Source organism: Ralstonia flatus (assembly GCF_958439105.1).
GTDB classification, from domain to species: Bacteria; Pseudomonadota; Gammaproteobacteria; order Burkholderiales; family Burkholderiaceae; genus Ralstonia; species Ralstonia flatus.
Map to the genome: position 1 here is coordinate 57,107 of NZ_CAUDLI010000010.1, position 57,671 is coordinate 114,777.

Sequence of the window (57,671 nt, forward strand, 5' to 3'; positions counted from 1 at the left end):
TGACGCCGCAGGCGCGCGTGATCGCGTTGCCGCAAGGCGCGACGCCGGTCGACTTCGCTTATTACCTGCACAGCGATCTCGGCCACCGCTGCCGCGGCGCGCGCGTCGATGGCACGATGGTGCCGCTGAACACGCCGCTCAAGAACGGCCAGACGGTCGAGATCGTCACCGTCAAGCAGGGCGGCCCGTCGCGCGATTGGCTCAACACCGAGCTGCACTATCTGGTCAGCCCGCGTGCTCGCACGAAAGTGCGGGCGTGGTTCAACGCGATGGAGCTGGAAGAGACGCTCGCCCAGGGCCGCGCGCTCATCGACAAGACGCTGCAGCGCGAAGGGAAGACCGCCGTCAACCTGGAGGAGCTGGCCGCCAAGCTCGGCTACAAGACGCCGGACGATCTGTACGCTGTCGTCGCCAAGGACGAGCTGAGTCTGCGCCGCATCGAGGCGGTCTTGCGCTCGGATGGGGCGCCGCCGCCGGCACCCGTCGACGACGAAGCCGCCATCACCAAGAAAAGCCGCGCCACCAGCGTGGCCCGTGGCGCGAAGAGTGGTGTGCTGGTGGTGGGTGTCGATTCACTCCTCACGCAAATGTCGCGTTGCTGCAAGCCTGCGCCGCCGGACCCCATTGTCGGCTTTGTCACGCGTGGCCGTGGTGTCTCGATCCACCGTCAGAGTTGCGCGACGTTCCAGCAACTGGCCGCCCGGGCACCGGGCCGTGTGATCCAGACGGAGTGGGGCCAACGCAGCGATTCGGTCTATCCGATCGACATCCAAGTCGAAGCGCTGGACCGGCAGGGCTTGTTGCGGGACATCTCGGAAATCCTCTCGCGAGAGAAGATCAACGTGACCGGCGTGCGCACGCTGTCGAGCAAAGGCGTCGCGAAAATGCAGTTCACTGCGGAGGTGTCAGAGGCGACGCAACTGCAGCGCGCGCTGACTTTGATCGAAGAAGTGCAAGGGGTATTGACAGCCCGAAGGAAGTGACGGTATAGTCTTGTTCTTCGGCAGGCTCGTAGCTCAGCTGGTTAGAGCACCACCTTGACATGGTGGGGGTCGTTGGTTCGAGTCCAATCGAGCCTACCAACGCATTTAGCAGGACGCGTCGGGTAGGGTGTCCAAGCCGTCATCCTCGTAATTCCCGGGTTTGTCCCGTACAACTGAACACAGGGCGAAATATGATTCAGGCACCGCGAACTACAACCGCTTCGGAGCGACAGTAGTCAAGGTGCGTTTTTCGCCCTTTGCGGTCTGCCCAAGCGGTAGATGGCGCAAATGAAAACGCGGCCTTGGCCGCGTTTTTTTTCGTCCGCAGTTTCGTGTCACGCGTGGCGATCAAGCTGAAAGCGCTTCGAAGCATTCGATTCGACAACCTGCTGCGCTGACTTGGCGCGGCGCACGACAGAATAACGACCGCTGTGCATCTCTGAAACCCGAAATGCGCAACGGTGACTCCACAGGAGCAAGCATGATCGCAATCACGTTGCCGGATGGTTCCCGGCGTGAGTTTCCCGGCCCGGTGACGGTCGCAGAAGTGGCGCAAAGCATCGGTGCAGGCCTGGCCAAGGCGGCTCTGGCGGGCCGCGTGGACGGTCAGATGGTCGACACGAGCTACACGATCGACCGCGATGCCAAGCTCGCCATCATCACCGACAAGGACGCCGACGGCGTTGACGTGATCCGCCACTCTACGGCCCACTTGCTGGCTTACGCCGTCAAGGAGCTGTATCCGGACGCGCAGGTCACCATCGGTCCGGTCATCGAGAACGGTTTCTACTACGACTTCGCCTACAAGCGCCCCTTCACGCCCGAAGACCTCGTTGCCATCGAAAAGAAGATGACCGAGCTGGCCAAGAAGGACGAGAAGGTCACGCGTGAAGTCTGGAATCGCGATGAGGCCGTCAAGCTGTTCGAAGGCATGGGCGAGAAATACAAGGCGGAGATCATCGCCTCCATCCCGCAGGATCAGGAGATCGGCCTGTACCGCGAGGGCAACTTCGTTGACCTGTGCCGCGGCCCGCACGTGCCGTCCACGGGCAAACTGAAAGTCTTCAAGCTGATGAAGGTGGCGGGCGCGTATTGGCGCGGCGACCACAACAACGAGATGCTCCAGCGCATCTACGGCACGGCCTGGGCCAAGAAGGAAGACCAGGAAGCCTACCTGCACATGCTGGAAGAGGCCGAAAAGCGTGACCACCGCAAGCTCGGTCGCGAACTCGACCTGTTCCACATCGACGAGTACTCGCCCGGCACGGTGTTCTGGCACCCCAAGGGCTGGACGTTGTGGCAGGAGATCGAGCAGTACATGCGCCGCGTGTATCGCGAGAACGGCTACCAGGAAGTGAAGGGGCCGCAGATTCTCGACAAGACGCTGTGGGAGAAGACCGGCCACTGGGACAAGTACCGCGAGAACATGTTCATCACGGAATCGGAAAAGCGCGAATACGCGCTGAAGCCGATGAACTGCCCCGGCCACATCCTCATCTATAAGCAAGGCATCAAGAGCTACCGCGACCTGCCGCTTCGCTTCGGCGAATTCGGCGCGTGCCACCGCAACGAGCCTTCGGGTGGCCTGCACGGCATCATGCGCGTGCGCGGCTTCACGCAGGACGACGGCCACATCTTCTGCACGGAAGACATGATCCAGGCCGAGGTGACGGCGTTTACGACGTTGCTGCAGAAGGTCTACAAGGATTTCGGCTTTACCGAGATTCTCTACAAGCTGTCGACGCGTCCGGACAAGCGCATCGGCACGGAAGAAAGCTGGGACCGCGCCGAGGCTGCGTTGGCCGAGGGCTTGCGTGCGTCGGGTTGCGAATTTGAGTACCTGCCGGGTGAGGGGGCGTTCTACGGTCCCAAGATCGAATATGTGCTTAAGGATGCACTTGGGCGTCAGTGGCAATGCGGCACGATCCAAGTCGACCCGAACCTGCCGGAGCGCCTGGATGCTGAATTTGTAGGCGAAGATGGCGCGCGCCATCGCCCGATCATGCTGCACCGAGCCATCGTTGGCAGTCTCGAGCGCTTTATCGGTATCTTGATCGAGCAATATGCCGGAGCGCTGCCGACGTGGCTTTCCCCGGTGCAGGTTGCGGTGCTCAGCATCACCGATTCGCACGCCGAATACGCACAATCCGTTGTGCAATCCCTGCAAAAACAAGGATTTAGGGCGGTCGTCGATTTGCGGAATGAGAAGATTGGGTATAAAATCCGCGAGCATTCCGTCCAGAAGGTCCCATACCAGATCGTGGTTGGCGACAAGGAGCGGGATGAAAATCAGGTGGCCGTGCGTGCCCGTGGCAACGTCGATCTAGGCTCCATGCCGCTGTCGGCGTTCGTTGAGCGACTGCAGAACGATCTCGCCAACAAGTCATGAGCTGGGCACGGCCTGTTTTTTTGATTCTTCGAGGACATCAACATCGCTACTGAGAAATCTCACCGCATCAACCGCGAGATCAGCGCACCGGAAATCCGGCTGACCGGGGTTGAGGGAGAAGCGCTCGGCATCGTCAAGCTGTTCGACGCATTGCGTCTGGCAGAAGAAAAAGACGTCGACCTGGTCGAGATCGCGCCGACTGCGCAGCCGCCCGTTTGCCGACTGATGGACTATGGCAAGTTCAAGTATCAGGAGCAGAAGAAGGCTCACGAGGCCAAGTTGAAGCAGAAGGTCATCCAGGTGAAGGAAGTCAAATTCCGCCCGGCTACCGACGACAACGACTATGGCGTCAAGCTGCGAAACGCCACGCGCTTCCTAGAGGATGGTGACCGGGTGAAGGTTACCTTGCGTTTCCGGGGCCGCGAAATGGCGCACCAGGAGCTCGGTATGCGCGTGCTGGAGCGTATCAAGGCTGACCTGGAGGAATTTGGTCAGGTTGAGCAGATGCCGAAGATGGAAGGCCGCCAGGCAGTGATGATGTTGGCGCCCAAGAAGAAAAAGTAATGCAGCGGCGGCCGGGCGATTCCGGCTGCGCTGAGCAGGTTCCAGACGGAAACGTCGGAAGACGCGGCAGGTGTCAAAGCCTGCCGCGATACAACAAGTGAGCCCGGGTCTTGCAAGTGTCGGCGCCAGCCGTCCACCTGGCTTCATGTCAAAAACGGAGTTGTTCCATGCCGAAGATGAAGACGAAGAAAAGCGCTTCCAAGCGCTTTACTGCCCGTCCTGGTGGCACGATCAAACGTGGCCAAGCCTTCAAGCGTCACATCCTGACCAAGAAGACCACCAAGAACAAGCGTCACCTGCGCGGTACCGAGGGCGTCCATGAGACGAACCTGAAGTCCGTTCGCGCAATGATGCCGTACGCCTAACCCTAACTAACTACGAAAGGAGCATTTCATGCCTCGAGTAAAACGTGGGGTCACAGCGCGGGCCCGTCATAAGAAGGTTATCAGCGCAGCCAAGGGTTACCGCGGCCGCCGCAATAACGTCTATCGCATCGCCAAGCAGGCGGTCATGCGTGCTGGCCAGTACGCCTACCGCGATCGTCGCAACAAGAAGCGCGTGTTCCGTGCGCTCTGGATTGCACGTATCAACGCTGGCGCACGCGAGCATGGTCTGACCTACAGCAAGTTCATGAACGGCCTGAAGAAGGCGTCCATCGAGCTGGACCGCAAGGTGCTGTCGGACATGGCCATTCACGACAAGGTGGCTTTTGCTGCCATCGTGAACCAGGTGAAAGCCAACGTCGCCTGAATTGGATTGGCCGGGCAGGCTGCTGGAATTGCCCAGTGACTTTGCCGGCTGATCACCCTGACGGGGCTCTCACCGAGCCCCGTTTTTTATTCCGCGCATTTCGCGGACCCGAATCACCCGAATTTTCTCGCTCGCCTTCCCATGTCACTGGATCTGGATCAAGTCGTCGTCGATGCCCAAAACGCGTTTGCCTCCGTGGAGGACAACGCCTCGCTGGAAAACGAGAAGGCGCGCTTTCTCGGTAAGTCCGGCGTGCTGACCGACTTGCTCAAAGGCTTGGGCAAGCTCGATCCGGAGACACGCAAGTCCGAAGGCGCGCGCATCAACCAAGCCAAGAGCCGTGTTGAGGAGGCGCTGAACGCTCGCCGTCAGGCGCTGGCCGATGCGCTGATGAACGCACGCCTTGCAGCCGAGGCGATCGACGTAACGCTGCCCGGCCGTGATGTGGCCGAAGGTAGCCTGCACCCCGTGATGAACACCTGGGAGCGCGTCGCCAAGATCTTCGGTTCGATCGGTTTCGATGTGGCCGACGGCCCTGAAATCGAATCCGACTGGATGAACTTCACGGCGCTGAACAACCCGGACAACCACCCGGCGCGCTCGATGCAGGACACGTTCTACATCGACGGTCGCGACAGCGAGGACAAGCTCCTGCTGCTGCGCACGCACACCAGCCCGATGCAGGTGCGCTATGCCCGCATGCACGTCGAGAAGTACAAGCATCTCGACCGCATTCCGCCGATCAAGGTCATCGCCCCGGGGCGCACATACCGCGTCGACAGCGATGCCACGCACTCGCCGATGTTCCATCAGGTCGAAGGCCTCTGGATTGCAGACAACATCAGCTTTGCCGACCTGAAGGGCGTCTATACCGATTTCCTGCGCAACTTCTTCGAGCGCGACGACATCCAGGTGCGTTTCCGCCCGTCGTATTTCCCGTTCACCGAGCCGTCGGCCGAGATCGACATGGCATTCGGCAACGGTAAATGGCTGGAGATTTCCGGCTCCGGCCAGGTGCACCCGACCGTGGTGCGCAACATGGGCCTGGACCCCGAGCGCTATATCGGCTTCGCGTTCGGCTCCGGCCTGGAGCGCTTGACGATGCTGCGCTATGGCATCAACGATCTGCGCCTGTTCTTCGAGGGCGATGTGCGTTTCCTGCGCCAGTTCGCATAAGCGCCGAGCGCTGCTCGCACTGGTACTTCATCGCCCCGTTAATCGAATTCTCTTTCCTGTCGCGCCATGCAATTTCCGGAATCCTGGCTTCGCAGTTTCGTCAATCCGTCGATCACCACGGATGAGCTTTCCCATCGCCTGACGATGGCTGGCCTCGAGGTGGAAGAGGTCGACCCCGTTGCGCCGCCGTTCTCGCAGATCGTCGTCGGGCATGTGGTCGAGGTGAACAAACACCCGGACGCCGATCGCCTCAACGTGTGCAAGGTCGATGCGGGCACGGGCGAATTGCTGCAGATCGTCTGCGGCGCGCCGAACGTGTCGGTAGGCATCAAGGTGCCGTGCGCGCTGGTCGGCGCCGAGCTGCCGCCGGGCGAAGACGGCAAGCCGTTCAAGATCAAGATCGGCAAGCTGCGTGGCGTGGAAAGTTACGGCATGCTGTGTTCGGCCCGCGAGCTGAAGCTGTCGGAAGACCACGGCGGTCTGCTGATCCTGCCGGAAGACACGCCGGTGGGCGAGGACATCCGCAAGGTGCTCGATCTGGACGACCAGATCTTCGTCATCAAGCTCACGCCGAACAAGGCCGACTGCCTGTCGATCCATGGCGTGGCGCGTGAAGTGTCCGCGCTGACGGGTGCGCCCATCACGGTGCCGTCGATGGCGCCCGTGGCGGTGACGCTGGCCGACAAGCTGCCGGTCAAGGTGGAAGCGCCGGACCTGTGCGGTCGTTTTTCGGGCCGCATCATCCGCGGTGTGAATGCACACGCGAAGACGCCGGCCTGGATGGTGTCGCGCATCGAGCGCGCGGGCATGCGCAGCGTGTCGGCGCTGGTCGATATTTCGAATTACGTGATGCTGGAGCTGGGTCGTCCGTCGCACGTGTTCGACCTGGACAAGATCCACGGCGGCCTGACGGTGCGCTGGGGCAAGGCTGGCGAGCAACTGCAGCTGCTCAACGGCGACACCATCACCGTGGACGAAAAGGTGGGCGTGATCTCGGATGAGCAGGCCATTGAAAGCCTCGCCGGCATCATGGGCGGCGACAAGACAGCCGTCACGCTCGATACGCAGAACATCTACGTCGAGGCCGCATTCTGGTGGCCGGAAGCCATCCAGGGCCGTGCCCGCCGCTACAACTTCTCGACCGATGCCGGCCATCGCTTCGAGCGCGGCGTTGACTATGCGACGACCGTTGAACACATCGAGCGCATCAGCGCGCTGATCCTCGAAATCTGCGGCGGCCAGGCTGGGCCGATCGACGATCAGATCGTCAACTTGCCGAAACGCGAGCCGGTGCGCATGCGTGTTGCACGTGCGGCCCGTGTGCTTGGTATTCCCCTGTCGCACGATGTCGTGGCGGACGTGTTCAAGCGCCTCGGCCTGACGTTCAACGTGGACGGCGATGTGTTCATCGTCGAGCCGCCGTCGTACCGCTTCGACCTGGAAATCGAGGAAGACCTGATCGAAGAGGTCGCCCGCATCTACGGTTTCGAGCAGATTCCAGCCAAGCCGCCCGTGGCCGAGAGCGCGATGCGGCCGACCGACGAGGCGCGCCGCACGATGCATGACGTGCGTCACGCCGTTGCCGCGCGCGATTACCACGAGGTCGTCAACTTCGCTTTTGTCGAGACCGAATGGGAAGCCGATTTTGCCGGCAACACCAACCCGATTCCGCTGCTGAACCCGATTGCCAGCCAGTACTCGGTGATGCGCAGCACGCTCATCGGCGGTTTGCTCGACAAGGTGCGCTACAACCTGAACCGCAAGGCTTCGCGCGTGCGCATGTTTGAGGTGGGGCGTGTGTTCCACCGCGATGCGAGCGTCGCCGACGGCGGTCTGTCGATCGCCGGCTACGCACAGCCGATGATGGCCGGCGGCATTGCGTATGGTCCGTCGAAGGAAGAGCAATGGGGCGTGCAGACGCGTCCGGTCGATTTCTTCGATGTGAAGGGCGATGTCGAGTCGCTGCTGTGGCCGCTGCAGGCGCGTTTCGAACGCGCTGAGCATCCTGCGCTGCATCCGGGCCGCTCGGCGCGCGTAGTGCTGAATGGCCGTGCCATCGGCTGGATCGGTGAACTGCATCCGCGTTGGCTGCAGAAATACGATCTGCCGACTGCGCCGGTGGTGTGGGAGCTGGAACTGGACGCAATCACGGCAATCGGTTTGCCGAAGTATCGCGAAGTACCCCGCGTGCCCGCAGTGACGCGCGACATTGCGCTCGTCGTGCGCCAAGACGTGGCGGTGCAGGACTTGGTCGATACCTTCGAAAAAACGGCTGTTGGCACGCCTTGGCAGCGCTATCTGCAAGGCGTTGTGCTGTTCGATGAATTCCGTCCGAAGGCCGCCACGGCTGCCATTGGGGCGCAGGAGAAAAGCCTTGCCTTCAGAATTACGTTGCAAGATACTGACAGCACCCTTCAGGACGACATTGTCGATGCCGCCACACAGCAACTGATTCGAGCGGCCGGCGATGCATTCGGCGCGCGCCTGCGCGCTTGACGTCTCAGACGTCCGCACTGCGCTAGAGACAGCTCGAACGAACCTCCGCATTCGGATCGAATACGCTAAGCGAATCCTATGAACGATCAACACGCGCCAGCGTTGGCGGCATCCTTGGGCGACTCGCTCGGTTCTTCTTCAGCAGCGTTGGGCGACGCACGTGACGTGCGCGCTCAGGATGTGCCGACGCTTACCAAGGCCGAGCTTGCCGAGATGCTGTTCGAGCAGGTCGGCCTGAACAAGCGCGAGTCGAAGGATATGGTCGAAGCGTTTTTCGACGTGATTCGCGAGGCGCTCGAGCAGGGCGACAGCGTCAAGCTGTCGGGCTTCGGTAACTTCCAGTTGCGCGACAAGCCGCAGCGGCCGGGCCGCAATCCGAAGACGGGAGAGATCATTCCCATCACTGCGCGCCGCGTCGTTACGTTCCACGCCAGCCAGAAGCTCAAGGCGCTCGTTGAAGAGCGTGTCGAGCCGCTGCCGGTCGACGTCGCGTAATTCTGCTGAGCGATTTCGTTCAGCCGTCCGTTCAATCCGTCTCTTTCGCCAGCCCTGTAGTCCAGTCCTGTATGGCCGCCGATAAACACACGGAGCGGGTCAACCTGCCCCCGATTCCCGCCAAGCGCTACTTCACCATTGGTGAGGTGAGCGACCTGTGCGCCGTCAAGCCGCACGTGCTGCGCTATTGGGAGCAGGAGTTTACGCAGCTCAAGCCGGTCAAGCGACGCGGCAATCGGCGCTACTACCAGCACCATGAAGTGCTGCTGATCCGGCGTATTCGCGAGCTGCTGTACGAACAAGGCTTCACGATCAATGGCGCGCGGAATCGGTTGGATGAGTTGCGGCATGGCGTAAGTGCAGAACCGGTGGAGGCGACGATGCCCGAGGTCGACACTCAAGCCACGATGGTGACGAGCGGCGTGGTCGATGTGCCTGCCTTGCATCGGGCACTTCAGTCAGTACTGGACATTCTGCGCACGGATAAATGATAGGCGACCGGCGGTAACCCACTAGTCACAGACAGTGAGGCTCTGCTATAATTATTGGCTTCGGGGCGTAGCGCAGCCTGGTAGCGTACCTGCATGGGGTGCAGGTGGTCGGAGGTTCAAATCCTCTCGCCCCGACCAGACATAACCCGCACAGTCATTGGCTGTGCGGGTTTTTTGTTTTCTGCATTGAGCGCTGCTGTGTCCCGTGTTGTCGATGCAGCCAATGGCGGCCGAGTGTAACTGTGAGCGGTCGTTCAATGGCACATCAGGCCGCTTGACGCAAGCTGCGCTAGATGGTCGGCACAGCAGGTGCACTAACTCTTTGCGGCTCGTTGATGTTGCTGCCGAACGCGGGGCGCGCGTCAGGCCTCTGGCAAGAATGGGCCGTAGTGCATTGGTTTCTCCACCAGACTGGCACTGACTCAGTGGCCCTGGGGCCTGTATTGCATCCGAGTCGCCGCCAGATGGGTTGGTAGCCTGCCCGAACGACGGCGATGTCCCATGGGTTCGAATCCGAGGCTCCGATAGAGCGCTGCTGCGCGTACGTTCGTGTCGAGCACATCGAGCACAAGCACCTGGTCGGCCATGGCGGGTAGCAGTTGCTGGGACATTGCGTGCGAGAACAGCGCGTTGAATATACCTTGTCCGCGGAGGCGGGGGTGCGTGGCGCAGTGGGCAAGCAGCGTCTGGCGCCGCGTTGGAGCGGGGATCTCGGTCTCGAGAATCAGCCCTCTGCGGATAAGACCGGGCGTGCGGAGCGGTCCGAAATGCTGGAGAAAGTCGCGCACCGAGTAGAGATCGTCAAACGCGTTTTTTCGGCCGTTCTGAATCGCGAGCACAGCGACTGGCTGTTCTTCGAGTGTGGCAACCAAGTGGCGCTTCCATGAGAACCGCCCGGTTGGTGCGGTGATGGCCCGGCGGAGGAATGCCTCACATTGAGCAGGTGGTACACCGAGTAGCCAATCAAACTCCTGGCTCCCGGAAGCCAGTACCAATGGGGCGAGGGCGGCGGCATCGCTTGCCATGGCCGGGCGGAAGCTGAGTGCAGAGCCGAATTGCGCGCAAATCTGCCGGGTCGTAATCATCTCAGCGACGCGCCAATTGTGCGACGGACTCTACCGTGTAGGCGATCTGTTCCGGTGTGTGGGTGCAGCAGATGAAAAAGCGCAGCCGCGCGGCTTTTTCCTCCACAGCAGGATAGAAGATCGGTTGCGTGTTGATGCCTTTCTCGAATAAGGCATTGGCCCATTGCGCGGCTTTGAGCGAGCTGCCGATGATCACCGGCACGACCGAGTATCCTGCACTCAGGCCAGTATTGAGGCCTGCCTCGCGTGCGGCGTCCAAGAACTGACGCCCGCGCTCGCGAAGTGTGGTGACCCGCTGCGGCTCTTCGAGCATGCGCTGGAGGGCCGTCAGGGAGGCGGCTGCCAGCACTGGAGATAATCCTACGCTATACAGGAAGCCGGGTGCCAAGTGACGCAGGATGTCGATCAGCGCTTGCTCGCCGGCGATGTAGCCACCGCAGCCGGCCATTGTCTTGCTGAAAGTGCCCATCCAGATATCGACGTCACGACCGGCCAGCCCGAAATGCTCTCGAATACCTTTGCCGGTCGCACCGAGTACACCGAACGAATGCGCTTCATCGACCATCAGGAAGGCGCTGTGGCGTCGCTTGATATCAATGAAACGTTCCAATTCCGGAAAGTCGCCATCCATGCTGTAGATGCCTTCCACAGCGATCAACACGCGCCGATACTCGCGCCTCACGCGCGCCAGCAGCGCATCCAGCGCAGCCCAGTCGTTGTGCGGGAAGTTCAGTCGCTTTGCGCCGCTGAGCTGTGCTCCCTGGACGATGCTGTTGTGGGCTAGTGAGTCGTGCACGATCAAGTCACCGGGGCCAAACAGGCAACCTATCACTGTGACGTTCGTGGCATGCCCGCTCACGAAGGCGACACAGTCATCGACTTCGTAGATACGCGCAAGCGCTCGCTCCAGCTGGCGCTGCACCGGCCGCTCGCCGGCCACCATGCGGCTCGCGGAGGCCGACGTGCCGTACTGATCGATCGCGGCCTTGGCGCTGGCCGAGACCACGGGATCGCCAGCCAGGCCGAGATAGTTGTAGTTGGCAAAGTTGATATAGCTTTGGCCATCGATCTGCGTGGTTGCGCCGGCCACACCTTCGTGCACCCGAAAGAACGGAGAAGCGATGCCCATGTGCTCGCTGGCCTTGCGGATGATCGAGACCTGTTGGTACGCGGGCAGCGTGTCGAAACGGCACAATGCGGCATAGTCCGACACGGCCGTCGACTGTGCCGACCGCGCCGTTGGCGCGTCTCCGACGTGCGCAGCCGCGACGGCGTGCTCTGCGCCCGTTCCCATTTCCTTCGTGACCCGTTCAAGCTGTCGCTTCAAGGCCTTCGCAGCGAGTTGCTGCCGCAACTGGTCTCCCAGTCCCATACCGCGGATTCCTTCGTTAGAGAGTGGTGGTCGCCCATTCCCAAGCATTGGGCCGGGCGAGCAGGGCGGCGCAAAGCCGGTAGTTCATTTCGTGACTGGGGCGCAAGGCCGTGACCTTGCCCTGGAGTGGCGCGCCAAGTAGGGCGAGATCGCCGATCATGTCGAGTACCCTGTGCCGCACGAACTCCATGGGCAGGCGCATGCCGCCAATCACCTTCGCGCCCACAATGGTGGCGGTGCATGACGGCCTCGCGCCACGGAGAATTGGCTTGCCGCGCAGGTAGCCGAACAGAATGGCAGGTAGCGCCCAGCGCAGGCGTCCATATGAGCGTGATGGTGCGATGCCCGCCGCGAACGACGCTGGATCGATGACGCCCTGCCAGTTCATTTCGCCGAAGCCCTTGAGGTCGTTGGTGACTGACATTTCATAGTGGTCGGCTGGCGCAAGGGTTGTGCGGTGCATGGGGCCGTCGTCAACCGTGACCGAGTCGAGAATGCGTAGAAAACGCTTGGGCGCATCCAAGGCGAGACGTCCACAAGCCTCAATCGCGTGCAGCCACGGCAGCGCGCTGCCATCAAGGATCGGCACTTCCTCGGCATCCATCTCGACAGTGGCGTGGTCGATCTGGGCGGCTAGCAATGCCGCAAGCAGATGTTCAACCGTGCGTATGCGCCACCCGTCAGCATTCTCGAGTGCAGTGCAGAGCGGCTGTGCCAGGCGCAGCGACGCAGAGGCTGGCAGCCTTGCAAGCTGCCGGCCGTTACGCATGCGCCGGAAGACGATACCGTGCCCCACCCCTTCTGGGTGCACGCGCACATTGACGCGCTGGCCCGTATGCAGCCCGTGGCCCGACAGCCGCAACTCGCGTGCTAGTGTTCCTTGGTCAGGTGCCCAGCCGTGCGTGGCAATCATGGCGTCGTCTCGGGGACAACGTCGGTGACCTGACGTTGGACACCCATTTCGCGGGCCATCTGCTGCAGTTCGTCGCTGCTCATTTCCGCGCCATGAATGGCTGACAGCGACGCCAATTGCTGGGCGACATCGTTTGCAGGGCTGGCTTCTTGGCCTCCCGTTGCGCCCGCGCGCACCGATTCGGCGATCTTCTGCGCGAGTGAGCGCACCGTCGCGCCTTCGGCAAGCATCATCACTGGCAGCTTGACTTCGAAGCACTCTTCGATGGCCATGCCCAATTCCATGCCCATCAGCGAGTCCATGCCCAGATCGGTCACCGAGCGGTCGGGATCGATCTTACTGGCGGGGAGATGGAGAATCCGCGCAATCTGCGCTTGCAGAGTCTCGATCACTAGCTGTGCGGCTTCGGCGGCGCCAAGCGCACGGATGTCGGCCTGCAGGCTTGCGCCATCGGAGTGCTGCGATTCGCTGCCTGTGCCGCTACGCATGTCAAGATAGCGGAGCGAGCGGGCGGCTGGCATGACACGTGAGATAGATTCCCAATCCAGCCACAGCACCGCCTCGCCGGCACGGCCACGTTGTAGAACTTGCTCAAGCGCTGCCATTGCCTGGGCCGAGGTGATTGCGCGTCCGCCAATGCGGGTCTGCAACGCCTCAAGCGTGTGAGCGTTGCGGGCAAGGAAACCCACGTCCTCAAGCGGGCCCCACGCCATATAGGTGCCCGGCAATCCCTGCGCACGACGTTGGTGAACCAGTGCTTCGAGGAAAGCGTTGGCCGCTACGTAATTGGACTGCCCCGGGTTGCCAAGGAAGGTCGTAGCCGACGAATACACCACGAAGAAGTCCAGGGCCAGCCCGGCCGTAGTCTGATGCAGGTTCCAGGCCCCGGCGACTTTCGGCGCCAGCACATCCCGCATCCGCATGTCGTCCAGGTTGACAATCAGGCCATCGGCGATGGTCATTGCAGAGTGCACGAGGCCCTTGAGAGGCGTGCCGCGGTTGGCAAGCCCGTCGATGAGCGCTTGCACCGCTGAACGATCGTTGAGGTCGCAAGACACAACCGCAGTGTCAACTTGGAGCGTGTCGCGCCAGCGCGCAGCTTCCTCGGCCAGTTCGGGCGCGAGCGCGCCCCGTCGGCTGGCCAGCACCAGATGGCGCGCGCCGCGCTCCACCATCCAGCGTGCCGTGGCAAAGCCTAGACCACCGGTACCACCTGCGACCAAGTAGGCTGCTGCGGGATCCAACGCCAAGCGCTCTGCGTCGATGGTCTGTTGCGGTGCTGGCACCCCGTCAGCGAAGGTGACGACGATCTTGCCAATTTGGCGCGCCTGCTGCATGTAGCGGAAGGCTTCCTCGATGCGCTCGGCGGGGAAGGCGCGGTACGGCAACGGGTCGAGCACACCCTGTTCCAGCAGTGCCATCACCTGGCTGAACAGGGCAGCAGTGAGTTGCGGCGACGCATCCATCAGTTGGTCGGCGTCAATCCCGAAATAGCTGATGTTATTGCGGAAGGGTCGCAGGCCGATACGGCTGTTTTCGTAGAAATCGCGCTTGCCCAGCTCGAGGAAGCGCCCGAATGGGCGCAGCACGTCGATGCTGCGCACCATTGCTTCGCCGGCGAGCGAGTTGAGGACGACATCCACGCCTTCGCCGCCTGTTGCATGCCGGATATCGTCGGCAAATGCCAAGCTCCGAGAGTCGAACACGCGGTGGGCGCCAAGCAGTCGCACGAATTCACGTTTTTCGTTGCTGCTGGCAGTAGCGAAAACTTCAGCGCCAAGGTGGCGGGCCAGTTGCACGGCGGCAATGCCAACGCCACCGGCTGCGCCGTGCACCAGTACCCGCTCCCCTTTGCGAAGACGCGCCAGCTCGTTTAGCGCGTAATGCGCCGTAAAGAAGGTCGTTGGGATCGTCGCCGCTTCTTCAAAGCTCAGTCGTGCGGGTTTGTGTGCCAGTGCTGTTGCGCGGGTGCGCAGCCGGCTTGCATAGCAGGCCGGTGCAAAGCCGAGCACTAAATCGCCGGTGGCGAAATTCGTGATAGCGCTGCCCACGCGGGTGACGCGGCCGGAGAACTCCATGCCAATGGTTGGACCGGCAAAGCCGTTCTCTACGGCTTCGTCGGACAGCAATCCCATCGCATACATGACGTCCCGAAAATTCAAGCCCGCGGCCATCGGTTCGACTTCAACTTCGTCGGGCTCCAGGTTGAATGCTGGCAACGGGAACCACCGCAGGTGGCTGAGCGAGCCTGCCGATTCAAAGCCGAGCACAGCAGGCGTGGTCGATGCGCTGAGCTCAGACCGCGTGGCCTGGTCTCGAAGTTCGGCGACTTCTGCGGACACCATGCGCGACACATAGCGCGCTTCCGGGGTGAGCACAACTTCGTCTTCCACATCGCCGCTCACTAGTTCACGGCAGAGCAGAGGGACCGGCAGCGGCTCGCGCGGATCGATATCGATGAGCCTACATTGCAGTTCGGCGTGCTCGTTCATCAGCACGCGGCCCAGACCCCATAGAGTAGCCTGCGATGGCTGTAGCGCCGAGGCGGGCATGCCTGGCACGGCCAGCGGCGCGCCACCGCAGGTAATGATCGACAGCCGCGCGCTGGCACGCTTGCCGCTCAAGCCGCGCGCCAAGCGCGCTAACGCCACTGAGGTAGGCTCCTGCGCCTGCATCAGAGCGGTCGCATCCGCATCATCGCCAAGCCGCGGGGCATCGGCAGCGAGGAAGATGATTTGGCACGGTGTCCCAGTGTCGCTCAATGCTGCGTGCGCTAGTGCCGCTTCGGGCGAATCTACCAATGCCGCCCGCCGGGCGTGGCTAGTCGGACTTGTACCTGCGATCGTGTCGTCAATCGCAGCAGCCAGCGTGGTGGCGAGGTCGCCAGGTGTGCCGGGGCATACGATCAGCCAGTTTGCAGCAAGGCGTTCGGCGATGCTCTCGGTGCTGTCGGTGCCGTCCAGGACCATCTCCGCGATATCGCGCGAATCAGCTTGGCGACCAAACTGACGGCGAGCCAGTAGCAGCGCAGGCGCGCCCTCGATCTGAAGATCAGCCTCGATATGGCGGGCCGGTGTCTGGAAGCCCTCGGCAAGCAACATCGCTTCAATGGACTCTGCAGGGAGCAGGTCACCGCGGCTGGTGAACCACCAATCGGGCGACAGGCCGAACACAATGTCCGAGAAGCGGCTCGGTTGCGCCTCGCTGAGCACCAGCAGCGCACCTGGCGCCATCCACGTGCGTATCGCCGCCAACAATCGATGCGGCCCGTCCGACGCACGCAGCAGGTTGTTGAGCACTACCACGTCGAACGTGCGGCTACGGCCGGTCTCGACGATGAGTTCTGGCTGATCGCCCAACTGCAGGGTCGCGGTTCGGACCAGCGGATGGCGACCTGTATCAAAAGCATCGAGTTGTTCCGCACTGCCTGCAATGGTGTAATCGCAGCGGCCCTGCAGGTGAGCCGCGATCGGCTCGAACACGTTGGCTTGTGGCGTAACAATTTCCAGCACGCGCATCGGGCGTCGCTCGGTCCACGCCTCGATGCAGGCATCCAGGCTGGCTCGGGCCATTGCGTTCACATGCGTCCACGTCGGGGACGCCTCGAACAGGTGGTCCAGAAGGCTGTTGCGTACCGGGGGTAGCACGGCGGCGGCTTCACGTTCTCCGCGCAGGACGGCGGGAAGTGCAGCGCCACAATGGGCAAGAAGCGTCAGTTCGGCAACGTGGCCCGGCGACAGTGACAACACGCTCCGCCAGAGTTCGTCAATGGTCGGAAGCGTTTCTTCGCCCGCGGTCAGCTTGCCGTCAAGGCGGACCAGGACTGCATCTTCCACCAGCATGTCGACTAGCCTCGCGAGCAGTGCGGGGTTCGCACAAGCCGGCAGTTCGGCTTTGCCGAGCACGTCAAGCGCTTCCACAGCGCGCAAGGCGTAGGCCGCAGCCAGCACGTCGATCAGAGGCAGGACTTCGACGAGGTGTCGATTGCGGTGCGCGGCGTCTTCCCTGGCTGCCACAGCGGTGGAGGCCTTGGCCAGCAGGCTGGCCGGCGACGATACCGCTGCTGCGGTTGCCTCGGTCGTTGGCGTGGCTTCCAGCGTGTAGACGTAGCGCCCCGGTTTGCCATGGCGGCGACCCACCAGGTCGACGCGGCGGAAGCGGCATGCGGAGAGCTTCAACACCGTATTGCCGGCCGTGTCCAGGTAGTGGAAGTTGGCGACCAGCGAATGTGGGCTGCGGCGTTCGACGCGTGCCACCACTCGAGCCGGCACACCGCCAAAGTAGTCCATTCGTCCAAACTGGACCGGTACGTACGCAGCCTGACTGGCGCCAGGCTTTCCAGATGCCATCAGCGCCAATAGCGGATGCAGGCCGCTGTCCAGCGCGCCAGGATGCATCGCATAGCGCTCCAACTGGTCCTGCTGCGAGGCAGGCACGGCAAGCTCAGCGAGCGCAACGTCGCCGTCGATTCGGACAGCTTGCACCCAGCGGAAGGCCTCGCCAAACTCCAAGCCGACCGCGCGTGCCGCTTCATATAGCGCGCTGCCCGCGATGGGAGCTTGCGCTTCGAGCACGGCCACGCATTGCGGTTCCACTGGCACCGTTTGCGGCGGACCGCCGACCAGCAGGCGGCCCACCACATTGATGGTCCAAGGGTCGTCGCTCACCCGGGGGCGGGTCTCGATGACGAAGCCCGCGGTGCGCGGGTCCAGCGTCAAACGGAAGAGGCGGCCTTGTTGGGGCTGGAACACCACCGGGGTGCGAATCTCCAGGTTCTCCACTGCGCAGCTGACGGTGCCGAAGTAGCTGCGCGCCGCGGCCAGCGCCATTTCCGCGTAGCCGGCGCCCGGGAAGGTCACTGCACCGTCCACCACATGGCTGGCAAGCATCGGGAGCTTGACGGGGTCAAGCTGGTTTTCCCAGGCGGCGGCACAGTCCTTTAACCGGTAGCCAAGCAGCGGGTGCTCCCGGTGCCGGTGGACGAGATCGTAGCCTTCAGCCGTAATGGGTGCCCAGTACGGCGTGCGCTGCCAGGGATAGGTTGGCAGCACCACCTCGCGGTGGGCGTTGGGGAAGACGGCATCGCGGTCGAGCCGGGCGCCGTGCGCGAGTGCAGCACAGAAGGCGTGGCGTAGTTGGCTGCCCTGGTCGAGGTTGCGCTTGAGCGTCGGAAGCGCGATGCCGCTCACACGTGCGGCTTCCAAAGATTGCGACACGTAAGTGCGCAGGATCGAATGCGGCCCAACTTCAAGGAACAGCCGCATGCCGCTATCGATCAGCTGGCGCGTCGCAGGCTCGAACTGGACGGGTTCGCGGATATTGCGCCACCAATAGCTGGCGTCCAGCTCGATGCCCGACAAAGGCGTGCCCGTCACCGTCGACAGGAAGGTGCAGTGCGTGGCTTGCGGCTTCAGATCGCGCAAGCCGTCGACAACGACATCGCGAATAGCATCCATCTGCCTGCTGTGGAAGGCATAGTCCAGATCAAGCACTTGGAAGAACTGGCCTGTCTGGGCCAAGCGCAACTGCATGGCCTCCAACGCGGCGAGCGAGCCGGCCAGCGTGACCGCGCCAGGGCTGTTGATGCCCGCGATTTCAAGGTCGTCATCCAGACCCAACTCGGCGATCAGTGCGCGCGCTGCGTCTTCGCTCATGCCCGCTGCCGCCATCTTGCCCTGGCCGGCGGTCAGCGCCTGCGCACGGCTGCGCACCTTGATGACGCGCACGGCCTGCTGCATTGACAGGGCACCAGCGGCATACGCAGCCGCCACTTCGCCCACGCTATGGCCATAGCATGCGTCGAAGCGCAACCCCTGCGCGAGCAACGAATGAACGATGCCAGCCTGCATGGCGAACAATAGCGGTTGCGCGTTCTCAGTACGCTGGAGCCACTCGGCAACAGCGCCATCACGCATGACTTCGAGCAGGGAGGCGCTGCCATCGGCGCACCAGAAAGTGTCGATCTGCTCTACGGTCGCGCGGAAGACGTCGTCTTCCTGCAGCAGACGCTGCCCCATGCCCGCCCATTGCGAGCCATTGCCAGAGAACACCAATGTCAGTTTGCAGTCGTTGGCGACCGCTTCGGCGACAATGGCGGCCGGTGCGATTTCGCCTTGTGCCAGTGCTGCCAGGGCCATGATGCCTTCCGCGCCAACTCCGGCATCTGACGGGTCCATGACCGCCCGATGGTGGAGGGGCTGCCTGCGATGAGCCGTGGCCGCTGCTAGCGCGTGCCACGACGCACCGGAACTCAGCTGGTCACGATAGGCGGCGGCCAGTGCCCGCAGTGCCTCCTCTGAGCGCGCGGTGAGCATGAGTGGGGCAGGGCGACTCGGCGCAGCGCTTGTGCTCGTCGCCTTGCCCGTTACGGCTGCGTGAGGTACCGGTGTTGCCTCGCGCAGCAGCACATGGGCATTGGTTCCACCGAAACCAAACGAATTTACGCCAATCAGCAGTGGCGAGTCTTTGGGCGGCAGCGCCGTGTAGCGATCGACCACACGCAAGTTGCCGCCAGTGAAGTCGATATTCGGGTTTGGCGTGCGGAAATGGATTGTTGCCGGCACCGCGCGGTGCTTCAGGCACAGGATCGCCTTGATTAGGCCCGCCATGCCGGACGCTGTTTCGAGATGACCTACGTTGGTCTTGGCCGAGCCGATCAGCAGCGGTGCCTCGGGTGTGCGCAGCCTGCCGATGACGTCGATCAGTGCCCGCGTTTCGATGGGGTCTCCAACAGCGGTGCCGGTGCCATGTGCCTCGAGATAGTCCAGCTCGCGCGGGTCGATGCCGGCACGCGCGTAAACGTTTTCCAAGAGCGCCGCCTGCGTTGCGGAGGCAGGCACGTTGATCCCGCCTTGGGAATGGCCGTCCGAGTTGACACCCGAAGACGCGATCACGGCATGGATCGTGTCACCGTCGGCCAGCGCTTTGGACAGCGACTTGAGCACTACCAGCGCACCACCTTCGGCCCGCACGTAACCGTCGCCCGAAGCATCGAACGCACGGCATCGCCCAGTGGGCGACAGCATGGACGCTTTGGCAAAGCTGACAAACGGGAACGGGTGCAGCAGCAGGTTGACGCCTCCGGCAAGTGCGGTTTCAACTTCGCCAGCGCGAATTGCATTGCATGCTTGGTGCAGTGCCACCAGCGAAGAGGAACACGCCGTGTCGATCGACATGCTGGGGCCGCGCAGGTCAAACAGATACGAGATGCGGTTGGACGCGATGCTGAGCGTGTTGCCGGTGGCGGAATAGGCGTCGACGACACTGAGGTCGTCGACGCCGCGGTCGCCGTAGTCCTGCGCCGCTACACCGATGAACACCGCGCAATCCTGTCCGGCCATCTGCTTGGGCGCATGCCCGGCGTGCTCAAAGGCTTCCCAGGCCAGCTCAAGTAGCAAGCGTTGCTGCGGATCCATCTGCTGCGCTTCGCGCGGCGAGATCCCAAAAAACTCCGCGTCGAAGCCCGCCACGTTATCGATGACGCCTGCCGCGAAGGTATAGCTTTTGCCCGGTTCCCGTTTGGAAGGGTGTTGATAAAACTCGGTGCTGAACCGATCGGAAGGCACCTCGGTCACGGCATCGGTTTCGGCGACCAGGAGTCTCCAGTAATCCTCCGGGCTGTGAACTCCGCCCGGAAACCGACACGACATTCCGACAACAGCGATTGCATCCTTCATCTTCTTAACCTGCTCAATTTCTACTGTGCTTGCGGCTTCACGCTGCCATCCTGGTGCGCACCAAGATCGCAGAACTAGTGTTGCTGGTTCTCCGTGCTTGCCGCGTTTGTTCTTGATGCTCCGGCACCGTGTGATGCCGGTAACGGTACGCTGATCAAGTCGATCAGCAGTTGTCCCAACGATTCGATACGTGTCCGCACGCGCTCCTGTCGAGGCGACGGTGTGGGGGCAGCGTCGCTGCGCCAGATCAGATACTCGCTATCCGTGGGCTGCACGCCGGTTTGGCGATAAACCTCCGATAGCGCTGGCACGTGGTCTCCATAGAAACACAGGACTGCGGGTCGTTTGCGGCCAGCCAGATAGCGTGTCAGTTGCCCGATCATGGCATCCGCATTCACTAGGTGGCGCAGATAGGCCGTCAGGTCATCCCACGGTTTGCCTTCGCCAAATGCATGGTACGAGGCGGCCTCGCCGGCGGACACGCGTTCCAAATGCAGTGGCCCGTGGTTTTCGATCGTCATCGCCATGATGAATGCCGGCGAATCGCCGGCAGCTTCCAGTTGCGCCTGAATGGCATCGGCCACGGCAAGATCGGCGACATACGGGCCTGCCCGCTGTGCTCCGTCGAAGTGACGTATGTCGAGAAACTGGTCGAAATGCAGCAATGGCATCACGCGGTCCCGGCCAAAAAAATCTCCGTGATACGGATGCATTGCCACGGTGTGGTAACCCGCGCGGCTAAACCACCCCGCCAGCGACGTACACGGTTTGCGGATATAGGCATACGGGTAGAACCGTGCGTAACCCTGCTCGGCAGCACCCAGGCCGGAAAGCAGTGAAAACTCCGTACGCATCGTGTTGGCTCCCCAGGCGGGCACCTCCAATTGGCCGCATTGGACGGCTCCGGCACAGGTTGCATCGAAGTACGGCAGCAGATCGGCGCGTACTTCAGGGCCAAGCCGGCGTGCATCAAAGAACGACTCGCTCTGGATGACGATCACGTCGGGCCGAGTCGCCGGTTCAGCCGTGCGCGAAAACGGACCGCGACTCATCGCCGTCCGCAGCGTTTTTCCTGTTGACGGACGCAAGCCATTCAGCAGCCCCGCCACGAACACGGTATAGAAGCCGTGGTGGCTCTGATCGGTGTCGGGTTGATTTGTCAGTGGTAGGGCGCGCGCGGCCAGCGCGTGTATCAGGGCACAAACTGCCGCGCCGCCCACAAGCAGCCCTTGCGACGCTTCCGGCAAGGGGGTGCTGAGCACAAGCACACCCATGAAGACCGCCACACCGATGCCCAGCACAAGCACGCTGCCAGCGCTTAGGAATGGCAGGTACATGCGCGGATGCCGGAACAGCTGGCTAAACAGGCTCAGGTCTGTGAAGACGAGCGGTTCGCGCAGCGAGGCGTACTTGGCGTTGCTCACTACCACCAACAGTCCGGTCAGCGACAACGCCACGAATCCGGCAAACAAGGGGCGTGTCGATACCGCGAGGGTCAGCAGGAACACCGTCGCTACCGAAAATGCGTGCGTGGCAAGCGCTGCCGTACTGCGCCGCCACGGGGGTGCGCAGCGCGGCAAAGCAATGGCGTCCGGCAGGAACGACATCGCGAGCGCAAACAGGAAGATGGCTGCGCCTGACATGTTGTGTCAGCGCTCTGCCCGGGGCAGGTAAGAAAGTCTGTCCAGAATGCGGTCACCCAGCAACGGCGGTAGCAACGGCAGCAGGCGCATGCCCAGCGCCAGCAGTGCCGGAAAGGCGATCTCCGCTCGCCCGGCCTCCAGCTTTGTGCGGATATACCGGGCTGCCTTGTCCGCCGACCACAGAAAGGGCTTGTCGCCGGGAAAGACGTCGCTCATCGCCGTCTTGACGAAACCGGGGAACACCAGCGACAGACGCACACCATCGGCCGCCAGCAACGGCCGCACCGACTCGCCGTAGGCTTTGATGGCCGATTTGCTCGCGCAATAGGCCGGTGAGATGGCCATGCCGCGAATAGCAGCAAGCGAGCTGACCACTGCTACGTGCCCACACTTTCGTGCGCGCAGGCGTTCCAGCACGGGCAGCAGTGTGTGGAATGCACCGTAGAAGTTGGTGTCAAAGACCTCGCGCGTGCGAGCGAGGTCTTCCCAGTCGCTGGACGAAGAAAGCGTGCTCGCCACCCCTGCGTTTGCGATTAGCAGATCGATCGGGTGCGCATCGTCGAATGCCGTTAGCCATGCAGCGACGGCGTCGGCATCACGGACATCCACTTGCGCCGTGACTACGGTGGCACCTGCCTGCCTACACTGCTGCGCGCAGGCTTCCAGTCGCACTGCATCGCGCGCAGCCAATCCAAGCGTGACCCCGGGTTCGGCGTAGGCGTGAGCCAGTGCCTGGCCAATCCCGGCGCTCGCACCGGTAATGACGATGCAACGAGGGCGGCGATCAGACATGGGCCACTGTCTCCAGTCGCTTTACCGCACCGGCCGTGGCCATGGCGATGCCGGTGCGCGTATAAAAGTCGCCGTTGATTTGCGTGTGGTGCACCAGATAGTCCAGGAAGGCTTGGTACAGGGCCATATCCGGTCCTTCTGCCTCATTCCAGAATGCATCCAGGGTGCCTTGCCACGTCATGCCCTGCATGTCATAGATGGCCGTTCCAAGCGCGATGAGGGGTCGGCGGTGGTGCAGGGCAGATAGCCCCACCGTGCTGTTGACCACGACCACACCGCACGCATGGTCGAGCAAGGTTGGAAGGTGACCTGCGTCAATGAACTCGAGACGATCGGCCACGCCTAGCGCCTTTGCAGTCTGTCTGGCGTAGTGGCGGTATTCGATCAACCCGGTGTCCAGCGGATGATTCTTGATGATCAGCAGCGCATCTCCTGGGGCATGCGCTGCAAAAGATGTCAGTACCTCGTCGATCGCTTGGCGAACACTACCAAACGGGGAATGGACCTGGATCTGAGAATCCGAATTCAGCTGCAGCGGGAACAGGAAGTAGGGCAGCTTCTTCGTGAGGAGGCGTTCCGTCAGCCGCTCTGCCTCCAAGCGATGCGGGCGTTGCTGAAGCAAGCGCCTGGCCAGCCCCGCGTATTCGCGGTAGCCGTTATGGGGGCGATGGCTTTCATAGTGAGGAAAGCGGCTGGCGTACAGGGCATTTGCCATGCGGTAGCGGATGTCGTGGAAGGCCCGTTCGTAAAGGTTGTAGCCGGTGGTTTGGCCGGTGGGGCTGGGCGGCGTCGCAGAGCGATGCTCGCGATACCAGGCCGGATCGCGCGGCAAACGTGAACGGCCATTGACTCCATGCGCTTCCATGGTAAGCCAATGCGGGCGGACATAACCTTCTTCAAAAACGTTTACACGAACATTATTTTGCTCGGCAACCGGATATACCGGCTTATGAATTTTTCTGCAATCCCCAAAGAGTAGGATGTCGGTGAAATTGCCGGATTTAAGCAGGTCGGAATACCAACCGGTAAGGTTTTGGGGTTCGTCTGCATAATCGACTCCCACCTCAGGTCCGGCGTATGCGAGATCGCCGCCGCAGAAATTGACGCGTTGCACGCGGTGTCCGCGCTCCTGTAGAGCAGACAGCAACTCGCGGAAAAATGGGGAAGCCGTGCCTTGCAGGGCGAGAAAAGATCGGCGCATCAATAGAGAAGCGGGGCGGCCGGCTGAATGTTAAGAAAACTTAAAAAAGTCGATGGGGCGCCGCGCGCCATGGCGAAGCATGCCTAGTATGGCTTTCGGGCAGGGTGGGAGGATACCGTAAGCGGCCATGCCTCGTTAGAAAAAATCCTCCAGGCCATTGTCAATCGAATGCAACTGACGGCGACCTGCAATAGCGCCGCAGCGAAGCGCTGGCTATAATCAGTGCCCCCAAATGGCGGCTCCGCAGTGGTTACATGCAGCTGTCATATTGGGTTGGTAGAGCGCAGATAACTCTGCTTTTCTCGATGGATTGCCCTGTGTCGAACACTTACCCAAGGTCAGGGAAGCAGCCCCTGCGCGACACCGAGCCGAACTGTTTTGGAAAATACGTTGGATACAGTACTGAGGGAAGACGCGGCCGCTGAGGCGACCAAAAACAAGAATGGGTTTTGGTTGCGTTTGAAAAACGCTAACCGGCTTTTTCTCGGTACCGTCGTGGTTCCCACCGTTCTCGCAACGGTCTATTTCGGCTTCATCGCGTCCGACATCTACGTCTCTGAATCGCGCTTTGTTGTGCGCAGTCCGCAGCGGCAAAGCCAGACTGGCAGCCTCAGCGCGCTCCTGCAAGGTACGGGTTTCTCCCGGGCGCAGGATGACACGTATCCCGTGATCGACTACATCGAATCGCGCGATGCCCTGAAGGAACTCAACCGCGGCAACTACATCCTCGATGCGTACGGCAACCGTGGCGATCTGCTGAGCCGATTCTTGCGCCAGTTCGACGACAGCTTCGAGTCGCTGTGGAAGTACTACAACAAGCGCGTGGTCGCGGTGGAGTTCGACACCACCTCTGCAATCACCACACTGCAAGTGCGTTCGTTCACCTCGCAGGATGCGGTCAAGATCAACGAGTCCTTGTTGGAGTTGAGCGAGCACCTGATCAACCGCATGAACGAACGCGCTGCTAAAGACATGGTGCAGTTTGCGCGGGCTGAAGTGGATGCGGCGGCTGTCAAGGCGAAGGACGCGGCGGCAGCGCTAGCGGCTTACCGCAAGTCGAATACAGTGTTTGACCCCGATAGACAATCAGCCCTGCAACTCCAGCAAGTCACCGCACTACAGGCGCAACTGTTCAGCGCGCAGACGCAGTTGTCTCAACTGCAGGCCATTGCGCCGCAGAATCCGCAGATCCCTGTGCTGAAGACCAACATCGCTGCCGTCGAGAAGCAAATCCAGGAAGCCACGGGCGGCGTGACTGGCGCAAAGGGGTCGTTGTCGGACAAGGCGACCAGCTATACCCGGCTTCAGCTCGATTCACAGTTTGCCGACAAGCAACTGGCTTCCGCTATGGCCGCGTTGGAGAACGCACGGGCCGAAGCGCAGCGCAAGCAGCTCTATCTGGAACGCCTGGTGCAGCCGAATCAACCAGATGTGGCCATTGAGCCGAAGCGGTTGAAGCGGATTTTTGAGGTGTTCGCGCTCGGCATGATTGCGTGGGGTGTTTTGAGCCTGCTGGTGACCGGCGTACGTGAGCATCACGACTGAGATGAGCGCAGTCCATCACGAAACACCGTTCTTGAGGTCATTGCAGATTCAGCTGCGCGTCGTTGGCGCGCTGTTGATGCGAGAGATCATCACCCGCTATGGGCGTCATAACATCGGCTTCCTGTGGGTGTTCTTCGAGCCCATGATGTTCACGCTCGGGGTGACCACGCTGTGGACGCTGACAAAGGCGACCCACGGATCCAACCTTCCAATCACGGCATTCGCCGTCACCGGCTACTCGTCGGTACTGCTTTGGCGGAACTGTGCTAACCGATGCGCCCTCGCGATTCAGCCGAATTTGAGCCTTCTCTATCACCGCAATGTACGGGTGATTGACTTGTTCTTCGCCCGGTTGCTGCTGGAGATTTCAGGCGCAACCATCTCTGCAGTTGTGCTGTCGATGCTCTTCATAACTGTGGGCCTGATGGAGCCGCCGCAGAACCTGTCATTGGTGATTGGAGCGTGGGTCTTTCTTGCGTTCTTCGGCAGCGGCCTGGGTTTGATCATCGGCGCACTTAGCGAACGCAGTGAGGCGATCGATCGGCTTTGGCACACTGTCGCTTACCTTCTGTTCCCGTTGTCGGGAGCTGTGTTCATGGTTGAGTGGTTGCCAGTCGGCGCACAGAAGTTGGTCCTATTTCTGCCGATGGTTCATGGTGTCGAGATGCTTAGGGCAGGGTACTTTGGCTCACTCGTGAAGCCGCATTACGACGTCGAGTTCATGGTGATCGCCGATCTTGTTCTCCTGTTCTTTGGGCTCTTGTTGACCCGCGACGCCAGCAAACGGGTTGAACCAGAATGATCCGGCTTCAGAACGTCTGCAAGGACTACCACACGCGTCAGGGCCGCCGTCGGGTACTGGATGGCATCAATCTCCAGGTAGCTCCTGGTGAGAAAATCGGCATTCTCGGCCGCAACGGCGCCGGAAAGTCGACCATGATCCGGATGATTAGCGGAGCGGAATTGCCGACGTCAGGCAAGATCGTGCGCGACATGAGCGTTTCCTGGCCACTGGCGTTTGGCGGTGCGTTCCAGGGCAGCCTGACCGGAATGGACAACCTGCGTTTCATCTGCCGTGTCTACGGTGCAGACCCCAAAGCGGCAGAGCCGTTTGTTCAAGAGTTCTCGGAGCTGGGTTACTACCTGCGTGAACCGGTCAAGAGTTACTCTGCCGGCATGCGTGCACGTTTGGCGTTTGCCATTTCGATGGCAATCGAGTTCGACTGTTTTCTGATCGACGAGATTGTGGCCGTTGGTGACAGCCGCTTCCATGCAAAGTGCCATCAGGAGTTGTTCGAGCATCGTCGTGATCGCGCGCTGATCATCGTCAGTCACGATGCAGGCTACATTCGCGAGCACTGCGATCGGGCGGCAGTTTTGGTCGAGGGCAAGCTGCACGCGTTTGAGCAGATCGACGACGCCTATGCCTTCTATCAGCAAAGCGCCGGGTGACGGTATCCAAACAGTGCTCGCGCGTACCTTAGTGCCAAGCCCGCATGTATAAGAAGGCGAGGGCCGCGGCCCTGCAGTTTGCTGCGATCTGGGGTTCGGCGCGCTGGGCAGGTGTCGCGCGGCGTGCCGTCTCGTCGCAGCTACCCCTGTCATCGAATCGCTCGTCGCTTGGCGCGGGGCGCCGCCAGTTGCTGGTCGATGTATCGATCATTGCCGGCCACGATGCGGGCACAGGCATCCAGCGCGTCATCCGCGCGCTGCTGTTGGAACTGCTGCGTGATTCACCGCCCGGTTTTGAGGTTCGACCAGTACGGGCCACACGCAAGACCGCCTACCGTTACGCCAATGCGTACCTATCTTCGCTCGGGGTTCACGCAAGCTCGACCGAGGATTCGCCTCTGCGTGTCGGTCCTGGCGATATTTTTCTCGGGCTCGATCTAAGTAGCCGTATTGCGCCCCGCCGCCAAAGCGAGTTCCTTCGCTGGCGAGCTCAAGGCGTACGTTTTGCTTTTGTTGTCTACGATCTGCTGCCCGCGCTGCATCCCGAATGGTTCACACCGCGCGCTCGTAAATCGTTCCGGCATTGGCTTCGGACTGTCTCCGTGCACGCCGACGTCTTGTGCTGCATTTCGCGATCGGTGGCGGATGAAACTGCCGCTTGGTTGTGGCAGCACTGCAGTATCGGGGGCAGTGAACTGGCCCCTCGGTGGTTCCACTTGGGGGCTGAACTGCCTGTGGCGCAGTGGAGCGCCGCAGACCTTGGGGAGCAACTTCAGGAGAGAGGCGCGGCTTCATTACGCCAAAGCGTGTTGATGGTGGGCACAGTCGAGCCTCGCAAAGGCCATGAACAGGTGCTTGATGCCTTCGAGCACCTGTGGGCAGAAGGGCATGGTGCCTCGCTGGTTATCGCGGGGCGGGAAGGCTGGCATGTGGCCTCGCTCGCACAGCGCCTGCGTACGCACCCCGAAGCCGGTAAGAGACTGGTCTGGTTGACGGACGTGAACGATGCTCAGCTAGCTGGGTTGTACAGCACCCTCGGCGGGCTGCTGATGGCATCCCAGGCGGAGGGCTTCGGCTTGCCGCTGGTTGAGGCGGCCCACTACGGCATGCCGATTCTGGCACGTGACTTACCTGTATTTCGGGAGGTGGCCGTCGAACATGCCAGCTACTTCACTGGCCAGACCGGTGCCGAACTCGCGCCGCAGTTGGCCGATTGGCTAGGTCGATTGGAGGCGGGCGATGCACCTCTTAGCCATGATCTCCGTCGTCATAGCTGGCGTGAAAGCGCGCAACAGCTCAAGACGCTGCTGGCCGACATTGCGTAATGCCAGAACCCCCTCAGGCAAAGCGCTTGCACAGCGCGAGTGTTTCGGTAGCGCATTGTTGCCAGCTGTGTGCGGCGGCAACGCTCCTCCCCAAAGCAACGGCGTTGTTACGCCACGGCTGATCAGTCAATACGCGTTCTATGCCTTCGCGTAGCGCCTCGTCATTGTCTGGTTCGACAAGCCATGCTGCGCCTCCAGCCACCTCTGGCAGCGAAGAGCAGTTCGATGTCAGTGTTGGCACGCCGCTGGCGAGTGCCTCCAGAACGGGTAGCCCGAAGCCTTCGTAGACCGAGGGGTAGAGAAAAGCGCGGGCACCTGCATAAAGCGCGGGAAGAATGGGCTCCGGTACAAAGCCCAAGTAGTGCAGCCATCCCTCGTTTTGGCCGCGTGCAATCTGCGCCTGCAATGTGTCGCTCAACCATCCCTTGCTGCCAGCCAGCACAAGCGGGTAGCTTTCGCGCAATGCGGAAGGAAGGGTGCTATAGGCGCTCACCAGACGGTCAACGCGTTTGCGTGGCTCCAGCGTGGAGACACAAAGCGCGTAGGCGCCCGGCGTCAAGCCGTATTCACTCAGGTCTATTGCCAACTCTGTGTGAGGGCGAGGGTGGTATTCCGCAGGCACCCCGAGTTTGATTGCAGTGACCTTGTCGCGCGGCCAACCGAAGTATTCGACCACCTCTGAGCGAATCGCTTCGGAGTCCGTGACAAGGTGCGCGGCGCGCTTGAGCGTGGAGGCGAAACTTCGCTCGAAGTGCCGCAGGCGCTCGACCGGATGGGTTTCCGGATATTTGAAGACAGACAAGTCGTGCACGGTGACGATGCCGCTTTCCATCGTCTCGGGCAGAAAGTAGTTTGGCGAATGAAATACGTGGCCTCGCATCTGACGCTGCATCTTCCAGCGACGCAAACCGGCGGGCATGCGAGGGAGCAAGCTTTTACGTCGACGCGGCTGTGTTACCGGCGGCAGCAGAAGGGAGGCCGGATCTTCCACCCAGCGCCCGGCAGAAAAGAAACGGACCTCGTCCAAGGCAAGAGGGGGCTGGGTGTAGTGCTTGGCCAGTTCCCAGGTGTAGCGGCCGATGCCGGTCAATGGTGGCTTGATGGCGTCCACCGCTAAGATCAACTTCATTCCTTCGCTTCCAGCATCCATTGCAGGGTGTCGCGCAGCGCAAAGGTGGGCAACTCGCCGATGGCCTCGCGCAACTTTGCGTTGCTACCGATTAGCGTGTGCACTTCGTTTGCCCGCACAAACGCCGGATTCACTTTGATTTCAGGTTGATGCGCGGCGAGCTCGCGCATCATGGCAAGCACGTCCTTCAGCGCATAGCCGACACCCGAGCAAACATTGAATGTCTGGCCGGCAACCTTGCCGTCGAGCAGGCGAGCATAGGCTGCTACGACGCTGCGCACATCGGAGAAATCCCGTACGACGTGCAGGTTGCCCAGCTCCAGGACAGGCTTGCGCTCGCGGAAGTGCGAGACGATCTTCGGCAGCAGGAAGTTGGTCGATTGACCAACGCCTGTGTAGTTGAACGGCCGAACAATGGTGATCGGTAGCTTGTCTTCCCACAGCTTGGCCATGTATTCCATGGCCAGCTTGCTTACGGCGTAGTCGTTGGCTGGCGCAGCGGGAGTGGCCTCGTCAAGAATCTCGCGGTCCGCATTGCCGTAGACGTTGGCACTGCTAGCCAACAGCACTGACTTTGGTTGACAGCCCGAAGCATGGATTGCATCCAACAGATTGCGGGTGCCGACCACGTTGGTGTCGTAAATCGCCTGGGCATCGCCATGCGCCACAAACGCAATGGCAGCGAGGTGTACAACTGCGTCGGGGCGCTCGCGTGCAAACACTTCGGTCAGCGCTGCACGATCCAGCAGATCGCAAACGTGGACAGGCACCGGCGCCCCTGGCGCCGATGCGTGTGCCAGGCCGCAGACTTCGTGACCGGCCGTAAGCAGCTCCGTGGCCAGATGTCGGCCAGTAAAACCGCGGATGCCGGTGATCAGGACCTTTGCCATGCGTTAGAACGAAAAGCCCGCCTGATTACGCCGGATATCGGCCTCCACCATCATCTGACACAGTTGTTCAAGCGTGGTCTTGGGTTCCCAGCCGAGCTCTTCGCGGGCCTTGGCCGGATTGCCGATGAGCAACTCGACTTCTGCGGGGCGATAGAACTTGGGGTTGATCTTCACGATGGCCTTGTTCGTTTGGCGATCGTAGCCAACCTCCTGCTCTGCTTGGCCTTCCCACATGATCTCTGTGCCGATCGCCTTGGCAGCCATCGTGACGAAGTCGCGCACCGTCTCCGTGCGGTTGGTGGCCAGCACATAGGTGTCTGGCTTGTCGGCCTGCAGCATGCGCCACATGCCTTCAACGTAGTCCTTGGCGTAGCCCCAATCGCGCTTGGCATCGAGGTTGCCCAGTTCCAGCACGTCCAGCTTGCCCAGGTGAATCTTGGCCAAGCTGTCAGTAATCTTGCGTGTCACGAATTCGCGACCACGCAGCGGTGACTCGTGATTGAACAGAATGCCGCTGGTACCGAAGATGTTGTAGCTTTCGCGGTAGTTGATCGTGATCCAGTGAGCGTAGAGCTTTGCGACCCCGTACGGGCTACGCGGATAGAAGGGCGTGCTTTCGACCTGCGGAACCGCCTGAACCTTGCCGAACATCTCCGACGTGCTGGCTTGGTAGAAGCGGATTTCCGGGTTGACGATGCGGATAGCCTCCAGCAGGTTGAGCGGCCCGATGCCGGTGATCTCAGCCGTCGTGACCGGCTGGTCGAACGACACGCCAACGAAGCTTTGCGCTGCGAGGTTGTAAACCTCAGTAGCTTTGGTGGTCTGCAGAAGGCGGATGCTCGCACTCAAGTCGGTCAGGTCGTACTCAACCAAATGCAGGTTCGGGTGTTGATCGACACCGAGCTCTTCGATGCGCCAGAAGTTGACGGAGCTGGTGCGGCGATAGGTCCCGTAGACGGTGTAGCCCTTTTCCAGGAGTAGTTGAGCTAGGTAGGCACCGTCTTGACCGGTGATGCCGGTGATGATTGCTTTCTTCACAATATTCTCGAAACGCCTATGCTAAATAGTGATTACGTTTTTAATTCACTCAACTCGTTGTCGATGATTTGGCAGATGGTATGCCCGATCAGAATATGCATTTCTTGAATGCGCGGGGTGTTGTCGCTTGGAACAACGATGTTTACGTCGCATACCTCATTCATGCTACCGCCGGTGCGGCCACTCATGCCGATTGTGATGCACCCCAACGCTCGTCCCAAGTGCAGCGCGTTAGTAACATTCTTACTATTCCCGCTTGTACTGATGCCAATGAGCACATCACCCTTCTGGGCCAAAGCTTCGACCTGACGATCAAATACCCGATCATAGCCGTAGTCGTTCCCAATGGCGGTTAGGGCGCTGGTATCCGTGGTAAGCGCAATGCCGGGCAAACCCCGGCGTTCTGTTTTATACCTTCCTGTCAATTCTGCCGCAATGTGCTGAGCGTCACCTGCGCTGCCGCCATTACCAAATAGCAGAATCTTTTTACCTTCTTTCAGTGCGCTAACGCACAAACGACTCGCCCGTTCTACATCATTCGGCAGTGCTTCAATAGTCTTGCCGATTGTTTCCAAATGAGATTGAAATTCTGACAGGATTGTCGTCCTCATGCCATCGCCTCCTTTGCCCTGATGCTGTTGATGATCGAGGTAGTGCTTTTGCCTTCCAAGAATTTTATTAGTCGTACCTCCTTCACCAAGTCACTGCCCACAACGTTTTTTCCTTCGTAGTCGCCGCCCTTTACCAAGATATCAGCACCAATTTCCCTGATTAATTCATAAGGGGTGTCCTCATCAAAGATCACCACATAGTCGACATACTCAAGGGCGCTTAGCACTACCGCGCGGTCTTCCTCCGAATTGACGGGGCGATTTTCTCCTTTTAGGCGTTTAACGCTGGCATCGCTATTCAGGCCAACAATTAAGACGTCGCCTAGCTTCCGGGCATCTTTCAGATAACTTATGTGTCCGCGATGTAAAATATCGAAACAACCATTCGTAAAGACAATTTTCTTTTGCTGCTTTCTAAGCGCAGCGGCAATCGAAGAAATCTCTATGCGGCTCTTGATTCTGGTGCCCAATACATGTCGTTGTAATGACGCTTCATATTCTGCGATCTCGTCAAGCGTTGCTGTAGCGCTACCTATCTTGCCAACCACCACGCCCGCAGCGAGGTTGGCGAATTCAACGCTAGCATGCAGAGGATGATCCTGCGCCAGCTTGTAGCCCAAAGCAGCCAGCACAGTATCGCCGGCGCCAGTAACATCAAAAACATCTCGCGCTGCCGCTTGTTTGACTGTCAGGGTGTTGTCCCAAACAGCGATTCCCTCCTCGGAAAGCGTAATAATGGATACTGCCAAATTAAGTCGATTTTTTAATTCAGTAATAGCCCGTTGCAGACTTTCACGCGAATTGATTGAAATGCCCGTGGCCTGAGTTGCTTCTTTTTTGTTAGGGGTCAGCAAGTATGCATTCGCATATTTTGAGTAATCGCTCCCTTTCGGGTCGACGAGTACCTTTTTCCCCTGAGCGTTTGCGGAACGGATAAGCTGCTGGGTGAGGGCCGGCGTGAGCAGCCCTTTCCCGTAGTCCGATAACAAAACAATATCTGAATCAATCAGCGACTCTTCAAATTCTGCCAGAATCTTCCGTTCCGTTTCTTCTTGTATAGGATTGCGCGTTTCGGAATCATAGCGAACCACTTGTTGGTGTGCTGCAATAACCCGAGTTTTACGGGAGGTTTTACGCCCATCTTCTGTAACCATGCATGCAACAATTTGGGGTGCTTGCAGCATGGAGGTCAGCTGTCTGCCCGTTTCGTCGTTACCAACGGCACCTATGACAGTTACGTGCGCGCCGAGGGCAACGAGATTGTTGACTACATTTCCCGCGCCGCCCAAAACCGTGGTTTCCTTGTGGACATCCACCACCTGAACAGGGGCTTCAGGAGAAATGCGTTCGCAATTACCCCACAAATAGTGATCTATCATCAAGTCGCCGATCACCGTTACTCTAGGTGCTCTCATCTCTATTTCGTTGGTACGCGTTGTGTATGTAAATGCTTCTAACGGTCCGATTTATTTGCGTGCACGCAGGTCCCGTACAACAGCGTCAAGCGGTTTCCAAAAATTGTTGTTGGGATTCTGCGACCTGTTGCTTTCGTTCGATGAGCAAACCACGAACAGCCAATGCGAGCTTGCGTCCATCCCCATTACCGGGTGTTCGCGCGTTTGGAAGCACGAGTTTTAGTCGATTACTACTAGAGCGAAGATTGTGCACTGAAAGTTCAAGCTCGATGTTGCTGCCAGACCGCACGCCCTCAAAAGTGGATTCACCGTTAATGTAGGCGTGGATATGCTGCTCCCCGAGCGTGTCAAAAAACAGTGTGAGGGAGGAGGATGGAGATACTCCTTCTTGACAATCGAACAACATTTCAACCACATGTGCATCCGTCCAGCGGAAATCCGCCTCCACCCCGCTGAAACCCACCCAGTCAATTAGAGCGGAACGATGGTTAACACGTTCGCCATATTTAATGCTACGTAAATCCGGCGAAAGCGAGTATGTTGGATGATTTCGTGCAATGATTTCAGCCAAATTCAGTAGATCCGTTTGATTTGCGTCGCATAGCAGACTTCCTAGTGATTTCATTAGTAAGCGAACAATTGTATCGGTATTCTTTTGTTGGCGAATTGTTGTGGGGCCGTCGCTCTGTAATTTAATTCCGGATTGGCTTTTGTGTCCAAGGGCTTCCAGCGTCTTGTTGTATACATCAGAAACCGGAATATCGGTCAGGCAGAATCGGTCATATGGGCAATCGGTTCGCATGGCTCCATGACATGGAGAGCAGGGGGCAGCTCTCTGAATAACATAACCATTAAGGAATTGAGGTCCCCACTCCGATGCCATTTCATGGCCCGAGTATAGGCCGATAACAGTCAACCCTAAATAGGAGGCTAGGTGGGCGCCTCCTGAATTATTAGCAATGCAGACAGAGTTTTTTGCTAAAGACTCGGTTAGTATGTCAAGCTTGAGGCCGATGTGTACATTAAGTCTATCGTGCGATTTAAAGGTGAACTCGCTTGCGTCCGCGTGGTTGGAAAAGTAGACGTTGATCTCGCGTATATGTGAATTTTTTAGTAGCAGATTTACATAATCGGAGAACTTTGCCGCGTCCCATTCGCGAGCATCCATGCCTGCCTTCGGGAAAATTGCAACCGTGTCAGGTACGCGGTTGATCTCATTACAGATGGAGGGGTAGGTTACGAAATCCCCGGGGTCTGCCGGTATGGCATCCACGATCCGAATCATTTGTACTGAGATAGACGTTTCGTTGTGCGGCGTCGCTTTATGCGCAACATCCAGATGAGTTGGAATTGCTACATCTAAGCTCGTATCAATTTCGCGATTAAATGTTTGGTAACCAACTTTAATGTCGGCTTTCACTCTGGTTAGTAAAAAACGGGTGTCAGGTTGCCTCCGTAAATCCACGGCAATACTATATTGATCAAGCTGTGTGATCAAATTATCTAGAATGGCTTCGGTAGTCGACGGTGCTTCAGATGATTTCTTCTTGAAGTAGTCGTAGGCATGGATTCGGTTAAAGATGCCTAGCTTTTTTGCGAAATCGACATTCCAACTCCCGACCACGATATCAATGGAGGCGTATGGGTACTTCGCCCGCAACTTTGTCAGCGCGGGTATGGATAAAATGAAATCACCGAGATGATCTAGTTTGATTGCCAGTATCTTCAACCTGCGGGGCTCAAAGGTAGCTGTTTTTTCCACGTTCAAGGAGACGGCCATTGGTGCGCTGCTCTGGGGGGCGAATCTTTCCAATGCAATAATGGCCTTTTTCCCGCTGTCATCCCAGGAAAATTTACGATATTGTTCTGCTCCGTGCTTAACTAGATTCGCGTGAAAAGTCTTGTCCGTTAAGGCTTGCTGCAATTTCGCCGTAATCTCGGGTACCGATGTAGGGTCGAACATTGCGTCCGTCCAGCCAATCACTTCTGGTAGGCTCGTGGCGTTTGCGCCGATAACTGCAGCACCGCAGGCCATCGCTTCTAACGGTGGAATGCCGAAACCTTCATGCAGAGATGGAAACGCAAAAAGCGCACAGGTGTTGTATAGGGTAAGCAGATCCTGGTTTTCAACATAACCGGCAATAACCAGTTCGCCATCGATCATTCCGCATTTCTTCGCAGTTTCGAAGTAGTCCTTAATGTAGCTGTCCGGCATTTTCCCGGCGAAAACTAGTTGATGGCACTTACGTATTTTGCTTGGCAGTTGTGCGTACGCCATAATTAAACGATGCAAGTTCTTGCGTTCGTCAGCTCCGCCCGTGTACATAACAAATGGCTTTTCAATGCCAAATTTTTTCCACACTCTGAGTTTGTTGCCTTTGGCCTCTTCTGACGATTGGAAGAATGTGTCGCAGGCGCCAGAGATGTTGACTACTGAATCAGGGTCGAAATTCACACCCATAAGTGCTTCTTGACGTGCACTCTCGGAAATGGCCAAGAGCATTTCGCTTCGCTTCAAGGAATTAATTTTCCGCTTGTACCATTCCTGATGGACTTGACTGTTTCGAAAGTGCGAATCCGGATTGATAAGTGGAATTAAATCATAAAGAATGACGGCAGTCGGGATGCTCTTTTCTAAGAGCCCAATGCTACCAATGGCATCATCTCCTAATCCCTCAAAGAGACTTGTAATCAAAACGACGTCAGGGTTCAGGCTTGCAAGAAATGCTTCGCGGATTCGCTCAGCAACTTCTCGTCTTTGGCGGTTCTCTGATTGAACTTCCTGCGTTGGTCCAATGGCGTGCCAAATTTTGATATTTTCTTTTGGCAGCAGACCGTCAAACTCTTCATAGAAGGAGTCAATAGTTTCAGGGAACAATCCACTCAGTGCGAGAACGATTTCGTGCTTGCCTCGGTTGCGTACCATGCCTTTGGCCAATGAAAGGGTATAGCGGCCAATTCCGCGATAGCGGCTTCCGGTTTGCGCCCCTTGCATATCAATAACAATTCGCATTATTTTTGCTCTCCCTCTGCACGTGCGGCTGCTACCGCTTTACCCAATTCAACAAAGATCCGCTTCGCCGGCAGTGACAAGCCGGCAAGGTCTATTTCCTCTTCCACTGGGGTGATCTGACTGGCATGAGTGCTTGTAGCGGCCGTGGTCGGGGCGGCCGGTGCAGCAACCTCGGCCCGCTCGTGCGGGTTTGCCAGCAAACCTGTTATGGTGCGGTCCAGATGGTGGACATGTTCGGCAAGGTCGCGCTGCTGTGCGTTGATATGCTCCAAGCGTTCGCTTATGCGACCAAGTTCATGCTCAAGCCGGTTGCCGTGCCGTTCCAAGCGTGCACCGCGGTCGAGTATGCGCCAGAGCCAGTGTGTAGCGCGACGTTGTTCCGCAATCAAGCTGTCGAGGCCCGGCAACTTTACGCCGCAAGCCTGTGCTTCTTTAGAACTGGCGATCTGAGCCAATACGCTCGCTTTGTGATACCCGGAATGCAGTCGGCCGAGATAATAGATTTCACCCTCTGTGTCAGGTAACCGACCAAGCAGGGTGATATAGGCGGACTGGATGAACTGGCGGTCGTGGTAGGACAGTAATTCGGCCACGGTCTTTGCGGAGAGGGTCGGATTCATATTGATCGTTGCAGATGAAATCTCAGTTGGTGCCGCCACCCTTGCATGCGTTTCGATATGGTTTTCAGTTACCACGATAGGAGGGGCCGGTAATTGGAATAGGTTTGGTGGCGCGCTGCGCGAACCAAAGGTGCTGCTAAAGCGCCGTAGCTGTTGCGTCAGCCGCCAGACCATCGAGGACTGCGTCGCCTCAATGTGTTGTCGCAGCGCATCCACTGCGCGTTGCTGAGCAACGAGCTGCTCCCTGAGCTGTGCTTCATGCACTGCGTGAGCCTGCGCCAGTTGGATAAGTTCTCTTTGCTTGCTAGAGATTTCCCCGCCAAGCTGTTTTTCTCGATCATGGGCGCGCGCTTCGGCGTTGCGCTGTTCTTCCTGGGAAGCCAAGAGTTGTCGACGCAATGCCTCCTCACGCGCAACGAGCAATCGGACTTGTTCGTGGGCGGCTTCCAGGGCTTCGAGACGCACTTGCTGAAGTTCATGGGCAAACGCGCTTTCCCGTTGCTCCAACGAATGCCGCAACTCCACCAGTTCCGATCCGAGTTGGCTGATCTGCCCGTTTAGCCGGTCCTCGCGTTCGGCTTGTTCGCGTCGGAGACTTCGTTCTCGCTCTGCATATGTGCGGCGTTGTTCTGTATGGGCCTGCTCGGCTTCGCGTCGGGCTTGCAGCAATTCTTGCGCAAACTCACGTTCACGCTGAGCTAGTAGACGCAGCACGGCTTCCATCTCTTGCCGGACCAAGAGGTTTTGCTGCGTGAGCATGTTCTCGCGCTCAATGCCCGCCTGAGCCAGTTGTCGAAGCTCAGCTTGATGGGCTTGAAATCGATCCGCTAGAGTTTGCTCGGCGCTTCGGCGGCTTTGCTCGAGCTCTTGCGAGAACTCTTTCTCGCGTTGTAATAGCGTGCGCAACAACTCTTCCACTTCCTGGCGGATTTCGGCTGCGTCTCGTGTCAGTTCTCTTTCTCGAGCGACAGCTTCTTGGGCCACTTGGCGAAGTTCGGTCTGGCTCGCTTGGAGCTGGTGGTGCAGTGACTCCAACTTGGCGGTGTGGTCACGTAGGAGTGATTGTTCCTTTTCGTTGCCCGTACGACCCGCTTCAACTAGCTTCGAGTTGAGCTGCTGTATGACATCGTTTGCTGCACGCAATTGCTCTGCTAACGCTTGTTCGCGCTGGGACTGATGATCCTTTTGCGTAGCCAATGCTTCGGCCAGGCGCGCGGCTTCTTCCTGCGCTGCTCGTTTTGCCCGGTCCGACTCCGTTTGCAGATTGCTGATTTCAGCTTTGTGACGTTCCTGTACAAGGCGGCAGAAGGAAGCGTTTGCGGTGCCATTGAGGGCAAAATCATCGAACACATTCGGTCCGGCGCGGAAGGCGTCATGCAGTTCAGGATGCTCAGCCGAAATGTAGTAGCGATTGAGCCCATCAAAGTAGACGTGCGCGTAGTCTCGCTCACGCAGGAGCCGCTCCCAATGTGTGTGCGATTCGATGGTCGTAAGGGGAAGGGTGCTCTCCACGACAACGATCCATGGACGGGCGCGCGAGTTGCCCCAACCTTCCAGCACCTGCCGTTCGAACCCTTCGACGTCAATCTTGAGCCAGTGGATGTCGCGTGTGCCGGCCCGTTCAAACACGTCGCGCAGAGTGAGGGACGGAACCGTGGTGTCACGGATCTCGAATCCCTGCTGCCGGTGGCGTTCAGCAATGGTGGCGTCTGCCGTAGAGAGACCTGTTTCCGGGATTTCGAAGAACGTTAGCGTCCCGTGCGTGAAGCTCAAGGCTGCTTGCAGGACGGTTTCCTCAGGTCGATCCTGTCTCAGCAAGCTCGCGTAGGTGGTGGTGGGTTCTACGTGGATACCGCGCCAGCCGCGCTCGTAAAATGCCTTGCTGACCGAATCGATAATGGGATGCTGAGCGCCCACATCGATATAGAAGCCGTCTACTACGTGCTGAAGCGCGCGCCATAACATCACGTCTTCAAAGTTCTGCGCGTAAGAGGTAATCATGCCGTATTTAGTGAATTAAATTGCCGGCTTAGTGCCACAATCAGCACCCACCATCTTTTTGATTTCCATAAACATCTGATCGATATTCCCTACCGCGGCATTGACCCACGCGTCTACGCGGCCCAGGAGCGACGAGTTCCAATTGGCGAGCATGGCTTCAATTGCTCCGTACCTCTGGTTGTGTCCGAGCTGAAGCCAGTCTGCAGGTAATAGTGAGCAGTTTTGTACGCCAATATCCTTCAACAATCCCTCGATCTTTGGCGTGTTGGAAGGGAGGGAAACAACCGGTGTGCCGGCAGCCAGAGCTGCTGTCAGGCCGTGGAAGCGGCCAGTCAGCACGGCATTCATTTGTCGAAGTGTCTGTGCAGACCGGAGAATGCGTGGAAAAACCATGCCATTGAGTTCGTAGGCTATGGCCCCGTTAGTCACGGTCGTGTCGACATGGAGCCCCCCCATCAGGAAATAGGGTAGACGATGAAACTCAGCAAACTCGGCTAGCGTCCTGGCAACATCTGCATTGACATTGTCAATGACAGCAAACGGCGTTGTGCTCCCGCTCAACGAGAGAGGAGGGCGGTCAGTGCTGGCGAGATCTTCTCGGAAGGCAGCAAACGAAATATCCGGAACTAGTGCGACATCGCTACGCCAGCGTTGAATTGAGCTGTGGCTGATGGACTCGCGGACGGTCACTAGATCAAATATCGAGAGCAACTCACCGAGGTAGTCCGAGTTCTCGTGCCAGACAGTATTGATTAGTACGCACGGCACGGAGCGCTGCTTCATGTGAGCGCAAAACTCCATGAGCGCTTTGCAGCGCGTACTGTCGTGATGCAGGCTACCCTCGCCGTTAAACACGATGAGCCGGACCTTGGAGATGTCGGGGGCATTGAGTAGTGCGCCGCACTCCTCAGCGGTGTTAGCGCTGCCCAGGCAGCGCAGCCCAGTGGCTGATAGCTGACGATGAATGTAGTCGGTGACGACATTGCATCCGAGATGCAGCGCCTGGTCGATAGCGCGCGTGTCATTGAGCAGAATGTAGCCGTCTCCCTGACCGTTCTCGCTGAGGGCCGCGGGATGACTAGCAGCTTGCGCGCGATTCTCGAGCTGAGTCAGCAGAATTTCGGTTTTGGCTTCCCGCTGCAGTCGTTGCAGTCCTCTGCTGACCCAGCGACTCGCTTGGCCTTTGCGTGGCCTCAAGTTCCATGCCGCGCGGATTTCGTTGGAATCCCCGATTGGAATAAAGGCGTCGAGCGGATCGGACGCGCCCAGAATCGCCGTGCGACGCGCATCAAGGTACTGAAGAAGCCACTTGCCATTGTCTAGCAAAGCCTCGGGCACAAGGTACCGCTCAAGATGCCACGCTAGAAACGGGAGCCGATCTTCAGCCGATGCTGTGTAGCGCAGGTTCGCAAAAAACTCTGTCGGCGTATGGTTGTGGGCGACGTTGCGGTAGAAGCTGCGCAAGGGCGAGCCAAGCCTTTTGCCGAAGAGTAGCGCTTGGTAGCCTACGTTGGACGATACGGACCACACACCGTCCACGTGCTGCACGAGATACTGCGATGGTGACGCATACTTGCGCGCCGTCGGCGGGACGATCAGATTTGGAAAGCTGCGGCGAAGAAATTCAAGATTGGTGCCGGAGTGGCTTGCATCGAAAACGTGGCCCCACTGAACATATTCGGTAGCAATGACGCCGACATCTTTGGGTGCCGCCGACAGGACGTCAAAAAGGTATTCAAACTGCGTTTTGTAGTTGCAGTATTCATCAAACGAGTACCAGTTCGAGACCTGCAGGGGCAAGAGCGCCAGGCGATCGAACTTTGCACGGTAATCGTGATGACGGAACGGGTCCTCCTGGCTCAGGGCATCACTCGCCCATGCGCGGAAATCTGCGGCCAGGTGTAGCGTGTCTGCAGCAACCGTATCTCTCAAGTTCCAATTGGGCAGTCCCGCCGGCGCAGAGGTCCGGTAGATGCCCATGTGGTCAAAATACAGGCTGAACGCAAATGGCGATCGAGAGAAGGCGCCAGCCTCTACATTCAGGATGGGCGCTTCAGGCCAAATCGAATGAAGATATTCGGCCTGCATGCTGAACGTGACAATCAGGTCGGGCATGAAACCGGCGCAGGCGGCCCGAATCTCGTCATTGAGTAGTCGGATAACAGGATGTGATTCGTCTGTTTCCCGCCGCGCGAGATCTGCCAGCGCAGTTGGTGTGCTGTCCAAAGGCGCGATTGCTCTCGCGGCAACATGCAGTGCCACGTCATCGATGAGCCGGAGGTGGGCCCGCTCAGGCAGGTTTGTCGCGTGATGTGCGAAGCGAGCGGCGGTGACGATGAAGTATTCACCTGTGGACGTCGTACTGCCTAGCGTTCGCGCAAGGCGAGCAAACAGCCCTGTCCACCCTCCGGTAAAGTCCGGGCCCTGAGGCAGGATCCCGGGATACAGATAAAACAGGATCTTCAATGGAATCGTTGATATCTATTGGCGCGTGCTGAGCTAAGAGGTATCGGCGAATTAAGGTGCCGTTGTCTGGGTGCTATTTTCCAGTGGCCTTGTGCAGCTGCGCGCCAGTGAATCTGTTTAGAAGAGCGTGCAGACCGCCCGAAATACTCATTTGAATGTATTCACTGTGGTGACAACCGGATAAGCCACGGAAAACACCACATTCAAGAACTTCTGCAGTTCGGCAATCGGCGCGTTCGACACGTACAGCAGATCCTTGTTGTCCATTACAAATGTCTGCGCCACGAAGAAGCTTCCAGGGTCTTTCAGGTTCACGCGGTAGACCACCGGCACCTTGCCGTTCTGTGTTGTGCGTACCGGTTGACGTGGCCAGGGCAGGGCGCTGGCGTCTTCAAAGCGGAAGATAAACACGCCCTGCGCATCGGAGCGCGAATCTTCAAGGCCACCGGCACGGGCCATTGCCTGTGCGAGCGTGATGCCTTGCGCCTCGAAGTTGATTTCCTGGTTCTTGCCGGTCGCGCCTAGCGCGGTAAAGCTGAGTGGCTGGAACAACGCGGTAACGACATCGCCAGCGCGCAGTGCGACGTTTTGGCGCGGGTCTCGGATGATGGTTTGCAGCGGCAGGGTCTGGACCACGTTACCGCGCGTGACCTGAATGGTCATCTTGTCCACCGGTTGGCGCACGCCACCGGCGCTGGCTACGGCGTCCAGGAGTCGTTCGCCGCGTGCTGTCAGTTGCATGCGGGTGCTGGCGGCCACATCGCCCACCACGGTCACGTAAGACGTAACGTTCTTCGACAAGCGCACCAGCACCTGCGGCTGGTTGGCCTTGCCCTTGAGCGCGGCAGTAATGTCTTTTTCGAGCTGCGAGGTGGTGCGTCCAGCGGCCTTGATCTGCCCGGCAAACGGCACATTGATATAGCCGTCCCCACTAATGGTCTGTTCCGGCAAGACGGAGACGCGTGCATTGCTTGGTGCTACGCGCGGGTCCATGCCCGTGGCCCCGAACAGGGTGGCCGGCGGAGCTTCCCAAACAGACACTTCAATGACGTCGCCCACGCCCAGCTGTTGCCGGAATTGCGCTCCATCGCCCAAGGCCCGGGCAAAGTCGGTTGTCTGGCGTTCAGCCAAAAGACGCTGGGCGACCTCTTCCGTCACGTCGACGATCTGGATGCCGGCGGTAACCGAAGCTTCAGTGGTGGCGTCGGCAACCTGCGATCGAGTCGGGCCAGAGGAGGGAACGGAGGAGCAAGCGGTAAGGCTAGCCGTGCCGGCAATTGACACGGCCGCCAGCAAGGCGGACAGGCTGCGCATTCTGTGAGAGATTCTTTAAGCCAAGTAAAACTTTGCAAGTATCCCATGCCCATCGCTAAAATACGCAGCTCCGCCGCGCATTCTCGCAAAAATCTTTGGCATATTTTGACGTTTCCTGCGTGGATTCACGCACGCACAAAAAAACTGTGCTACCCATATTCCTCGACGTTACGCGGCTTCTCGACAGGCTTGCCAAACGGACGCTGCCAACCGGCGTCGACCGCGTCGGCCTTGCATATATCCGCCACTATGCGCCGCGGGCGCGCGCCGTTCTGAGCGAGCGCGGATTTTATGTCGTGTTGTCGGAAAAGGAATCGGCGCAGGCCTTCGATTTGTTGCTAAATCAGGACTCCACCCATTGGAGGGGTGCGCGAATGCTGATGGCGCGTGCTAGCCTCGCCGCCTTTCGGCGAGAGCGATTTGAGCGTGGCGTGCTTTTGCATACCAGCCATTCTGGGCTGGAATATGGCCGATATTTCCGATCGTTAACAAACCGGAATATCCGCACGGTTTTCATGCTGCACGATCTGATTCCGCTCACACATGCCGAGTATTGCCGCCCCGGCGTGCGAGAGACGCATCAGGAGCGGATGCGTGTAGCGCTTGGTCACGCGGCAGGCGTGATTGCGAATTCACAGGCGACGCTCGATTCCTTGAGCGAGCAGGCCCGCCACTCTGGGTGGCCTCTGCCGAAGTCTGTGGTGGCGCGCCTGGCCTCCGGTGTGCCGGTTGCTGAGCCGGGCGAGCGCCCGATTGCAGAGCCTTATTTCGTCATGCTGGGCACCATCGAGCCGCGCAAAAATCACTGGCTGCTGCTGCATGTGTGGCGCCGTTTGGTGGAAACACTGGGCGCTCGCGCTCCAAAGCTGGTCGTCGTTGGCCGGCGGGGTTGGGAGTGTGAGAACGTGGTGGATATGCTGGAGCGGTGCGCAGCGCTGCGCGGTGTTGTCATCGAAGAAGCTGATTGCTCGGATGCGCGCCTCCACAACTACCTGCACCATGCGCAGGCGCTGCTGTTCCCCTCTTTTGTTGAGGGCTACGGCATGCCGCTCGCAGAGGCACTTGCGATGCAAGTGCCGGTGATTGCCAGCGATTTGTCGGTGTTCCATGAGATTGCCGGCGATATTCCCGATTACCTTGATCCGCTCGACGGGCCCGGCTGGATTGCACGTATTCAGGACTATGCTTCGCCGGGCAGCGTGCGGCGTGCGAACCAACTGGGTCGTATTAAGGGGTTTCGTGAGCCGACGTGGCAGCAGCATTTCGAGGTGGTGGATCAGTTCATCGAGGGCCTGCTCTAAATGAGCAACCTTGGTGTGGCAACGCGGCCTGCGGCTCAGCGAGCGTCGCCCTTGCGCGGCGTGACGAGCGGTTGGCGCACGTTGGCATCGATGCGAGGCCTTGCGGGCGGCGTCTTTAGCGAGCGAAGGGCAGGGCGTGTGCTGCTCCGACTCAAACGGATCTTCGACGCGACCACACCGGCATTGCTTCCCGGTCCAATCTGGTCCGCATGTAAGCCAGGGCAGCCCATGCTGTCCTGGTTCGTGCTGCCCGGGCCCTGCGCAATAGACGACGCCTTACGGCACGCCCTTGATGCCTTGCTCGCCAGCACCGACGGGCTGGGGACCGCGCCGGAATTGCCAAGCTTGATGGCTCGCGTAGTGGCCGTCCGGGCCGATTTCGAGCGCAACGTTGTGCCTGAGTGTCCGCCCGAATTGATGCAGCGACGCAGCCGGCCCCGGGTGCTGCTGATCGACCAGCCGTGTGAGTCTGATGCCGCGCTGGCTGCATTTGATCGCATGGTGAGGGCGGCGCAGGGTGAGCACCCGGAGGCGGAATTCTGGGTCTGGCCAGCAGCTTTTGGCGGCCGGGGTGGTATTTCCCTTGAGGGGTGGGCTGCACCTGCCGTTCGTAGCGTCGCCGCTGGGTTCAGCTTCTTGGCCACGTTGCCACATGTCGACCATGTCTACACGGTGAGTGCGCCAGAGGGCATGCACGCGCTGCTGGCAGGCGTGCCGGTTCGCGTGTTTGGGCGCCCTTACTACGCGGGTTTGGGCCTGACAGCAGATGAATTTCCAATGCCGGATCGGCGGCAGCGCCTGACCCGCACCGCGCTGTTCGACGCCATCTATTTACGGCTGGCCCGCTATCTCGACCCGGAAACCCATGACGATGGCACGCTGGAGCGCGTGCTCGACAGCATCGAGTTGCAGCGTGCGGTCCGTGCGCGTTATGTCGATTGCCAGCGCGTAGCGGGTGTGCGTTTCCAGCGATGGAAGCGGCGCTTTGCCACGCCTTACCTCACCGCTGGCGGCGGCATGTTGCGCTGGACGCGTGCACCTGAGCAGTTGGACGCCAGCGAGCGTGCTGTTGTCTGGGGCGGAAAAAGCACGCACGGTATTCCAGTTGGAGCGGCGATGCTCCGCATGGAAGATGGCTTTTTCCATTCCAACGGGCTGGGCTCCGACATGAACGCTCCATGCAGCCAAGTGTTGGATCGAGAGGGGCTGTATTTCGATGCTCGCACCCCCAGCGAGCTCACGCACATCCTGAACACCGCGGACTTCGATGATGCCGAACTCGTTCGTGCAGCGGCGCTGCGCCGGCTGGTCTCGCAATTGGGTGTCACAAAGTACAACCTGGGGCGCCGCGCGCCGGACTGGGAGGCGCCGGGCGGTAAGACCATCATTCTCGTGGCCGGCCAGGTGGCAGACGACGCTTCGATCCGCTTCGGTACAGGCGCGATCGCTACCGCCGAAGCGTTGCTGGAGGCTGTGCGCAAGTGCAATCCAGATGGTTTTATCGTCTACAAGCCCCATCCGGATGTCTTATCCGGAAATCGGCAAGGGCTGATACATGCACGCGAACTGGCCGATGTTGTTGACGCGGAGGCTGACTTGGTCTCGTTGGTCGAACGAGCCGACGAGGTGCACGTGCTCTCATCGCTTGCGGGTTTCGATGCCCTCTTGCGGGGCAAGCGAGTATTTACCTATGGCCTCCCGTTCTATGCCGGCTGGGGGTTGACACACGACGCCTTGGTGCAGCCCTGGCGGCAACGCACCCTGACCCTTGACATGCTGGTCGCAGGCACGCTGCTGCGCTACCCGATCTACTGGGACTGGACCACGCAGTTGTTCACCACCCCTGAGGCGGTGGTCCGCAAGCTGGGGTTGACCGCCTCGCGTCCGCTCGAACGGATTGCAGGTGATTGGCGGCGGCCGTTGCGCAAGGCGTGGCGATGGAGCCGAAACACGGTGTGGTATGGGATTTGGGCTTGGACGCGACGCAGACAGACGCGGCTGAGTGAGGTGACGCTACCGGACGCAGGAGTCGTTGCGATCCGGCAGGTGCGCTGATTGAGCGAATGGTGACTTTTTTAGGGAGTTGATATGAACATTTACCCCGTCATTCTGTGTGGGGGTAGCGGTACCCGTCTCTGGCCAATGTCGCGCGGCGGATATCCGAAGCAGTATCTCAAGCTCACTGGCGAGCACACGCTAGTGCAGCAGACCGCGTTGCGCTTGCGCGGTATCGACAATGTTGCTGAGCCGATCATGATCACCAATGAAGATCAGCGCTTCATTGTGGCCGAGCAAATGCGCAGCATCGCTGTGCAACCTTCGGCCATCGTGCTCGAGCCGGTGGGCCGCGATACGGCACCCGCCGTAGCAGTATCGGCCCTGATTGCCCAGCAGGCGGCGCCCGACGCGCTGCTCCTGGTGCTGCCGTCAGACCATGTGATCCAGAATGACGCTGTGTTCAGCCAGCTCGCAAACGTTGCAGCTGGCGTTGCTAGGGACAACTTCCTTGTTACCTTCGGCATCGAGCCCACTGAGCCGCACACGGGCTATGGATACATCCGCAGTGGCGAAGCCCTGGGTGCGGGCGATGGTACGTACAAGGTCGAACGATTTGTCGAAAAGCCGGATGCCGCCACTGCCGCGCGCCTGCTCGAAGAGGGTGGGTACTACTGGAATAGCGGCATGTTCATGCTGAAGGCGTCTGCGTACTTGGACGAACTGCGCCAGCACGCGCCGGACATTCTGCGTCAGGCAGAACTCGCGCTCAACGCTGCCAAGCGCGACGCAGATTTCGTGCGACTCGACGCAGAAGCCTTCGGGGCCAGCCCCAAGTTGTCGATCGACTATGCCGTCATGGAAAAGACCGCACGCGCTGCCGTCGTGAAGGCGGCTGGCCTCGGCTGGAACGACATCGGTTCGTGGACGGCCCTGGCTGAGATCGCCAACGCCGACGAAGACGGCAATGCATTGTTTGGCGACGTACTGACCGAGGATACGAGCAATACCTACGTGCGCGCCGAGCACCGCATGGTGGCGGCGGTGGGCGTGAAGGACCTGGTGATTGTGGAAACCGCTGACGCAATCCTGGTGTCGCACCGTGATCGGGCGCAGGACGTCAAAAAGGTCGTCGAGCGACTGAACAGCTCAGGCCGGCATGAATCGATCACGCATCGCAAGGTGTTCCGCCCGTGGGGTTCGTACGAGGGGATCGATCAGGGCGACCGGTTCCAGGTGAAGCGCATCATCGTCAATCCTGGCTCGTCGCTCAGCCTGCAAATGCACCACCATCGCGCCGAACACTGGATCGTAGTGTGTGGTACCGCCAAGGTTTTCAATGGCGATCAGGTCCTGTTGCTGTCGGAAAATCAGTCCACCTATATCCCGCTGGGCGTGACGCACCGTCTGGAAAATCCGGGCAAGATTCCGCTTGAACTGATTGAAGTGCAATCCGGTTCTTACCTCGGTGAAGACGACATCGTTCGTTTTGAGGACCACTACGGGCGCGTCGCCTAGGAGCGATCTGAATCGGAGAGATCCAGTCGCTTCGGGCCGGTTCTCGAAAGTCCGAATTTTCTGCCCCACGGCACACGCGAGGCCCGCGTCGTCGAAGGATGACGCGGGCTTTTTCGTGTGTAGCGCCAGCCGCGGGCCTGCAACTCCGTTCGCACGCGCGCAGGTGTTGTACCCCGGTCGCTCACGTCAGTCCGATCTCTCTCCGATACCGCGCAGGCGTCATCCCCAGGTGCTGCTTGAACGCCTTGCCGAACGCCGCTTCGGATTGATAGCCGACACGCGCGCCAATTTCGCCTGCGCCGAGCCGTGTATGAACCAACGCGTCGCAGGCCAGCGTCATGCGTACGCGCGTGAGGAAATCCCATACCGTCATGCCGGCACGTGCCTTGAAATGCCGCGCGTAGGTGGCGCGTGACATGGCCGCGAGGTCGGCGAGGGCGTCGATGGTCCACGCGCGCTCGGGCGCGCTGAGCATGGTTTGTACGGACGGCCCCAGGCGCGCGTCCGACAGCAGCGTCAGCGTGCCGGGCCTCGCGTTTTCTCGCTGACCGTAGGCGCGCAGCGCCATCGTCAGCAGCGCTTGGCTCAGCGCGGTGACGATCGCCAGCGCGCCCGGTGCGCGCGTTTCGGCTTCGTCGCGCATCAGCCCAATGAGTGCTTGCAGCGCCGGAAACGACGCACTATCACTCAATGACACATGCAGCGGGTCGGGCAGTGTGCGAACCAGCAGCGTGGTCGAGCCCCGCTCGTGAACGAAGCGGCCGCAAAGCAGATCCACGTCAACCGCGCCCCGGCCGGTTTGGCGAAGCGGCAGCATGCCGTCGTGCGAGGTGCGCGGCTTGGGAATCCGCGCCTCCGCAGTGCTTGAGTCGTGAATCGTGTGGGCTTCACCGCGTGGGAACAGGATGAAATCGCCTTCGCGCAGCGTGAGCGTGCGGCCGCCGGTGTCGACCCGGCAACAGCCGGACAGCACGAGGTGAAACAGCGCTTGCCCATTCGGCTCCGGATCATGCGGGATCGAGAATCGCCCCTGGAACAGGCAGCGCAAATCCAGGCTGGCCTGCGGGCGTGTGAGCTGAATGAATTGGCTGAGCGCGTCCATTGAGACGATTTCGACAGAAATTGCGTTGATTAAGTATTCAACGGATCACGCATCAAGACAATACTCTTTCCAACGGCGCCGACACCGGGTCAGCGCCACACCACCGGAGCACATCATGCTGAACTGGGTCGAGTATCGGAAGGAATTGCTGGGTCGCATCGGCGAGATCGGACAGATCACGCCGGATACCGTCAAGGGCTACAAGACGCTGTCGGCTGCCTCGACGGGTAGCCTTGACGCGAAGACGCGTGAGCTGATCGCGCTGGCCGTGGCGGTGACCACGCGCTGCGATGGCTGTATCACCGTGCACACCGCCGAGGCCATCAAGCATGGCGCAACCCACGAGGAGATTGCCGACGCGCTGAGCGTGGCGATCTCGCTCAATGCCGGGGCGGCTTTGGTGTATTCGGCGCGCGTGATGGATGCGGTGCAGGCCTACGAAAAGGCCTGAGCGCGTCGGCTACCGGGCGATCCGCAGACGGCAGGTGGCCTGCCGCGCCTCGCCCGGCGCGAGCAGGTGCAGGCCCTCGCCGTGGTGGATTGCATTCGGCAGGCCCATCCACGGTTCGACGCAGTAGAAGTCGGACGTGGCGCTTTCCGTCCACGTGGTGATGGCGTGCCAGGGCACCGGCGCGCCGTCGACTTCGAAACGAATGCGGCGGCCAAGCGGTGCTTCCGGGTGCGGCGGAATGACCAGCGTTGCAGCACCAGCGTCATCGAGCAGGTGATAACGGTCTTGCAGCGCCGGGTCGTCGAGCTGGTAAGTCCTGCGCCCGGGCTCGGGGCGGTCGAGACTGCCATCGGGCAGTTGGCGTGACAGCCGTGCCGGTGGCATCAACAGCTCGGTCGCGCCGCGCAATGCATGCGGCAGCGCCAGGTAGAAATGATGGCCGGCGTAGAAAGGCATCGGAGCATGCGCGTCACCTTCGTTCAGATGCTTGACCGAGAAGGTCGCCTCGAGCCCATCATCAATCAGCCGGTACGTCACGCGAAACTCAAAGGCGAACGGATAGCCTTGACGCGTCTCGGGGCTGTCGCGCAGCAACAGAACGATGTGCGCGTCGCTTGCGTCTTCCACCTCGAACGGCAAGTCGCGTGCGAAGCCGTGTTGCGGCAGGGCGTGAAGTTGCCCGCGCGCGTCGCGCCAGCGGCCGATCTCGCCTTCTGCGAAGTGCCGGCCGATGAAGGGAAACAGCAGCGGATTGCCGCCACGGACCTTGGCTGGGTTCGACCAATCGGCCGGCTCGGGCCAGAAGAGAATGTCTTCGCCACGATGGCGCCAGCGCACGAGCCGCCCGCCGGCATCGGGCGCGAGCAGCAGCATGGAGCCATTGGCGTGCGACTCACCGATGCGGATGAGCGTGCGGTCCTGGAAGCGGGCGGTGGGCAGTTCGTGCATAGGCGGGCGAGGTGGCTTGTTGGCATGGGAATCGCGTACTAGATTGTCAATGCGTTTTGCCCGGAGGGAAACCATGTCCGTCAATTGCGTGCTGCCCGCACATACCGTTCCCCCGCCCGACGAGCCGTCGCCACCGGGCATTCCGCCGGATCTGCCATCGCCCGATGAACCCCCGCCGCCCGTCGAGCCACCGGAGATGTTGCGGACGTAATCTGCTGTTACCAATCGTCACAGCTTTGTGGGAAGCGGTTCGTAAGATAAGCGCCAGTTCTCGCGCAACTGCGCGTTTCTACAACGACGATACGAGCCCAAACATGTCGATTCTTCCGCGTCTGACCCTGTGCGCAGTCCTGGCGGCCTCCATGGCCGGTTGTGTCGTGGCGCCGCCGCAGCCCACGCGTACGGTGGTGGTGCGCGAGCCGGTTCCGGTCGCGGCACCTGCACCGGTGGATCCGCGCGCGCGCTTCGACCAGGTGCAAGGTCGCCTCGCAGAAGAATTCCACCGCATCGACGTTCGCCAATCAGAGGGCTACATCGACCCGTATCGCGCGGATGGCCTGCGCGACCGCCTGCGCCGCATCCGCCAGGAAGCCAACGACATGGCCAGCCAGCATCGCGGCGGCTTGTCCGGCGACGAGCAGCGCGCCCTGAATGACGAACTCGGCGCCGTGGCGCACGATATCGGCCGCTAAGCCGCTTTTCCGATCCCTTCATTCGCCGATGTTGCGTTGCAATATCGGCGAAATGCATTGTTGCGCCGCGTTGCGTGCGCGGCCCGCGGAAGCTGATACGCTTGCGTTCCTCCTGAACGAGCAAGCCCGACGCCGATGCTGCCTCCCGCAGCCGGTTCTGGCCTTGTGCCGTGCGAAAGATCATCCACTGCGACTGCGATTGTTTCTACGCTGCCATCGAAATGCGCGACGATCCGCGCCTCGTCGGCAAGCCGCTGGCCGTCGGTGGGCGGCCGGAACGGCGCGGCGTGGTCGCGACTTGCAATTACGAAGCGCGCAAGTTCGGCATCCATTCGGCGATGCCCATGGCGCAGGCCGTCAAGCGTTGCCCAGACTTGCTAATCGTGCCGCCGTCCATGGAGAAGTACCGCGAGGTCGCGCGCCAGATCTTCGCCATCTATCACAGCTACACGCCGCTGGTGGAACCGCTCTCGCTGGACGAGGCGTATCTGGACGTGACCGACAGCCCGATGCTCGCGGGCAGCGGCACCCGCATCGCTGAAGACATCCGCCGCCGCGTGCGCGAAGAGATCGGCATTACCGTGTCCGCGGGCGTTGCGCCCAACAAGTTCATCGCCAAGATCGCCAGCGACTGGAACAAGCCTGATGGCCTGTTCGTCGTGCGGCCCGAGCAGATCGACGCGTTTGTTGCCGAACTGCCCGTCGACCGCCTGTTCGGCGTGGGCAAGGTGACGGCCGCCAAGCTGCGTCGCCTCGGGGCGGAAACCTGCGGCGACTTGCGCGCCTGGGGCACCGACCGCTTGCAGCAGCATTTCGGCGTGTTCGGTTTCCGGCTGCACGACCTTTGCCGCGGCATTGATCATCGGCAGGTGCAACCTTCGCAGATTCGCAAGTCGGTCAGCGTGGAAGAAACCTACGCCACCGATCTGCGCACGCTCGAAGACTGCCAGCGTGAGTTGATCGTTCTCGTGGAGCAGCTTGCCGCCCGCGTCGAACGTGCTCGCGCGGGAAACATGATCCACAAGACCTACGTCAAGCTGCGTTTTGCCGATTTTCGCGGCACGACGGTGGAGTGCATCTCGCCGCAAGTGTCTTTGCCGGTGTTCTCCAAGTTGCTCACTCAGGGGTTTGAGCGCCGCGGCATTCCCGTGCGGTTGCTTGGCGTGGGCGTGCGGTTGTATGAGTCCGACGCGCATGCGCGGCAGCAGCCGCTGTTTGCCGAAGACCCGGCCGCCGCCGAATAAGGCTGCTGCTCCACGCGGCCACGCGGCAATCGGTTGGGAATTGTCCTATTTTCCTGTCTGCATCCCGGCGATAGAAGGGCGGAATGTCGCCTGCGGGTAGAATGCCCGCTTTTTTGCATAATCCGCCGCCGCGCATCACACGTGCGCGACAGTGCATGCCGTCACATTCGGCCGCACGCAGACAGGAGACGCAGTAATGAGTTTGTTTCGTACCAAGAACGTGGATCACATGATCCGCACGGGCCACAGCGACACCGGCCTGAAGAAAGTCCTCGGACCCCTCGACCTGACCTTCCTGGGTGTCGGCGCCATCATCGGAACCGGCATCTTCGTGCTGACCGGCACCGGCGCGCTGACGGCCGGGCCGGCGCTCACGCTGTCCTTCATCGTCGCAGCGCTCGCTTGCGGGTTTGCCGCGCTGTGCTACGCCGAATTCGCCTCGACCATTCCCGTGTCGGGCTCCATCTATACGTACGCCTACGCCACGATGGGCGAACTGGTCGCCTGGATCATCGGCTGGGACCTGATGCTCGAATACGGCCTGGCCACATCCGCTGTTTCGGTGGGCTGGTCCGGCTATTTCCAGTCGCTGCTGTCAGGCTTCGGCCTGCATCTGCCGGTGGCGCTCACCGCTGCACCGGGCGCGATTCCGGGCGTGCAGACGCTGTTCAACCTGCCGGCCCTGGTGATCATGCTGCTGATCACGACGCTGCTGTCGTTCGGCATTCGTGAATCGGCGCGCGCCAACAACATCATGGTGGCGATCAAGGTGACAGTCGTGCTGCTGTTCATCGCCGTGGGTGTGCGGCATGTGCAGCCGGCCAACTGGCAGCCGTTCATGCCGTTCGGCATGGAAGGCGTGTTTGGCGCCGCCGCCATCGTGTTCTTCGCGTTCATCGGCTTCGATGCGGTGACGTCTGCGGCGGAAGAGGTGCGCAATCCCAAACGCGATTTGCCGATCGGCATCATCGGTTCGCTGGCAGTCTGCACGATTCTCTATGTGCTGGTGGCCGCCATCATGACGGGCATCGTCCCGTTCGCGAAGTTTGCGGGCGTGGATCACCCCGTGTCGCTGGCGTTGCAAGTGGCCGGTGAAAGCTGGGTGGCGGGCTTTGTCGACCTGGGCGCCATCATCGGCATGACGACCGTGATCCTCGTGATGGCGTACGGCCAGACCCGCATCATCTTCGCCATGTCGCGCGACGGTCTGCTGCCCAAGCGACTGTCGCACATTCATCCGCGCTATTCGACGCCGTTCCTGAATACTTGGGTGGTCGGCATTGTGTTTGCGCTGATTGCCGCCTTTGTTCCGCTGAACGTGCTGGCTGAACTCATCAACATCGGCACGCTCGCGGCCTTCTCGTTGATCGCCGTGGCTGTGCTGGTGCTGCGCCGTACGCGTCCGGACCTGCATCGCGGCTTCCGCTGCCCTGGCGTGCCGGTCGTGCCGCTACTGGCGATCGGCCTGTGCCTGTTCCTGATGAGCCATCTGCAGGCCGTCACCTGGATCGCCTTCGTCGTGTGGGTCGTGATTGGCTTGCTGGTGTACTTCGGCTATGCGCGCCGCCGTTCGCTGCTGCACGGATCGACGCACGGCGCAGCGCCGGTTTCCGAGACGGTGCACTGATCGGAACAGCGCGTCCATTCCCTGACGACATGGCTGCCACGCGGGTGCCACTGTCGTCAGGGCCGCCGGTTGAGGAGAATTCGCCTCAGCCGGTGCGCAACTATTACAACGCCGGTGTATTGCGTTCAAAGAGCGCACTTTTTTTGGCACGGTTTTCAGCGCTTCCCGCACTGACATCAACGTGTCGCCAATCATGTGGTTGCATTAGCAAGCGCGTCTTGGCTTTGTATCCGGCACGCGCCTTGCATGTGGCTTTCGCTTTGCTCAACGGGCACGTGCGCGACCCTGACAAAAAAGCATAGCTGTGACCGTGGGCCCCACAAGGCCTGATCCCGCCTGGGATGGTAGCTTCAAGCCCGCGCTCGAAAGCTGCGATGCTCGAAATCGCGCTCGCACGTGCATCCCAAGCTGTGGTTAAAATGATTTGCGCAGCCAGACCCATGTCTGACGAAACCTTGCCGGCCCCCCCGCACGGTTTCCACGCAACAGCGTGTGCGTTGTTGTCCATTGCAATCGGAGGGCTTTGACGATGGAAATCAAGTTCGAAAAGAAAGAGGCGTACGACATCAACAACGAAGGCCTGCTGTTCGACGCACTCGTCGACGGCGAAAAGGTGACTTGCGTGGCAACGCGTGAGGCGCTTTGGGAAGGCCTGGAAGGTGACCAGGTGTTGTCGCTGCAGGCAGCCTTCGAGGCTGGCCAAGAACGGATCCAGGATGCCGCGCGCGTGCTGATTGCAGACGGCGTCCAGCGATCTAATGGATTGGAGGATTTGCCGCAACCGGTCGTGGTCAAGCGCGCGCACATTGCCGTGGCTTGAGTCTGATCGATTGCCCGCGTAGACATCGGCTTGGCCGATGAGTCTGCATGGCGGACAGCGCGTCCGCCGCCTGAAAAAAGCCGGTCCGTGTGACCGGCTTTTTTCATGGCGCCGCAGTTTCCCGACTTGACACGGCTGCAATCCGCCTCGATTATTAACATGTTAATTATATGAGCCAGGAGGAGGCGCAATGCGGCGAGCCAGAGTGACATTGCCGGACGGCCGGGTACGGGAAACCGTGTTTGCGTCTGCCACGGAACCCGCTGATTCCTGGCGCTGGCTGCCGCCGGTCGAAGGCACGGTCGTCGGGACCTTGCTCAACTACCGCGGAGAACTCGATGCGCTGGGCGACGCGCTGTCTGCGCCGCCTTACCAGGCACCGCCCAAGGCGCCCATTCTGTATCTCAAGCCCGCCAACACGCGTATCGGCCATGGTCATGATGTTGTGCTGCCGGCCGATGTCGAGAGCGTCTGGGCGGGTGCTTGCCTGGGCGTGGTGATCGGACGGACTGCCACGCGCGTGCCTGCGCAGCGCGCTGCAGATGTCATCGCCGGCTACACCATCGTCAACGACCTGAGCGTGCCGCATGCGAGCTACTACCGACCGGCGATCCGCCACAAGTGCCGCGATGGTTTCTGCCCGATGGGGCCATGGATGGTTGACCGCGACGATGTGCCTGATGCCGATGCGCTCGATATCGCCGTGCGCATCAACGGAGAGATCAAGCAGCGCGCAAACACTTCGACCCTGGTGCGGCCAATCGGGCAACTGCTTGCCGACGTGACGGCCTTCATGACGCTGGAAGCGGGCGACGTGCTGCTCGTTGGCATGCCGGAGAATCCGCCGCTGGCGCGCGCCGGGGATTGCATCGATATCGACATCGCCCACATCGGTACGCTGACGACAGCCCTGGTTCGCCACGCGCAGGAGGCCTCGCGATGAAGCACGCGCGTATTGCCTATGACGGCGCCATCCATCACGTCACGGCCATGCCGGGCGATGACACCCACCTGCGACTGGCCGACGGCCGCATCCTGCATGAAACCGAGGTCGTCTGGTTGCCGCCGGTCGAGCCGCGCACCATCTTCGCGCTGGGCCTGAACTACGCCGACCACGCCAAGGAGCTGGCCTTCAAGGCGCCCGAGGAGCCGCTCGCGTTCCTGAAAGGACCGAACACGCTGATCGGCCATCGCGCTCGCACCGTGCGTCCGGATGGGGTGGCGTTCATGCATTACGAATGCGAGCTGGTCGTGGTGATCGGCGAGACCGCCCGCAACGTGCCGCGCGAACATGCCTACGAATATGTGGCCGGATATACGGTGGCCAACGATTACGCCATCCGCGATTACCTCGAGAACTACTACCGCCCGAACCTGCGCGTGAAGAGCCGCGACACGTGTACGCCCATCGGGCCATGGCTCGTCGACCGCGACGATGTGCCCGATCCGATGCGCCTCGCGCTGCGCACCACCGTCAACGGTCGTGTCACGCAAGAAGGCAGCACGCGCGACATGATCTTCGACATCCCTGCGTTGATCGCGTGGTTCTCCAGTTTCATGACGCTCAGCCCCGGCGACATGATTCTGACTGGCACGCCCGAGGGTTTGGCCGATACGCAACCCGGCGACGAAGTCATCACCGAAATTGAAGGCATCGGCAGGCTGGTGAGCACCATCGTTGCCGAAGCACCGAACAAGGAGCCCGTATGAGCCGCGTCAACATGGACCCTGTCAAGCATTGGATCGACGGCCGCCAGATCGACAGCGTCGAGCGTTTCGTCACGACCAATCCAGCCACGGGCGAAGCCATTACCGAGGTGGCATCGGGCGGTGAGGCGGAGATCAACGCGGCGGTCGCGGCGGCCAAGGCGGCATTTCCCGCCTGGGCCAACACGCCGGCCAAGCAGCGCGCCAAGCTGATGCGCCGACTGGGCGAGCTGATCGAACAGAACGTGCCGCACCTGGCCGCGCTGGAGACGATGGACACCGGGCTGCCGATCGCGCAGACGAGCAAGCAGCTCATTCCGCGCGCTTCCGAGAACTTCCATTTCTTTGCCGAGGTGTGCACGCAAGTCAACGGCCGCACGTATCCCGTCGATGACCAGATGCTGAACTACACGCTGTATCAGCCGGTGGGCGTTTGCGCGTTGATCTCGCCGTGGAACGTGCCCTTCATGACGGCCACGTGGAAGGTGGCGCCGTGCCTGGCGCTGGGCAATACGGCGGTGCTGAAGATGTCGGAGCTGTCGCCGCTGACAGCGGACCAGCTTGGCCGCCTCGCTCTGGAAGCCGGCATTCCGCCCGGCGTGCTGAACGTCGTGCAAGGCTATGGCGCGACGGCAGGCGATGCGCTGGTGCGTCATCCGGATGTGCGGGTGGTGTCCTTCACCGGCGGTACGACGACCGGCAAGCGCATCATGGAGCGCGCCGGCCTGAAAAAATTCTCGATGGAACTGGGCGGCAAATCGCCCGTGCTGGTCTTCGACGATGCGGACCTGGATCGCGCGCTGGATGCGTCGCTCTTCACCATCTTTTCGATCAACGGCGAGCGCTGCACGGCCGGCTCCCGCATCTTCGTGCAAGAGAGCGTCTACGACGATTTCGTACGCAAGTTTGCCGAACGGGCCAAGCGGCTTGTGGTGGGCGATCCGTCGGATGAGACAACCCATGTCGGCTCAATGATCACGCGCGCGCACTGGGAGAAGGTCACGGGCTACATCCGCCTGGGCGAACAGGAAGGCGCGAAGATTCTGGCCGGCGGCGCGGAGAAGCCCGCTGGCCTGCCCGGCCACCTGCAGAACGGCAACTTTGTCGCGCCCACGGTGCTGGCCAACGTCGACAACCGCATGCGGGTGGCGCAGGAAGAAATCTTTGGCCCCGTGGCTTGCCTGATCCCGTTCAAGGATGAGGCCGATGGCCTGAAACTCGCCAATGACGTGGAATACGGTCTGGCCTCGTACATCTGGACGCAGGATGTGGGCAAGGTGCACCGCGTGGCGCGCGGCATCGAAGCCGGCATGGTGTTCGTCAACAGCCAGAATGTGCGCGACTTGCGCCAGCCTTTTGGCGGTATCAAAGCGTCCGGTACGGGGCGTGAGGGCGGCGAGTACAGTCTGGAGGTGTTTGCC

General features: G+C 60.3%; 42 protein-coding genes and 2 tRNA genes (2 of these 44 running past the window's edge). 26 read left to right on the plus strand and 18 right to left on the minus strand.

Going from position 1 to position 57,671, the window contains the following annotated elements; genetic code table 11:
• The 11 genes from R2676_RS20555 to R2676_RS20605 all read left to right on the plus strand — a co-directional run.
• On the plus strand, window positions 1-983 hold the end of the coding sequence (locus R2676_RS20555; RefSeq protein ID WP_027681224.1) for a RelA/SpoT family protein. The gene continues 1,243 nt to the left of window position 1, outside the view; the window shows 983 of its 2,226 coding nt (coding positions 1,244-2,226); the start codon falls outside the window, past its left edge; the stop codon is at window positions 981-983.
• A gap of 22 nt (window positions 984-1,005) precedes the next feature.
• Window positions 1,006-1,082, plus strand: a tRNA-Val gene (locus tag R2676_RS20560).
• Window positions 1,083-1,464: 382 nt separating this feature from the next.
• Entirely contained in the window at window positions 1,465-3,372 is a 1,908-nt protein-coding gene (thrS, locus tag R2676_RS20565) for a threonine--tRNA ligase (RefSeq protein WP_206273770.1), read from the plus strand.
• 42 nt (window positions 3,373-3,414) lie between these two features.
• The gene (infC, locus tag R2676_RS20570) at window positions 3,415-3,936 is read left to right on the plus strand and encodes a translation initiation factor IF-3 (RefSeq protein WP_180815287.1); all 522 of its coding nucleotides are present in this window, start codon (window positions 3,415-3,417) and stop codon (window positions 3,934-3,936) included.
• A gap of 167 nt (window positions 3,937-4,103) precedes the next feature.
• Window positions 4,104-4,301 carry a 50S ribosomal protein L35 gene (gene rpmI, locus R2676_RS20575; RefSeq protein WP_004636003.1) on the plus strand — a complete coding sequence of 66 codons (198 nt, stop codon included), beginning with the start codon at window positions 4,104-4,106 and terminating at the stop codon, window positions 4,299-4,301.
• A 28-nt stretch (window positions 4,302-4,329) separates the two neighbouring features.
• A complete protein-coding gene (rplT, locus tag R2676_RS20580; RefSeq protein WP_012762124.1) occupies window positions 4,330-4,686 on the plus strand; it encodes a 50S ribosomal protein L20 in 357 nt (118 codons plus the stop codon).
• Window positions 4,687-4,827: 141 nt separating this feature from the next.
• Window positions 4,828-5,862 (plus strand): phenylalanine--tRNA ligase subunit alpha, encoded by a 1,035-nt coding sequence (gene pheS, locus R2676_RS20585; protein ID WP_027681227.1) that lies wholly within the window; start codon window positions 4,828-4,830, stop codon window positions 5,860-5,862.
• Between the two features lie 66 nt (window positions 5,863-5,928).
• Window positions 5,929-8,358 carry a phenylalanine--tRNA ligase subunit beta gene (gene pheT, locus R2676_RS20590; protein ID WP_206273769.1) on the plus strand — a complete coding sequence of 810 codons (2,430 nt, stop codon included), beginning with the start codon at window positions 5,929-5,931 and terminating at the stop codon, window positions 8,356-8,358.
• Window positions 8,359-8,436: 78 nt separating this feature from the next.
• Window positions 8,437-8,853 carry an integration host factor subunit alpha gene (locus R2676_RS20595; RefSeq protein ID WP_206273767.1) on the plus strand — a complete coding sequence of 139 codons (417 nt, stop codon included), beginning with the start codon at window positions 8,437-8,439 and terminating at the stop codon, window positions 8,851-8,853.
• Between the two features lie 71 nt (window positions 8,854-8,924).
• A complete protein-coding gene (locus tag R2676_RS20600) occupies window positions 8,925-9,344 on the plus strand; it encodes a MerR family transcriptional regulator (RefSeq protein WP_206273766.1) in 420 nt (139 codons plus the stop codon).
• 61 nt (window positions 9,345-9,405) lie between these two features.
• Window positions 9,406-9,482: transfer RNA gene (locus R2676_RS20605), tRNA-Pro, on the plus strand.
• 284 nt (window positions 9,483-9,766) lie between these two features.
• On the opposite strand, the gene R2676_RS20610 is transcribed toward R2676_RS20605, so the two are convergent.
• The 7 genes from R2676_RS20610 to R2676_RS20640 form a co-directional block, all read right to left on the minus strand.
• The gene (locus R2676_RS20610; RefSeq protein ID WP_316857601.1) at window positions 9,767-10,216 is read right to left on the minus strand and encodes a GNAT family N-acetyltransferase; all 450 of its coding nucleotides are present in this window, start codon (window positions 10,214-10,216) and stop codon (window positions 9,767-9,769) included.
• 214 nt (window positions 10,217-10,430) lie between these two features.
• On the minus strand, window positions 10,431-11,801 hold the full coding sequence (locus tag R2676_RS20615) for an aminotransferase class I/II-fold pyridoxal phosphate-dependent enzyme (protein ID WP_206273764.1): 1,371 nt from the start codon (window positions 11,799-11,801) through the stop codon (window positions 10,431-10,433).
• 16 nt (window positions 11,802-11,817) lie between these two features.
• Window positions 11,818-12,714 carry a UDP-3-O-acyl N-acetylglycosamine deacetylase gene (locus R2676_RS20620; protein WP_206273763.1) on the minus strand — a complete coding sequence of 299 codons (897 nt, stop codon included), beginning with the start codon at window positions 12,712-12,714 and terminating at the stop codon, window positions 11,818-11,820.
• The gene (locus R2676_RS20625; protein WP_316887441.1) at window positions 12,711-20,390 is read right to left on the minus strand and encodes an SDR family NAD(P)-dependent oxidoreductase; all 7,680 of its coding nucleotides are present in this window, start codon (window positions 20,388-20,390) and stop codon (window positions 12,711-12,713) included. Before R2676_RS20625 ends, R2676_RS20620 begins: the two co-directional genes overlap by 4 nt.
• Before the next feature lie 74 nt (window positions 20,391-20,464).
• On the minus strand, window positions 20,465-22,033 hold the full coding sequence (locus R2676_RS20630; RefSeq protein WP_206273761.1) for an LTA synthase family protein: 1,569 nt from the start codon (window positions 22,031-22,033) through the stop codon (window positions 20,465-20,467).
• Window positions 22,034-22,039: 6 nt separating this feature from the next.
• A complete protein-coding gene (locus R2676_RS20635) occupies window positions 22,040-22,825 on the minus strand; it encodes an SDR family NAD(P)-dependent oxidoreductase (protein ID WP_206273760.1) in 786 nt (261 codons plus the stop codon).
• Window positions 22,818-24,026, minus strand: a complete 1,209-nt coding sequence (locus R2676_RS20640; RefSeq protein ID WP_206273808.1) for a capsule biosynthesis protein — start codon at window positions 24,024-24,026, stop codon at window positions 22,818-22,820. The genes R2676_RS20635 and R2676_RS20640 overlap by 8 nt, the downstream gene beginning before the upstream one ends.
• A gap of 402 nt (window positions 24,027-24,428) precedes the next feature.
• Between R2676_RS20640 and R2676_RS20645 the strand changes: the two genes are divergently transcribed.
• The 4 genes from R2676_RS20645 to R2676_RS20660 are packed head-to-tail and all read left to right on the plus strand — an operon-like array spanning window position 24,429 to window position 28,348.
• Entirely contained in the window at window positions 24,429-25,571 is a 1,143-nt protein-coding gene (locus tag R2676_RS20645) for a hypothetical protein (protein ID WP_316857620.1), read from the plus strand.
• Between the two features lies 1 nt (window position 25,572).
• Entirely contained in the window at window positions 25,573-26,373 is an 801-nt protein-coding gene (locus R2676_RS20650) for an ABC transporter permease (RefSeq protein ID WP_206273807.1), read from the plus strand.
• Complete coding sequence (locus R2676_RS20655) at window positions 26,370-27,023, plus strand: ABC transporter ATP-binding protein (RefSeq protein WP_206273757.1); 654 nt, start codon at window positions 26,370-26,372, stop codon at window positions 27,021-27,023. Before R2676_RS20650 ends, R2676_RS20655 begins: the two co-directional genes overlap by 4 nt.
• A gap of 44 nt (window positions 27,024-27,067) precedes the next feature.
• A complete protein-coding gene (locus R2676_RS20660; protein ID WP_206273756.1) occupies window positions 27,068-28,348 on the plus strand; it encodes a glycosyltransferase family 4 protein in 1,281 nt (426 codons plus the stop codon).
• A 13-nt stretch (window positions 28,349-28,361) separates the two neighbouring features.
• Here R2676_RS20660 and R2676_RS20665 read toward each other — a convergent pair whose 3' ends face one another.
• From R2676_RS20665 to R2676_RS20705, 9 genes are all read right to left on the minus strand, one after another.
• Window positions 28,362-29,477, minus strand: coding sequence for a glycosyltransferase family 4 protein (locus R2676_RS20665; RefSeq protein WP_206273755.1), 1,116 nt, complete (start codon window positions 29,475-29,477; stop codon window positions 28,362-28,364).
• Complete coding sequence (locus tag R2676_RS20670; RefSeq protein ID WP_206273754.1) at window positions 29,474-30,367, minus strand: NAD-dependent epimerase/dehydratase family protein; 894 nt, start codon at window positions 30,365-30,367, stop codon at window positions 29,474-29,476. The genes R2676_RS20665 and R2676_RS20670 overlap by 4 nt, the downstream gene beginning before the upstream one ends.
• A gap of 3 nt (window positions 30,368-30,370) precedes the next feature.
• The gene (gene gmd / locus R2676_RS20675; RefSeq protein WP_206273753.1) at window positions 30,371-31,405 is read right to left on the minus strand and encodes a GDP-mannose 4,6-dehydratase; all 1,035 of its coding nucleotides are present in this window, start codon (window positions 31,403-31,405) and stop codon (window positions 30,371-30,373) included.
• Between the two features lie 32 nt (window positions 31,406-31,437).
• Entirely contained in the window at window positions 31,438-32,016 is a 579-nt protein-coding gene (gene gmhA, locus R2676_RS20680; RefSeq protein ID WP_206273752.1) for a D-sedoheptulose 7-phosphate isomerase, read from the minus strand.
• Window positions 32,013-33,431 (minus strand): D-glycero-beta-D-manno-heptose-7-phosphate kinase, encoded by a 1,419-nt coding sequence (gene rfaE1 / locus R2676_RS20685; RefSeq protein ID WP_316857607.1) that lies wholly within the window; start codon window positions 33,429-33,431, stop codon window positions 32,013-32,015. Before rfaE1 ends, gmhA begins: the two co-directional genes overlap by 4 nt.
• A gap of 85 nt (window positions 33,432-33,516) precedes the next feature.
• Window positions 33,517-36,444, minus strand: coding sequence for a glycosyltransferase (locus R2676_RS20690; protein WP_206273750.1), 2,928 nt, complete (start codon window positions 36,442-36,444; stop codon window positions 33,517-33,519).
• Window positions 36,444-39,065: an FkbM family methyltransferase gene (locus tag R2676_RS20695; protein ID WP_206273749.1), complete on the minus strand. Its 2,622-nt coding sequence runs from the start codon at window positions 39,063-39,065 to the stop codon at window positions 36,444-36,446. The genes R2676_RS20690 and R2676_RS20695 overlap by 1 nt, the downstream gene beginning before the upstream one ends.
• 15 nt (window positions 39,066-39,080) lie before the next feature.
• Window positions 39,081-41,531: a polysaccharide pyruvyl transferase family protein gene (locus tag R2676_RS20700; protein WP_206273748.1), complete on the minus strand. Its 2,451-nt coding sequence runs from the start codon at window positions 41,529-41,531 to the stop codon at window positions 39,081-39,083.
• Between the two features lie 147 nt (window positions 41,532-41,678).
• A complete protein-coding gene (locus R2676_RS20705; RefSeq protein WP_206273747.1) occupies window positions 41,679-42,845 on the minus strand; it encodes a polysaccharide biosynthesis/export family protein in 1,167 nt (388 codons plus the stop codon).
• Window positions 42,846-42,991: 146 nt separating this feature from the next.
• On the opposite strand from R2676_RS20705, the gene R2676_RS20710 reads away from it, so the two are divergent.
• The 3 genes from R2676_RS20710 to R2676_RS20720 are packed head-to-tail and all read left to right on the plus strand — an operon-like array spanning window position 42,992 to window position 47,659.
• A complete protein-coding gene (locus R2676_RS20710; RefSeq protein WP_206273806.1) occupies window positions 42,992-44,146 on the plus strand; it encodes a glycosyltransferase family 4 protein in 1,155 nt (384 codons plus the stop codon).
• Window positions 44,147-46,201, plus strand: a complete 2,055-nt coding sequence (locus R2676_RS20715; protein ID WP_206273746.1) for a capsular polysaccharide biosynthesis protein — start codon at window positions 44,147-44,149, stop codon at window positions 46,199-46,201. It abuts the gene before it with no gap.
• A gap of 33 nt (window positions 46,202-46,234) precedes the next feature.
• Window positions 46,235-47,659: a mannose-1-phosphate guanylyltransferase/mannose-6-phosphate isomerase gene (locus tag R2676_RS20720; protein WP_206273745.1), complete on the plus strand. Its 1,425-nt coding sequence runs from the start codon at window positions 46,235-46,237 to the stop codon at window positions 47,657-47,659.
• Between the two features lie 181 nt (window positions 47,660-47,840).
• Here the strand turns inward: R2676_RS20720 and R2676_RS20725 are convergent, their stop codons facing one another.
• Window positions 47,841-48,761 carry a cupin domain-containing protein gene (locus R2676_RS20725; protein ID WP_206273744.1) on the minus strand — a complete coding sequence of 307 codons (921 nt, stop codon included), beginning with the start codon at window positions 48,759-48,761 and terminating at the stop codon, window positions 47,841-47,843.
• Window positions 48,762-48,876: 115 nt separating this feature from the next.
• On the opposite strand from R2676_RS20725, the gene R2676_RS20730 reads away from it, so the two are divergent.
• Window positions 48,877-49,212 carry a carboxymuconolactone decarboxylase family protein gene (locus R2676_RS20730; RefSeq protein ID WP_027681252.1) on the plus strand — a complete coding sequence of 112 codons (336 nt, stop codon included), beginning with the start codon at window positions 48,877-48,879 and terminating at the stop codon, window positions 49,210-49,212.
• Window positions 49,213-49,221: 9 nt separating this feature from the next.
• Here R2676_RS20730 and R2676_RS20735 read toward each other — a convergent pair whose 3' ends face one another.
• The gene (locus R2676_RS20735; protein ID WP_206273743.1) at window positions 49,222-50,160 is read right to left on the minus strand and encodes an aldose epimerase family protein; all 939 of its coding nucleotides are present in this window, start codon (window positions 50,158-50,160) and stop codon (window positions 49,222-49,224) included.
• A 314-nt stretch (window positions 50,161-50,474) separates the two neighbouring features.
• Between R2676_RS20735 and R2676_RS20740 the strand changes: the two genes are divergently transcribed.
• The 7 genes from R2676_RS20740 to hpaE form a co-directional block, all read left to right on the plus strand.
• The gene (locus R2676_RS20740) at window positions 50,475-50,852 is read left to right on the plus strand and encodes a hypothetical protein (RefSeq protein WP_045786985.1); all 378 of its coding nucleotides are present in this window, start codon (window positions 50,475-50,477) and stop codon (window positions 50,850-50,852) included.
• A gap of 170 nt (window positions 50,853-51,022) precedes the next feature.
• Window positions 51,023-52,096 carry a DNA polymerase IV gene (dinB, locus tag R2676_RS20745; RefSeq protein WP_206273742.1) on the plus strand — a complete coding sequence of 358 codons (1,074 nt, stop codon included), beginning with the start codon at window positions 51,023-51,025 and terminating at the stop codon, window positions 52,094-52,096.
• Between the two features lie 196 nt (window positions 52,097-52,292).
• Window positions 52,293-53,723, plus strand: a complete 1,431-nt coding sequence (locus tag R2676_RS20750) for an amino acid permease (RefSeq protein ID WP_027681256.1) — start codon at window positions 52,293-52,295, stop codon at window positions 53,721-53,723.
• 529 nt (window positions 53,724-54,252) lie between these two features.
• The gene (locus R2676_RS20755; RefSeq protein ID WP_206273741.1) at window positions 54,253-54,543 is read left to right on the plus strand and encodes a DUF1488 family protein; all 291 of its coding nucleotides are present in this window, start codon (window positions 54,253-54,255) and stop codon (window positions 54,541-54,543) included.
• A 190-nt stretch (window positions 54,544-54,733) separates the two neighbouring features.
• On the plus strand, window positions 54,734-55,486 hold the full coding sequence (locus R2676_RS20760) for a fumarylacetoacetate hydrolase family protein (protein ID WP_206273740.1): 753 nt from the start codon (window positions 54,734-54,736) through the stop codon (window positions 55,484-55,486).
• On the plus strand, window positions 55,483-56,253 hold the full coding sequence (locus tag R2676_RS20765; protein WP_206273739.1) for a fumarylacetoacetate hydrolase family protein: 771 nt from the start codon (window positions 55,483-55,485) through the stop codon (window positions 56,251-56,253). Before R2676_RS20760 ends, R2676_RS20765 begins: the two co-directional genes overlap by 4 nt.
• Window positions 56,250-57,671, plus strand: partial view of a 5-carboxymethyl-2-hydroxymuconate semialdehyde dehydrogenase gene (gene hpaE / locus R2676_RS20770; protein ID WP_206273738.1) — the 5' portion only. The gene runs 60 nt beyond the window's last position; 1,422 of the gene's 1,482 nt are visible here — the first part of the coding sequence; it begins with the start codon at window positions 56,250-56,252; the stop codon falls past the right edge of the window. The genes R2676_RS20765 and hpaE overlap by 4 nt, the downstream gene beginning before the upstream one ends.

Bases quoted from the DNA above. Each gene is read 5' to 3' on its own strand.
- thrS (WP_206273770.1), top strand. From the start codon at position 1,465: ATGATCGCAATCACGTTGCCGGATGGTTCCCGGCGTGAGTTTCCCGGC.
- rpmI (WP_004636003.1), top strand. From the start codon at position 4,104: ATGCCGAAGATGAAGACGAAGAAAAGCGCTTCCAAGCGCTTTACTGCC.
- rplT (WP_012762124.1), top strand. From the start codon at position 4,330: ATGCCTCGAGTAAAACGTGGGGTCACAGCGCGGGCCCGTCATAAGAAG.
- pheS (WP_027681227.1), top strand. From the start codon at position 4,828: ATGTCACTGGATCTGGATCAAGTCGTCGTCGATGCCCAAAACGCGTTT.
- pheT (WP_206273769.1), top strand. From the start codon at position 5,929: ATGCAATTTCCGGAATCCTGGCTTCGCAGTTTCGTCAATCCGTCGATC.
- R2676_RS20595 (WP_206273767.1), top strand. From the start codon at position 8,437: ATGAACGATCAACACGCGCCAGCGTTGGCGGCATCCTTGGGCGACTCG.
- R2676_RS20600 (WP_206273766.1), top strand. From the start codon at position 8,925: ATGGCCGCCGATAAACACACGGAGCGGGTCAACCTGCCCCCGATTCCC.
- R2676_RS20615 (WP_206273764.1), bottom strand. From the start codon at position 11,801: ATGGGACTGGGAGACCAGTTGCGGCAGCAACTCGCTGCGAAGGCCTTG.
- R2676_RS20620 (WP_206273763.1), bottom strand. From the start codon at position 12,714: ATGATTGCCACGCACGGCTGGGCACCTGACCAAGGAACACTAGCACGC.
- R2676_RS20625 (WP_316887441.1), bottom strand. From the start codon at position 20,390: ATGAAGGATGCAATCGCTGTTGTCGGAATGTCGTGTCGGTTTCCGGGC.
- R2676_RS20630 (WP_206273761.1), bottom strand. From the start codon at position 22,033: ATGTCAGGCGCAGCCATCTTCCTGTTTGCGCTCGCGATGTCGTTCCTG.
- R2676_RS20635 (WP_206273760.1), bottom strand. From the start codon at position 22,825: ATGTCTGATCGCCGCCCTCGTTGCATCGTCATTACCGGTGCGAGCGCC.
- R2676_RS20640 (WP_206273808.1), bottom strand. From the start codon at position 24,026: ATGCGCCGATCTTTTCTCGCCCTGCAAGGCACGGCTTCCCCATTTTTC.
- R2676_RS20650 (WP_206273807.1), top strand. From the start codon at position 25,573: ATGAGCGCAGTCCATCACGAAACACCGTTCTTGAGGTCATTGCAGATT.
- R2676_RS20655 (WP_206273757.1), top strand. From the start codon at position 26,370: ATGATCCGGCTTCAGAACGTCTGCAAGGACTACCACACGCGTCAGGGC.
- R2676_RS20660 (WP_206273756.1), top strand. From the start codon at position 27,068: ATGTATAAGAAGGCGAGGGCCGCGGCCCTGCAGTTTGCTGCGATCTGG.
- R2676_RS20665 (WP_206273755.1), bottom strand. From the start codon at position 29,477: ATGAAGTTGATCTTAGCGGTGGACGCCATCAAGCCACCATTGACCGGC.
- R2676_RS20670 (WP_206273754.1), bottom strand. From the start codon at position 30,367: ATGGCAAAGGTCCTGATCACCGGCATCCGCGGTTTTACTGGCCGACAT.
- gmhA (WP_206273752.1), bottom strand. From the start codon at position 32,016: ATGAGGACGACAATCCTGTCAGAATTTCAATCTCATTTGGAAACAATC.
- rfaE1 (WP_316857607.1), bottom strand. From the start codon at position 33,431: ATGAGAGCACCTAGAGTAACGGTGATCGGCGACTTGATGATAGATCAC.
- R2676_RS20690 (WP_206273750.1), bottom strand. From the start codon at position 36,444: ATGCGAATTGTTATTGATATGCAAGGGGCGCAAACCGGAAGCCGCTAT.
- R2676_RS20695 (WP_206273749.1), bottom strand. From the start codon at position 39,065: ATGATTACCTCTTACGCGCAGAACTTTGAAGACGTGATGTTATGGCGC.
- R2676_RS20705 (WP_206273747.1), bottom strand. From the start codon at position 42,845: ATGCGCAGCCTGTCCGCCTTGCTGGCGGCCGTGTCAATTGCCGGCACG.
- R2676_RS20715 (WP_206273746.1), top strand. From the start codon at position 44,147: ATGAGCAACCTTGGTGTGGCAACGCGGCCTGCGGCTCAGCGAGCGTCG.
- R2676_RS20720 (WP_206273745.1), top strand. From the start codon at position 46,235: ATGAACATTTACCCCGTCATTCTGTGTGGGGGTAGCGGTACCCGTCTC.
- R2676_RS20725 (WP_206273744.1), bottom strand. From the start codon at position 48,761: ATGGACGCGCTCAGCCAATTCATTCAGCTCACACGCCCGCAGGCCAGC.
- R2676_RS20730 (WP_027681252.1), top strand. From the start codon at position 48,877: ATGCTGAACTGGGTCGAGTATCGGAAGGAATTGCTGGGTCGCATCGGC.
- R2676_RS20735 (WP_206273743.1), bottom strand. From the start codon at position 50,160: ATGCACGAACTGCCCACCGCCCGCTTCCAGGACCGCACGCTCATCCGC.
- R2676_RS20740 (WP_045786985.1), top strand. From the start codon at position 50,475: ATGTCGATTCTTCCGCGTCTGACCCTGTGCGCAGTCCTGGCGGCCTCC.
- R2676_RS20750 (WP_027681256.1), top strand. From the start codon at position 52,293: ATGAGTTTGTTTCGTACCAAGAACGTGGATCACATGATCCGCACGGGC.
- R2676_RS20755 (WP_206273741.1), top strand. From the start codon at position 54,253: ATGGAAATCAAGTTCGAAAAGAAAGAGGCGTACGACATCAACAACGAA.
- R2676_RS20760 (WP_206273740.1), top strand. From the start codon at position 54,734: ATGCGGCGAGCCAGAGTGACATTGCCGGACGGCCGGGTACGGGAAACC.
- R2676_RS20765 (WP_206273739.1), top strand. From the start codon at position 55,483: ATGAAGCACGCGCGTATTGCCTATGACGGCGCCATCCATCACGTCACG.